The organism is Halorubrum sp. Hd13, assembly GCF_002252755.1.
Classification (GTDB): domain Archaea; phylum Halobacteriota; class Halobacteria; order Halobacteriales; family Haloferacaceae; genus Halorubrum.
On the sequence record NZ_NHOY01000122.1, the window covers coordinates 1 to 57,671 of the forward strand.

The following is a 57,671-nucleotide window of genomic DNA, read 5'->3' on the forward strand; positions in this document are numbered from 1 at the left end:
GGGTCGAGGGGACGTCGGGCGCCGCCGCGATCCGCCTCCCGTCGGTCGGCTTCGGCTGCTCGCGCTACCGCGACGGGGAGTACGTCAAGCGCGCCGACTCGATCGCGACCGCGCTCGACGCCGGCTACCGCCTCCTCGACTCCGCCGAGCTGTACGGCAACGAACACCGGATCGGGGAGCTGCTCGCCGCGCCGGGCGCGCCCGACCGGGAGCGGGTGTTCCTGCTCGGGAAAGCGTGGCGCACCAACCACCGCCGGGAGCGCCTGCTCGCCGCCTGCGCGGGCAGCCGCGAGGAGCTCGGGATCGACGCATTCGACTGCTACGCGCTCCACTGGCCATCGGCGCTCGAACACCGGGGGGAGCTGAGCCGGCTCGCCGAGGAGCCGGTCGAGCGACAGGAGGCGCTCGCCTTTCCCGAGGACGCGGACGGCGAGCTCGCGACCGACGACGTGTCGCTGGCGACCGCGTGGGAGAACCTGGAGGCCGTTTACGAGAGGGGATGGGCCCGGACGCTCGGGGTCTGTAACGTCTCGCGGGCGCAGCTGGAGACGGTGCTGGAGACCGGCGACGTCGACCCGGCCTTGGTGCAGGTGGAGCGACACCCCTACCGCCCTCGGACCGGTCTCGTCGACTGCTGTCACGAGCGCGGAATTCGGGTGGTCGCGCACTCGCCGCTGTCGGCGCCCGGCCTCCTCGACGAGCCCGTGCTGGACGCGATCGGCACGGATCGGGGTCTCTCGCCGGCCGCGGTCGTCGTCGCGTGGAACGCCTCGCGAGGGGTCGTCCCGATTCCGTCCAGCACCACGGAATCGCACGTCGTCTCGAACCTGGCCGCCGGGAGCGAGCGGCTGACCGCCGACGAGCTCGCGCGGATCGACGCCCTGCGCGACCCCGACTTCGAGCGGTAGGGCGCCGGAGTCGATCGCCCTCGTCCGCTCGGGCGGTATTTCTATGTGACAGAAGTCCATGTGTGTAATATGGCAACAACCAAGTCGCAGCGGCCCGCGGTCGACATCGGCTCGCTGAACGGCCTCCACTGGGTGGGTATCGTCGCGGCGCTGGTCTCCGCCGCCGTCCACCTCTTTCTCGGCGTCAGGATGTTCCCCTCGCCGATGGGTATCAGCTTCGTCCTCGCGGGGCTCGGCTTCGTCGGTGGCGTCACCCTCCTCGCGATCGACTACCGCCGACGGACGGTGTACGCGGTCGGGATCGCTTTCACCCTCGTCCAGATCGTCTTATGGTACGTCATCAACTTCGCGGGCGGGACGAAGTCGTTCCCGGCCGACGTCGGGACGCTCGGCGGCGTCGACAAGGTCGCGCAGGTCGTGTTGATACTCGTTCTGGTCGCCCTGCTGCGCCGGTAGCCGTGGCGGACCGCGAGCGCCGACGGCGACGCGAGCACGCCGTCGCGATCAGCGACGCGCTCCCCGACGGCTCGGCCGTCGACGCGGGCGTAAACGCGACCGTTCGGCGCGTAAACGTATCCCCGGGCGGCGGACCCCTCGCGGGCCCGGTCGCGACCGGAGGTGGCGTGTAGATGGCCGAGATCCGCCGTCGGCGCTCCGTTCGCGTCGGGATCGGTTTCGGGCTCCCGCTCCTCGCCGCACTCACGCTCGCCGCGCTCCTCCTGCGGCTGTTCCCCGCGGACGCGATGGGCCGCTGGGGACTCTCGCCCGCCGTCGTCGCCGGCCTCTGTTGGGCCGGACAGCTCTGGTACGTCGGGTACGGGCTCGATCCGGAGGGGCTGACCGGCGGCTTCTGGCGACAGCTGTTCGGACTGGCGAACGCGGTCACGCTCGTTCGCGGGGCGCTGTACGCGGTCGTCGCCGGATTCGTCGTCGCGCCGCCGGAGACGGCGCTCGCGTGGGTGCCGGCGCTGTGTTACGGGACCGGCGTCGCCCTCGACAACCTCGACGGGAGCGTCGCCCGAACGGTCGGGCGGGAGACCGAGGTCGGCCGCCGGCTCGACATGGCGTTCGACACCTTCGGATTCGTCGCCGCGCCGCTCGTGGCGGTGTTGTGGGAGCTACTCCCGATCTGGTACCTCTCGATCTCCGCCGCGCGCTACGTCTTCCGCGGGGCCGTGTGGCTGCGGCGCGTCCGCGGGCTCCCCGTCGGCGACCTGCCCGACAGCGACCTCGGCAAGTACCTCGCGGGCGTCCAGATGGTCTTCGTGACGGTCGCGCTCGTCCCGCCGGTGCCGACCGACGTCGTTCGGACCCTCGCGCCAATCGTCCTCGCGCCGTCGCTGGCGGTGTTCGCGCGCGACTACCTCGCCGTCAGCGGTCGACTCCCGTCTCGCCGGTGAGAAAGCAGACGGTCACGAGTACTCCAGGATGACTTGGACCGCCGCGTCGGGTTCCGAGTCGAGCAGTTCGTACGCTTCCGGCGCGCGCTCGAAGGGGATCCGGTGGGTGATGAGCTCGGCGGCGGGGATCGCGTCGATCCGGTCGAGCGCCGCCTCCATGCGGCGGTCGCGGTCCCACCGCCCGCGCAGCTCCGGGCTGATCGTCGACACCTGACTGGAGACGATGTCGATGCGGTCCCGGTGGAACCGCCCGCCGAGGTCGATCGGCTCGCGCTTGGTCCCGTACCACGAGCCGACGACGATCCGCGCGTCGTAGCCGACGACCCCGATCGCGTCGTCGAGCGCGCTCGGCTGGCCGGACAGCTCGACCGCGAGGTCCGCGCCCCCGACGGCGGACTCCCCGGCGAGGTCGACGGCGCCGAGTTCGGCCGGCGTCGTCGTCCGGTCGGCGCCGAGCGCAGCGGCGAGCGTTCGACGGCGCTCGATCGGGTCGACCACGACGAGCGACTCCAGCGGGAAGTCGGCCAGCAGGCGGACGACGCAGAGTCCGATCACCCCGGCGCCGAACACCACGACCCGCTCTCCGAGACGGGGGGCGGCGTCGAGGACGATGTTCGTCGCGGTCTCCACGGAAGGGAGGAGCGAGCCGGCGGCCGGCGTCGTCTCCGGCGGGAGCGCGACGACCGAGTCGGGGGTCGCGCGGAAGCGCGTCTGGTGGGGGACGAACGCGAACACCGACCGGCCGACCCACTCCGAGTCGACCTCGGCGCCGACCTCGCGGACGACGCCGCTCGCGGCGTAGCCGTACCGGAGCGGGTACGAGAGGTCGCCGTCGAGCGCGTCGAGCGCCTCGTCCGCCGGGAGATCCGCCGGCGTCTGGTCGCGGTACACGAGCAGCTCCGTCCCGGCGCTGATCGCCGACGCGCGGGTCTCGACGAGCAGCTCGTCGTCCGCCGGCGGTCCGACCGTCGCCTCGCGCACCTCGACGGTCTCCGGGGCCGTGAAGTAGAGCGCGGCGTCGGTCATCGGGTCGCGGACCCGGTCCGGTCGCGGGCGACGCCCGAGCGAGGCCACGGGCTTCGGCTCGGCTGGTGGCGTAACACGTAGATCCCCACGCACTGTGCGATGTTAAGTCCTCGCGCCGTCCGACGGGTCAGACCCGGAGGTAAGCGAGCGGATCGGCGTCGACGGCGCGAAAGAGAGACGGTCGATCGGAAAGCGAACGACTGCGACGGCGGCGGTCCGTCAGCGACGCCTAGCGGATGACGTCGAGGCCGTTGTTCCGCTCGGTCTGCTCGGTGCCGCCGTCGGACTCCCAGCCCCGGTCGGCGCCGCCGGAGGCCGTCGCGCCGGCCGTGCCGTTCGCCTCGGCGGCGCGCGAGCGCGAGTCGCCGAGGTCCTCGGCTCCGGCCGCGGCGCGGGACTTGTCGGCCTGCTTCTGGGTCGACGGGCCGAGCACCTGCGCGCTCTGGACGCCCGTCATGATCGCCATGACGCGGACCTTCCCCTTGTACTCGTCCTGGATTCGGGCGCCCCAGATCACGTTGGCGTTCGCCTCCAGCCGCTCGGTGATGTTGTTCGCGATCCCCTCGGCCTCCTTCAGCGTGAGGTCCGGACCGCCCGTGATGTGGACGAGCCCGCCGGAGGCGCCGCGGTAGTCGACGTCCAGGAGCGGGTGGTTCATCGCGTCGTTGACCACTTCCTGGGTCTTGTTCTTGTCCTGGGTCTCGCCGACGAGCATGACGGCCACGCCGCCCTGGTTCATGATGGTGGACATGTCGGCGTAGTCCAGGTTGATGAGGCTCGGCTGGGTGATCGTCTCGGAGATCCCCTTCACCGTCTCCGCGATGATCTGGTCCATCACGGAGAACGCCTTCCCGATCGGCAGGTTCGGCACGTAGTCGAGCAGCCGGTTGTTGTCGAGGACGATGATCGAGTCGGCCTCGTTGCGGAGGGTCTCTAAGCCCTCCTCGGCCTTCACGGTGCGGGCGCGCTCGACGTTGAACGGCGTCGAGACCATTCCGACGACGATGGCGCCCTGCTCTTTGGCGATCTTCGAGACGACCGGCGCCGCGCCGGTGCCGGTGCCGCCGCCCATTCCGGCCGTGACGAAGACGAGGTCGGCGTCGCCGAGCACCTCCTTGATCGTCCCCTGGGCCATCTCGGTGGCGCGCTCGCCCATCTTGGGGTCGCCGCCGGCGCCGAGCCCCTGCGTGAGCGACTTGCCCACGAGGATCTTGGTGTCGGCCTCGACCATCTTGAGGTGCTGTTTGTCCGTGTTGATCGCGACGGTGTCGGCGCCGTCCACGCCGATGTTGTACAGCCGGTTGATCGTGTTGTTTCCGGCGCCGCCGGCACCGACGATGACGATCCGGGGGTCCCCGAACTCGTCGTCGTCCATATCGACGGAGTCCATGTCGCGCTTCTCCGCTTCCGCGTTGTCGAGGGCGTCCTGAACGAGATCTTGCATCAGTTCACACCTTCGCCCAGTTGCGGTTGCGGCCGCGCTCGTCGCGCTCGCCGTCCTGTTCGTTCAACATGTCGCGAACGGCCGACCGGATCGCCTCGCTCCGGTTCGGGAACTCGCCCGTTTCGACCATCTGTTCGACCTCGTCTATCTGCTGTTTCGGGATTCGTAGTGTCACACGCTCCATTGGTATTCCCCCGGTAAGACGGCGAGCACGCGACGCGTGTGTCTTACAGCGACGAATCGCCCGTCGACGGGATCATCCCCGCCGCGGACGGCCGCTGTAAGACGACCGTCTTACGCAGTTCAATTCACCGAGTCTACCAATATAAAGCTATCGCCGAGTGTAAGACAACCACCCGAAGAGACGAATTCGGCCGACTGGCGGCCTGAGTCAGGCGTTACCTATCATTTAACACGTCTGCGGCGGGGGTCCGCCGACCGCAGCCGGGGCAGAACGCCCAGTCGGTCCGCAGCTCGTCGCCGCACTCGCAGAACGCCCGGTGAGACTGCTTTTCTCCGCAGTTCGGACAGTACACGTGTTCTTCAGGGACGTTCTCTCCGCAGCCGCCGCAGGCGTTTTCGCCAGCGTTCGCGCTCGCCGGCGTCTTACGCGTCTCCGTCTCAGCGTCCGCCGACGTCTCACGTGTCACACGCGTGTCGGCGGCGTCGGCGTCAGGGGCGTCGAGAGAGACGTTCACGTTGACCTCGGCCGGGTTCCCCGACGCATACGTCGCGTCGGACGGAGCGCGCCGTCCGCCGAGGCGGTCGTCCAACGCGGCGTCGAGCCGCTCCGCGATGAGGTCGTCGACGCGGTCTGCCAGCGCGGCGCCGACCGTCTCCTCGGCCGTCGGACCCGCGTCGGGAGCAGTCGCCTCCTCGGCGTCGTCGAGGTGGGTGCGGAGGGCCTCCCGCATCACCTCGCTCTTGGAGGCGTCACACGCTTCCAGCCGCTCGACGAGGTCGTCGTCGGCCCGGAAGGTGATCTTACTCATACGGACGCCATATCGACCGTACTACAAGTATCTTCCCCCCGATATCGGACGGTAGCCGCGAGACGTTTCAGCCCCCGGAAACGAGCGCGCCGAGCCGCCGCGGTCGGCGAAAATCATGTCACATGGTCACACGTGTGTCTGACGCAGATTTATACGGCCCGCGTGGGCATACGTGTGTATATGAGTAACCGCGTCGAGGACCTCGAACGACAGGTCGCGGAGCTGCAAGCGGCGGTCAACGGGCTCACCGAGGAGCTGGTCGAAATGAAGGAACGCGTCCGACAGCTCGAGGACGCCCAAGAGGTGTCCGTACGGGCGGACGCCGCGACCGAGGAGGCGCGGGAGACGGCCGAACCGGCCGAGGAATCGACAGAGTCCGCCGGCGGCGAGACGCGGACCCACTCCGACGACCACGTCGAGGTCGTCGAGCGGACCGACGACGGGAGCGCGTCGACCGGCGGCGAGGGCGACGACGACATGGTCGTCCCCGAGCAGGAGGCGACGACGCCGGACGCCGAGGCCGGCGGGGCGGAGGGAGAGAGCGACGACGAGGAGTCGGACAGCGACATCATCGTCGCGTAATCCGACCTCGCACTCCCGCGTCACATGCACATTACGGAAGTCGTTTTGGACGGATTCAAGAGCTTCGGGCGGACGACGAGGATCCCCTTTTACGACGATTTCACGGTCGTCACGGGACCGAACGGCTCCGGGAAGTCGAACATCATCGACGGAGTCCTCTTCGCGCTCGGATTGGCGCGCACCCGCGGGATCAGAGCGAAGAAGCTCACCGACCTGATCTACAACCCCGGTCACGACGACGGCGACGGGACCGGGGGCCCGAACGAGGCGTCGGTGACCGTCGTGCTCTCGAACGAGGACGGGGCCTTAGACCGGTCGCAGGTCGTCTCCGCGGCCGGCACGGAGAACGTGGGCGACGTCTCCGAGATCACGATCAAGCGCCGCGTCAAGGAGACCGAGGACAACTACTACTCGTACTACTACCTCAACGGACGCTCGGTGAACCTCTCCGACGTGCAGGACCTGCTCGCGGCCGCCGGCGTGACGCCCGAGGGGTACAACGTCGTGATGCAGGGCGACGTCACCGAGATCATCAACATGACCCCCTACCAGCGGCGGGGGATCGTCGACGAGATCGCGGGCGTCGCCGAGTTCGACGAGAAGAAGGAGGCCGCCTACGAGGAGCTGGACACGGTCGAAGACCGGATCGGCGAGGCGGACCTCCGCATCGGCGAGAAGCAGGACCGGCTCGACCGGCTGTCCGACGAGCGCGAGACCGCCCTCCAGTATCAGGAGTATCGGGACGAGCTGGAGGAGTACCGCGGCTTCCTCAAGGCCTCCGAGCTGGAGGAGAAGCGGGAGGCCCTCGGCGACGTCGAGGACGACATCGACGACGCGGAGGCCGAGCTCGAAGAGCTCCGCGCGGAGCTCGACGCGAGACAGGGGAAGCTCACCCGCCTCGAGGAGGACCTGGCCGACCTCAACCACGAGATCGAGACGAAAGGCGAGGACGAGCAGATCCGGATCCGCTCGGAGATCGAGGAGGTCAAAGGCGAGATCTCCCGGCTCGATGACAAGATCGAGGCGGCCGAGGAGCGCGCCGCGGAGGCCGAGACGGAGCGGCGCGACGCCTTCGTCCAGATCGACCGGAAGGAGGAGACGATAGCGGACCTCGAAGGCGAGATCCGCGAGGCGAAAGTCGAGAAGGCCTCGGTCAAGTCCGAGATCGCGACGAAGCGGTCCGATCTCGCCGACGTCGAGGCCGAGATAGAGGGCGCCGACACCGAGTTCGACGAACTCAAAGCCGAGCTCGCCGACAAGAAAGAGGAGATCGAGTCGCTTCGCGAGGCGAGAAACGAGACGCAGCGCGAGAAGGACCGCCTGCTCGACGAGGCGCGCCGGCGCTCGAACGCGGTGAGCGAGGCGCGGACCGACCTGGAGGAGGCCCGCGAGTCGATACCGGAGCACAAGGCGCGGATATCCGAGCTCCGCAGCGAGCTCGACAAGGCCGAGAAGAACGAGGAGAAGATCGAGGAGGTCGTCGCGGACCTCTTCTCGGAGAAGGCCGAACGGAGCGAGGACCTGGAGGCGGTCGAAGCGGACCTCCGGGAGAAGCAGAACGAGTACGCGAAGCTGGAGGCGGCCGCCGACGAGCGCGGCGACACCTCGTGGCCGCGGGCGGTGACCGAAGTGAAGAACGGCGGCATCGACGGGGTCCACGGCGCGGTCGGCGAGCTTGGCTCGGTCGAGGCCGAGTACGCGGAGGCGTGCGAGACGGCCGCCGGGGGGCGGCTCGCGAACGTCGTCGTCGACGACGACGGCGTCGGGTCGACGTGTATCGACTACCTCAAGCGGCGGAACGCGGGCCGGGCGACGTTCCTCCCCATCACGGAGATGGACGACCGGAGCCTCCCGCGGAAGCCCTCGCTGCCGGGCGTCGTCGACTTCGCGCGGAACCTCGTCGACTACGACGGCAGGTACGCCTCGATCTTCTCGTACGTGCTCGGCTCGACGCTCGTCGTGGAGGACATGGCCACCGCCCGCGAGCTGATGGGCGACTACCGGATGGTCACGCTCGACGGCGACCTCGTCGAGAAGTCCGGCGCGATGACGGGCGGCTCCGGCGGCGGCTCGCGGTACGCGTTCACGAAGTCCGGCGGCGGGAAGCTCGAACGGCTCGCGACGGAGATAGCGGAGCTGGAGGACGAGCGGCAGTCGCTGCAGTCGGAGATCGACGACCTCGAGGGCGACGTCGACGACGCGCGCGACCGGAAGGCCGACGCCGCCGAGCGCGTCCGGTCGCTTGAGGCCGACGTCGAGCGCGCCGAGGACGAGCTGGCGGACGCCGAGGAGCGCATCGACGAGCTGGAGACCGAGCTCGAGGAGCTGGAGGCCGAACGCGAGTCGGTCGACGCGGAGATGAGCGAGCTCGACGCGGAGCTCGACGAGCTCGATACGGAGATAGCGGAGTTAGCGTCCGAGATCGAGGAGATCGAGGCGGAGCTCGCCGACTCGAAGATCCCGGAGCTCTCCGAGCGCGCCGACGAGATCCGCGCCGAGATATCCGACCTGGAGGACCGGATGAGCTCGCTCGACGGGCGGCAGAACGAGCTGGAGCTGGAGAAGGGGTACGCCGAGGACGCCGTCGACGAGCTCCACGACACCGTCGAGGAGGCACAGAATCGGAAGGCCGAGGCCGAAGAGCGGGTCGCCGAGCACGAGGCCGCGATCGAGGAGCGGGAGGCCGACCTCGCGGAGAAGAAGGAGGCGATCGCCGACCTCGAATCGGAGCTCACGGAGCTGAAGGCCGCCCGCGAGGACCTCCGCGAGGAGATCAAGGCGGCGACCCGCGAGCGAGACGAACAGCGCGCGCTCGTCTCGGAGGCGGAGTCCGACCTGGACGATCTGACGGACCGCCGGGACCGACTGGAGTGGGAGATCGACGAGCTGGAGTCGCAGGTCGGCGAGTACGACGCCGGCGAGATCCCCGACCTCGGCGAGGTCGAGTCGCGGATCGAGGAGCTGGAGGCCGAGATGGAGGCGTTAGAGCCCGTCAACATGCTCGCGATCGACGAGTACGACGAGGTGCAGGAGGCGCTCGACCAGCTCCAGGAGCGCCGGGACGTGCTCGTCGAGGAGCGCGACGCGATCGAGGAGCGCATCGAGGGGTACGAGGCGGCGAAGAAGGAGACGTTCATGCAGACGTTCGAGTCGATCAACGACCACTTCGAGGAGATCTTCGCGCGCCTCTCGGCCGGCAGCGGCGAGCTCCTCTTGGAGAACCCCGAAGACCCCTTCGAGGAGGGGCTGACGATGAAGGCGCAGCCCGCGGACAAGCCGGTCCAGCGGCTCGACGCGATGAGCGGCGGCGAGAAGTCGCTGACCGCCCTCTCGTTCATCTTCGCCATTCAGCGGCACAACCCGGCGCCGTTCTACGCGCTCGACGAGATCGACGCGTTCCTCGACGCGGTCAACGCCGAGCGCGTCGGCGAGATGATCGAGGAGCTGGCCGCGGACGCGCAGTTCGTCGTGGTCGGCCACCGCTCGGCGCTGTTGGAGCGCTCCGACCGCGCCATCGGCGTCACGATGCAGGGCGACAACCTCTCTGCGGTCACCGGGATGCAGTTCGGCGACGACCGCGACGGCGACGGGGAGGTGACCGCGGATGACTGAGCCGCCGGAGTCGGCGGGCGCGGGCGGCGGATCCGGCGACGACGTCCCGGACCTGGACCTGACGAGCGAGCGGGACGGCGGGGCGCGCGACGGAGCGACGCCGGAGACGCCCGGAGGAGACGGGGCCGCGACGGGCGACGGCGAGTCGAGGGACGGCGCCGCCGGCGACGAGGCGGACGGCGGGGAGTCCGGGGACCCCGGCGAGGACGGGAAAGTCGAGCCCGTCGAGCTCCTCGTCCAGCTCGCCGAGGAGGGCGAGATCGAGCCGTGGGACATCGACATCGTGCAGGTGACGGACGCCTTCTTAGAGCGGCTCGACGAGACGGACCTCCGGACGACGGGGCGGGCGCTGTTCTACGCCAGCGTCCTGTTGCGGATGAAGAGCGACGGCATGCTGGCCGACGACGACGAGGACGAGGAGCCCGAGCCGGAGCCGTGGGAGGTCGCGATGGAGGGCGGCGCGCCGGACCCCGCCGCCGACGACTTCGATCCGGTCAGCGAGCTGGAGGCGGAGATGGACCGACGCCTCGACCGGAAGAGCACCCGAGGATCGCCGGAGACGCTCGACGAACTGGTCCGGGAGCTCCGCGAGGCCGAGCGCGGATCGTGGTGGAAGGACTCCCGCGAGTACGACACCTCTGAGTCGCCGCACGGGTACGACCGCGGCACGCAGACGCTCGACTACCACACGGGCGACGAGTTCCGGCGCGACGGGGAGCCGACCGCGGGCGAGGCGACCGACCGCACCCACGACGAGGATATCGAGGAGGTGATAGTGGAGATCGACAACGCCCTCCGGACCCACTTCGACCGCGGGCGCACGGAGGTGCTGTTCGGGGAGATCGAGAGCGCGGGCGGACGCCCCTTCATGACGTACCTCGCGCTGCTGTTCATGGCGCACCGCGGCTCGGTGCGGCTCCAGCAGGACGACCTGTTCGGCGACCTGTGGGTGAAAGACCCCGCGGCGATGACCGGGGAGTCGGAAGCGATCGCGGACTAGTACGTTTTCGAGAGCGCGGTCCGTCGTTCATACGTGGATACCGCCGGACCGGCGGTGAACTTCTCCAAAGCCCCAGTCGCGAGGACTCGATGGGCTCGCTGCGATCCTCGTCGCTCACTTCGTTCGCTCCTGCGGTCCTTACGTCGCCCGTCTTCGTCCTCGCGACTGCCCCTTTGAGTCCTACCCCGCACCGCACCCGCACAGCACCTCACGCCTCCCCAGCCTCGCGGCTCCCTTCGGTCGCCGCGTCCCTCGCGCGTGCTGACTCGCGCCCGGAGGGCGCTCGCAGGCACGCGCCACCGCACCGCAGAGTTTTTTTTATAAGTAGTCGCCGAGCAGCGGCTCGACGCGCTCACGAGTGTCTTCCGGGATCGCCTCGGTCGGCGTGTTGACGGTGCCTTCGAGGGAGGTGTGAGCGTCGCACTCCAGGTCGTCCGGGAGCGTCCGAACGGCCTCCTCGACGGCGGCCTTGATCGCCTCCTGGTTCTGCTCGGCGTTCTCGAGGACCTCTTCGAGCGTCACCTCGCTGTCTTCCTTCCAGACGTCGTAGTCGGTGACCCCGGCGATCGTCGCGTAGGCGAGCTCCGCCTCGCGGGCGAGCTTCGCCTCCGGGATCGCCGTCATGCCGACGAGGTCCCACCCCTGCGACTTGTAGAACTCCGACTCGGCGCGCGTCGAGTACTGCGGCCCCTCGATACAGACGTAGGTGCCGCCCTTCACGACCGTCGTGCCGCCGTCCTCGTCGGCGGCGTCCCCGCCGTCTCCGCCCACGGCGGACTCGGCGGCCTCGGTCAAATGGTCGACAAGCTCCGGGCTGTACGGGTCCGCGAACGGCTGGTGGACGACGACGCCGTCGCCGTAGAAGGAGAGGTCGCGGCGCTTGGTCCGGTCGTAGATCTGGTCGGGGACGACGAGGGTGCCGGGCTCCAGCTCCTCCTTGAGGCTCCCCACCGCGTTCGACGCGAAGACGTGGGTGACGCCGGCCTGCTTCAGCGCGTACATGTTCGCGCGGTACGGGAGGTCTGTGGGCGAGACGCCGTGCTCGGAGCCGTGCCGGGGGAGGAAGGCGACCTCCGTGCCCGTGTCGGCGAACTCGCCGATCGTGATCGCGTCGCTCGGCTCGCCGTAGGGGGTGTCGTACTCCACCTCGCGCACGTCGTTCAGGGGCAGCGCCTCGTAGATGCCGCTGCCGCCGATGAACCCGATGGTGCTCATACCCGGAGTCCGACCGCTCGATACTTATAAGGAGTGAACGCGGTCGACGGGGGCGTCTCACGGCGTCACAGCAGCCACCGCACCGCCGCCAGCGCGAGCGCGCTCACGACGAGCAGGTGGACGAGGACGGCGCCGACGGCGGCGCCGCCGACCTCGCGCATCTCGCGGAGCCGGATCGAGAGCCCGAGGCCGACGAACGCCAGCGTGAACAGCGCGTCCGACACGCGCCCGATCGACTCCAGCACGGCCGGCGAGAGGAGCCCGCTGTTCGCGATCGCGGCGACCGCGAGGAAGCCGAGGAGGAACTTCGGGAACTCCGCCCACAGCCGTCGGACGCCCGGGTCGGTCGCCGACCGCGCCGTGTACGCCAGCGAGTAGGCGACGGCGACGCCCCCCAACAGGGAGTTGCGCGCGAGCTTCGTCACGGTCGCCCACTGGCCCGCCTCCGGCGAGTGGGCGAACCCCGCGGCCGCGACGGGGCCGGTCGAGAACATGCTCACGCCGGCCCAGACGCCGAACTGGCGGCCGGTGAGCCCGAGCCACTCGCCGGCGATCGGGAACGCGACGAGCGTGACGGCGTCGAAGAGGAGCACGGTCGCCGCCGCGAACGTGATGGCGGCGCCGCGCGCGTCGAGCACGCGCCCGATCGCGACGACCGCGGAGACCCCGCAGATGCTCGCGCCCGCCGCCAGCAGCGAGGGCGTGGTCCCGTCGAGTCGGAAGAGCACGCGTGCGATCAGCTCGGCGAGGAGGAGCCCGCCGCCGACCGCGACGACGACCAGGCCGAGCACGGTCGGTCCCGCGGCGAGGAACTCCTCGACGACGACCGCGGCGCCGAGCAGGACGATCCCGGTCTCCAAGAACAGCTTGTCGACGCCGACGCCCGGTTTCGCGAGGTCGGGCGTCCCGACCGCGTTGCCGATGAGCGCGCCGAGCGCGACCGCGACGACGAGCGGCTGGAGCCCGTCGACCGCGCCGGCGATGAGGTGCGCGAGGAGCGCTCCGGCGGCCAGCAGCGCGAGACCGGGGACGAACGGCCGAGCGGCGTCGACGACGCGCATCAGAAGACGCCCGCGGCCTGTCCCGCGACGTGAGCGGCGACGATCCCCAGCCCGAGCGCGAGCGCCTGCCACCCCCGGTCGAGCGCGACCCACCGGTCGACGATCGGCGATCCGGTTCCGGGAGCGCCGTCGGCGTCGGCCGCTCCGTTCCCGGCGTCGCCCGTGCTATCGCCGGCGGTCCGCGGTCCGTCGGCGGCGTCCCGTGCCATGCCCGCGGGTCGGCGCGCTCGGTATTTATAAGAACGGACTCGGGCAGAGCACGCGCTCGACCCGGGACCGAAAGAGGCAGGTTCCGGGCGGTCGTTTCACGGACGTTCGGATGTCGACCACGCAGATCAAGGACCCGGTGCACGGCTACGTTGAGCTGCCGGACGCGCTCGTCGACGGCGTCCTCGACACCCGGCCGTTCCAGCGGCTGCGGTACGTCCGCCAGCTCTCGGCGACGCACCTCGTCTACCCCGGAGCGAACCACACGCGGTTCGAGCACTCGCTCGGCGTCTACCACCTCGGCCGCACCGTGTTCGAGAACCTCCGCAGGCAGTCGTACTTCGCGCAGGGCGCGACGACCGACGAGCTGGAGGAGATCCAACGCACGCTGGAGTGCGCCTGCCTGCTCCACGACGTCGGCCATCCGCCCTTCTCGCACCTCTCGGAGGGGTTCCTCGACGAGGGCGTCCTCCGCGATCGGGTCGCCGCCGTCGGCCTGGTGGACGCCTTCGACCGGGCCGGCGTCGGTGGCGCGCCGCTCCGGTCGGCGAGCCCGCACGAGCTGCTCGGCTGCGTCCTCATAATCGAGGAGTACGGGGACGCCCTGCGCTCGTTCGACGTCGACCCCGTCGAGGTGTGCGCGTACGTCCTCGGCTACAGCCTCGCGTACGAGCGCGGCGCGCCCTGGCAGTACGGGGTCGGCGCGCAGCTGCTGCACTCCCCCATCGACGTCGACCGGCTCGACTACATCACCCGCGACAACCGCATGACCGGCGCGGGCGTGTTGAGCTTCGACGTCGACCGGATGGTCGACGCCTACACGGCCCACCCCGAGGAGGGGCTCGCGCTCACCGAGAAGGCGCTCTCGACGATCGGTAACTACCTCGAGGGCCGGATCGCGCTGTACATGTGGGTCACACAGCATCACAAGGCCGTCTACGCGAACCGGCTCCTCCAGGAGCTGCTCGGCGAGTACGAGCGCGTGACCGGCGAGAGCCCGGTGACCGTCGACGGGGTCCTCTCGCGGGAGTTGGACGACAACGCCGTGCTCGAACGCCTTCGGACCGCCGCCCGCGAACACTCCGATTCGACGCTCGCGTCGATGTACGACCGGTTCCGCGGGCGGCGCTTCCCGGCCACGTGTTGGAAACACCGGATCGCACTCGCCGACCGGATCGGCGGGGACCTCACGGGTGAGGCCGGCGCCGGTCTCGACGAGTTCACGGCGTGGCTCACCGAGGGCGACGACCGGCTGGAGCGGCTCCTCGCCGACGCGCTCGACGTCCCGGTCCACGAGGTGTGGATCGACCGCTCGTACGTGCCCGCGTACGACCCCGACGAGCTGGAGGACATCCCCATCGCCTACGGCGGAACGACCCGGTCGGTCGGCGACTGGGGGCTGTACGGCGACCGCGCGTTCGACGTGCCCATCCCCTTCGTGTTCGTCCCGGACGGGACGAAGCGGCGGGCGATCCGCGTGCTCAGGGAGGCGTTCGAGCGGGAGGTCGAGGAGCGGAAGCACGCGTAGCCGGAGCGACGAGGGGGTCCGGGGTGGAACTCGTCGGTGCTCGCGTCAGTCGTCGGCTTCGGCGGGGACGCGGTCGTCGGCGTCGTCGTCCTCGGGAGCGTCGTCGCCCTCGGCCTCCGCGGCGTCGCCCTCGGCCTCCGCGGCGTCGTCGGCCTCGGCGTCCTCGTCGTCGACGCGCGGGAAGTGCTCGATCGTCGCCTCGCGGAACGCCGCCTCGTCGAACTCGTGGTCGGCGTCGAAGAAGTCGAGGACCGTCTGCACGTCGGTCATCGCGTTCTTCAGCGCGGTCGAGGCGCCGGGCGAGGGGGTGATGTTGAACAGGACGCCGTCGCCGGTGATCTTCGCCTCGCCCATGTCGAGCTCTCTGTTCTCCGTGTCGACGATCTGGGGGCGCACGCCGCCGTACCCCTTCGCGCGCTCGATGTCGTCGGCGTCGACGCTCGGCACGACCTTCTGAACGTCCGGCAGGAACGCGCGCTTGCCGATCTCGGGGATGTCGTACACGAGGTTGCGCACGACGTAGGGGAACAGGATGCGGTCCGAGAGGATGTCGACGTAGCTCAGGACCGACGCGGGCGAGAAGCCGAACACGTCGGCGAAGTCGCTCACGGTGGAGAGCTCGCCGCGCTCGAGCGCGGGGACGAGCTTCGCCGTCGGGCCGAACCGAGTGACGCCGTCGTCGTGGACGTCGGCGTCGCCGTGGACCGCCGCGAACGGGAGCTTCTTCATCTGGAGCGTGTACACCTTCCCGTTCAACAGGTCGTCGGCGAGGAAGAAGCTCCCCGCGACCGGCAGCAGCGACATGTCCTCGCCGTATCCCATCTCCTTGGCGAACTGGAGGCTGTGGGAGCCGGCGGCGACGACGACCGCGTCGGCCTCGAAGTCGCCGTCGTCGGTCTCGACGGCGAACCCGTCGCGGCCCTCGTCGACGCTCTCGACCGCGGTGCCGAGGTGGACGGAGACGCCGTCCTCTGCGCGGGCGTCCTCGACGAACGACTTCGCGACCGCGCCGTAGTCGACGACGTAGCCGTCGGGGGTCTGGAGCGCCGTGAGCCGGGTGTCCGGGTCGCGGCCCTCGACGACCTTCGGCTCCAGCTCCGCGATCTCCTCGCGGCCGATCTCGCGGAGCTTCGGGAAGAGGTCGCCGAACCCGTTCTCGTGGTAGCGCTCCTCCAGCTTCTCGGCCTCCTCGTCGCCGACGCCGAGCACCATCTTGCTCCGCTTGCTGTGCATCTCGCGGTCGGGGTCGGTCCCCTCGAGGTAGCCGGCGAGCAGCTCCGCGCCCTCCTTGACCTCTTCGGCCTTCTCTAAGGTGTAGTTCGTCTCGATGTCCCCGAAGTGGAGGGTCTGTGAGTTGTTCGTGCGGTGGGAGTTCACCGCCGCGATCTCCCGCTCCTTCTCGACCAGCGTGACGTCGTCGACGTCGGTGAACTTCGCGACCGCGTATAAGAGCGACGCCCCGCTGATACCGCCGCCGACGATGACCAGGTCAGTGTGTTCGGACATGCGTGATGAAAGCTCACTCCGCGAGACGGACTCGGCCGTTAACGGTCTTGCTATTCTCGGCGCTAATCCGCCGGCAGAGGGCCTACAGTCGTCGTTTTAGAGGTTCGACGAACGTCGAACAGCTCGGGCGCCCCCGGAGGGCGACCGTCGGGCTATCCCTCGTCGCGAGCTGTTCGGTATCGATTCCGGAGCCGGGCGAACAGCGCCCGGCCGGTATCGGTCCGCAGGCGGGGCTCTGTCGTCGCGAAGAACTCGTCGAGGTCGTCGTACTCGCGGAACGCGTCCGGCTCGCCGTCGGCGGGGTCGTACCGGTCGCCGCGCTCGTAGATCACCGCCTGCAGGCAGACGTCGAGGAGGTCGCACTCCTTCGCCAGTATCGCCTCCGGCGAGTCGCGGGCCTCGTACGACTCCCACGCGTCGCGGACGCGGTCGGGGAGCGGTCCGGCGAGGTCGGCCATCGCCTCGCGCTCGGCGGCCTCCTTGGCCGCGGGATCCGCCGAGTCAGCGGTCGAGTCGGCCCGGGTCGCGACGTCGCCCGTCTCGGCCTCGGCGACGTCGTGGACCACGGCGAGCCGGAGCGCGCGGTCGAGGTCGAGCCCGGGGAGATCCTCGCGGAATCGGTCGCCGAGCGCCAAGACGAGGTAGGCGACGCCCCACGCGTGCGCGGCCACCGACTCGGGGTCGCCGACGCCGCGGAGCTGCCAGCCCGTGCGCCGCTCGTCCTTGAGCGCGTAGGCGTCGAGGAGGGCGTCGATCGCGGGCTCAGCGTCCGATTCCGGGTCGTCTCCGGCCATCGCGGGGGGGTTACTCGGCGAGCGTCCAGGCGTCGTCGCCGGCGGGCGCGGCCACGTCGCGGCGGACCATCTCGTCGAGCACCTCGTCGAGGCGGCCGGGCTGGGCGACCTCCATCTCGATGCGGCCGATGCTGTGGTACTCGTCGAGGTAGTGGCGGAGATCCTCGCGGTCGAAGACGTCCCGGTCGGCGCGCTCCATCGCGCCCTCGGTGAGGTCGATCATGTCCTCCAGGAAGTTCCACGGGTAGACGACCCACGTCCACTGTTCGAGCCGCTCGCCGACGAAGTCAGGCTGGAACTCGGAGGTGCCGAGCAGCTGGAGCGTCGCGGTGCGGATCTCGGCGGCGTCGCGGTCCTCGACGTACTCCTCGGCGCGGCGGATCGAGCCGCCGGTGTCCGCGATGTCGTCGATGATCAGGACGTTCTTCCCGTCGACGCTCCCCTCCGGCATGGGGTAGCGGATCTGGGGCTCGTCGGTCTTCTCCGCCGCGCCGACGTAGTGCTCCATCTTGAGGCTCGTGAGGTCGTTGAGCCCGAGGAAGTCGCAGACGCACCGCCCCGCGAACCAGCCCCCGCGAGCGAGCGCGACGACCATGTCCGGCTCGAAGTCGGCCCGTTTCACCGCGTTCGAGACGTTGCGGCAGAGCCCGTAGATGTACTCCCAGTTGGTGAGGGTGCAGTCGAAGTCGTCCGGGAGGTCGCTCATACGGCCGTTCCTCCCACCCGCGCGCTCATAAGGGTTTAGCAACGCCGCCGGAGAGGAGAGCGAGGCGAGCACTTCGGCGCGGTTCACTCGGAAAACGCTGCGGTGGCGCGTGCCTCCGAGTGGCCGCCCTCGGCGGCCGCGAGGAGCACGCGCGAGCGACGAGGCTGGGGCTTTGGAGGTGTTCTCCGTCGGTCCGTAATCAACGATTTATAACCGTGCGACCGGAGCTTTGGAGGTGTTATCCGCTCCACCGACGGGAACGACGGAGAGAAAGGGGCCACGAACGCCGGAATCCACCCAACTCCGGCGGTAATACACGACGTATCGGTCCCGACACGATTTAGGTGGCCCGCCCGCAACGGGTCGGTAATGAGTACTCAGGCCGCGACGGAGGAGCGGACGGTCGTGATCGGGCTGGAGGTCCACGTCCAGCTCGAGACCGACACGAAGATCTTCTGCGGCTGTTCGACGGAGCCCGGAGACGAGGAGGAACCGAACACGCGCACGTGCCCGACCTGCCTCGGGCTCCCGGGCGCGCTGCCGGTCCTGAACGAGGCCGCCGTCGAGGCCGCGGTGAAGGTGGGGAAGGCGATCGACGCCGACATCCCCGAGACGACGACGTTCCACCGGAAGAACTACTACTACCCCGACCTGCCGAAGAACTTCCAGCTCACCCAGTACGACGCCCCGATCTGCCAGTCCGGCGAGCTCGAGGTCCGCGTCGACGGCGAACCGCGGACCGTCGGGATCACCCGCGCGCACCTCGAGGAGGACCCCGGGAGCCTCCAGCACGCCGGCGGCTCCATCGAGTCGGCGACGCACACGCTCGTGAACTACAACCGCGCCGGGACGCCCCTGATGGAGATCGTCACGGAGCCCGACTTCCGGTCGCCGGCGGAGACCCGAGCGTTCCTGGCGAAGCTGGAGGAGGTCCTCGAATATCTCGGCGTCTTCGACCCGACCCGCGACGGGAGCCTGCGCGTCGACGCCAACGTCTCCTTAGTCCCGGCGGACCGGGTCGCCGACGACGGGGCGATCACCGACGACGCCCTCGCGGACGTGAACCGCGCGGAGGTGAAGAACATCTCCAGCCACAAGGGCGCCGAGCAGGCGCTCGCGTACGAGGTCACCCGACAGGAGAACGTGCTCCGTCGCGGCCGCGAGATCGAACAGGAGACGCGCCACTGGGACGAGTCGCGCGGCGTCACCGTCTCGATGCGCTCGAAGGAGGCCGAGAAGGACTACCGCTACTTCCGGGAGGCCGACCTCCCGGCGCTGGAGGTGTCGGACTGGAAGGAGCAGATCCCGATCCCCGAGCTGCCGGACGCCCGGCGGGAGCGCTTCCGCGAGGAGTACGGGCTCGACCGCGAGTCCGCCTCGAAGCTCACCTCGACGAAGGCGGTCGCGGACTTCTTCGAGGACGTCGCCGAGTCGTTCGACCCAGACCTCGCCGCGACCTGGGTCGCCGACAACCTGCTCGGCGAGCTCAACTACCGAGAGATGGCGATCACGGACGTCGAGGACCGGCTCGACGAGTTCACGCGCCTGATCGAGCTGGTCGACGCCGAGGAGCTCACCGTCAAGAACGCCGAGGAGGTCGTCTTACGCGAGATGCTCGACGCGGGCGAGGACCCCGAGACGGTCATCGAGCGCGAGGGGCTCGGCGTGGCCGACTCCGGCGAGGTCGAGGCCGCCGTCGACGCCGCGATCGACGACAACCCGGACGCGGTCGCCGACTACCACGACGGCGACGAGGGCGCGATCAACTTCCTCGTCGGTCAGGTGATGCAGGCGACGGGCGGCAGCGCCGACCCCGGGCAGGTGAACGGGCTGCTCCGCGAGCGGCTTGACGGGTAACCGAATGCGTACCACCGACGAGGCGCTCCGCCGATGAACGTCGCCGTCGATGTCGTCGGCGAGGGGACCCGCGAGGTCGACCTCGACGCCGACGCGACCTACGCGGACCTCATCCGCGAGGCGGGATACCACCCGCAGGAGGCGTCGGCCCTCGTCGACGGCTCGCCGGTCCCCGGCGACCGCGTCGTCGACGCCGAGGAGGTCCGGCTGCTCCGACTGGTAAAGGGAGGCGCGACGGACGGCGACGCGAGGGACCGGACCGCGGCGAACGACGGCGCGTGAGCGGGGAGCGAGACGCGGACGGCGCGGACGGTGCAGACGACGCGGACGGCGCGGACGGTGCAGACGACGCGGACGGCGCCGGCGACACCGCGGCGACGGCCCCCGGCGGGTTCGCGGTCGAACCCGCCGACCCCGACGACCGGCTCGACGTCCTCCGCGTGCTCGACGCCGCCATGCTGGAGACGGACCCCGAAGTCGTCGACGCCGCGATCGACGCCGGCGACGCGCTCGTCGCCCGATTCGAACGGACGGGCGCGGTCGTCGGCGCGCTGGTCGCGACGCGACCCGAACCGGAGCGACTCCGCGTCGACGCCGTGGCCGTCAGGCGGGCGCGTCGCGGTCGCGGGGTCGGCTCCGCGCTCGTCGCCGCGGCGGTCCGGCGCGCCGAGCGCGACGCCGGTGTCTCGGTCGTCTCCGCGGCGTTCGACCCCGGTCTCCGGGGGTTCTACGAGGGACTCGGATTCGCCGTCCGGCCCGTCGACGCCGCTACCGACGCCACGGGCCGGGGTTCGGACCGCCTCGCGGGACGGGTGCCGGTGAACGGGCGCGACCGGTCGTGAACCGCCCGCAAGCGGCGCGTCCGACTCCCGGCTGACTGACCTTTTTCTACGTGGTATGTGTACACATATCTCACTCAAGAATGCCCTCTACATCCGGCTCATCCGAGACGTCCGGTGGTACCGACGTCGAGACGGCGGACTCCGAGGACGGTCCGCGGCTTCGAGTAACCGCGTCGGTGGGCTCGGCGAGCGACCGCCGTCCCGGCTACCACCACCGCGTCCGCGTCGCCGCGCTCGCGGCCGAACGCGAAGCGCTCGACGAGCAGGTGGACGCGCTCAGGGCCGAGATGGAGGCGCTCGAAGCGGAGGTCGAAGCGCTCGAACGAACCGTCGAGTCGAAGGACCGACAGCGACAGCAGGTGATCGACAACTACGAGACGATCGTCGCGAACCGATCGGAGCCCGACCGCGAGTCCGAGTCGGAGTCCGCGACGGCGGCGGAGTCGACGGGGCGGGGACCGCTGGCCGCGGTCGCGTCGCGGATCAAACGAGTGATAGCGCGGGTACGGCGCTCGGACGAGTAGCCGGAGCCCGCGTCCGATCGGGGGGAGCTCGCATCCGATGTCCATTTCCGGGTCGACCTCCTCGTTCCGGGTATGAACGCCGATTCGCCCGCGGTTTCGACGAACGCCCGACCGCGATCCGTGGTGGGAGACGTATGAGCGGAAAAGACGAGTACTACAACTATTCCTCCCGATCTGTTGTGACTACCACTTTGTAGCCGGAGTCACCTGCTCTCGTTCGTCGGGCACGTTTTTTCACTCGGCGCGTGCCCTAACCCCCGAGAGTAGCATCCGTATCGTCGTCACTGCTCGTTCGGTTATCCACGATCTCGTCGCTGTGCCCCTCCGAGCCAGCTGGGAAAGCCCTCGCCGCCACGTTGAGCGGACAAAGCCCTCGTTGCTCGTATGGCGCCCCGGCCATGGTGTCGACCTCCCAGAACACGACTTCGTTGTCCGAGTGGAACTCAATGGCGATCCGGGCGCTGCAGCGGTGTCGGAGAAAAAGCCAAGAGGGTGGCAAAAACGATTTACCTTATTGGACACTTTTAGTGTATATGGACACTGAGAGTAACCAGTCTGTCGAGTTGCACGTCCCCTTTCCACTTGGAGAGGAGCAAGTGTTCCGGTACGAAGCGATGGAGGACGTGCTCGAACTCCTGATCCGCAATCCGTTTCGGGAGTTCACCGTGCGCCAACTTCGCGGACTCACGGATAACGGCTCGAAGACGACCACGCGTGCGGTCGACCTGCTCCAGCAGTTGGGGATCGTCCGTGTCGACGAAAGCGGGCGCAGTCGGAACGTCAGTCTCAACCGCGAACAGGTGACGATCCCGGACGAACCGGTGTTCGCGTTGCCACAGGACGAGTTCCGCGAACCAGTGCGGGAATTCGCCGAACGGGCACAGGAGGAGGTGCCGTCGTTTTCGGCGCTGGTCGTGTTTGGGAGCGTCGCACGCGGTGAGGCCGACCGGCAGTCCGACATCGACATCTGGATGCTGGTCGATAACGACGACAATCTTCTGCAGGCACGGCGCACAGCGACCGACATCGCCGTCGATCTCGGCGAGCAGCGATTTGGCGAGCCGGGCGAGCGATACGAGTTCGAGGTGCTGGTCGAGTCCGTCAAGTCGGCTGTGAGTCACGGCGAGAAAGACGATGGCATTGACGACGTGCTGGGCGAGGGGATTGTAATCGAGGACTCCGACGCGTTGGAGCGGGTGAAGGATGTGGCGCTGGGTGGCGCCGATGCCGTCAAGATGATCGGAGATGGGCAATAAGGATCCATGTAGCGACGAGTTGAGTGCCGTCGTGGAAGCGTTCAACCGACGCGGTACCATAGAACCGGGACTCGATGTTGAGGACGATGCGCTCCTGCAACTACGCAAAGCGTGTCGCATTTTGGACGGCATTCAAGAGTTACAGGACATCGACCGACACCACACGTTGGTGGTCGAAGGATCGTTCGCGGCACTTGAGCGGACGGTACAATTTCACGTGGTTGACCAAGGACTGGTGGAGTCGAACGATATGCAATCTCACGAAGATACCTTTGAGTACGGGGCACAGACCGGCGTTTTCTCTCAGTCGACGAAAGCCGAACTGGTCGAACTTTGGAAGAACCACCGCAACGGGACGTACTATCAGCAGGAACGTGCGACCGCCGAACAGGCCGCGGCGATGCTGGAGTACGCGGAGTGTATGCACGACCACGTTCCGAGGATCGCCGGAAGAGCGCACGACTGTATCTGCTGACGAGCGAGCGGATTTCCAGCCGTCGTTTATTCGCCGCGCCGTAGGAAGACGCGTTTTCCAACTATTCGTCCCGATCTGTTGTGACTACAAATTTCACGTCTTCGACAGCGACCTGCCACAGAGCCCACGCTTGCGCGAGCAACGACCTTGGGACAACATTATACCGCAACCACACATCTCTGGAACTCGTCGCAGAATCAAATTAGTGTATTAGGAACAAGGTAGTGTTCCAAAGCCCAAGATTAAAGTCGCCCCAGTGCCTACCGTCTGCTAACGCCTAAGGAGGCGGAATCAGTCGGCGAAGAAGACCAGTTGGTGCTTACGACGACAAGTTCGGCGTCACGTGCCCGGCGTTCTGTGGAAGGGTCGGCGGGCCCGTGACGCGGGCAGAGTCGCCGCGGTGGACGCGACGCGACTCCAGTTGCCCACTTCCAAGTGGGCGGGAGTTCGTCTTGAAACCTGCGTCTGCCGCGCTCCAGTCAGCAACCACTCGCAACCATGAGTGAACCTAACGACGCCGCCGAGCGCGGCACCGATCAAGGCGCATCGACCGTCACGTTCACCGTCAAGTCGGGACGTGGCGACAGTCAGGAGTTCGAGTTCCAGAAGGGAACCAAGGTGGGTGAAGCCGCCAAGGAGGTCGCCGAGACGTACGGCTACGACCCGGACGACCCCACGTTCGTCCACCCCAACGAGGGCGAACTCGACCGCAAAAAGCCACTCGCTCGGTACCACCTCGACGGCGACACGGTCACCCTCGTCAACGAAGAGCGGGGCGTCTAGGCGTGCAGGCGGATGTCACCCGGGCACTGGTCGAGCGACAGCTCGCAGACGTCAGAGAACTGGCTCAGACGAACGGCTGGGAGGTCGAGGCCGATCTTGACGCGCTAACCGTCGAGGTGCGAATGCAGAGTCCCGTCGACGACGAAGAGTACGTCGTCCGGTTCGAATGCACCGGATACGACGAGAAGCCACCATACGTGGAGATGGTACACCCCGAGACGGGCGAGGTCGGTCATTACGAGGCCTACTTCGACGACAGGGGGAAGAACCCCTTCCTCATCGCGTTCGACGACGGGCCTGAAGATCCCGTCCTGTGCCACCAGTACAACAGACGGGTGTACGACGATGACACCGACCTCCACAACAACTGGACGGTCGGTGACTGGCAGTCCGACGCCGGGAATCTGACCACTCTCGGCGACATTGTCGCCGACATCTACCACCGAATCAGCGATACGGAACGGTATCAGGGACGGTACGACGGTCAACGATGAACCTCATCACGTCCCTCCGAACGGCAGTTCGCCGAATCTTCACGGCACAGAACGACGATCCTCAAGAAGACGGATGGGCCCCGCCGCGGCTCCTCGTCACGGAGGAAGTCTGTAGGGAGACGCAGCGAGGCCTTCGAAGCCACTCGCCCCCTCACGAAGATCACGAGGGGGTCGTCTACTGGGCAGGAAAGTCACTCCCGGACGAGTCAACGAAGGCCGCACTCACGGTCGTCGTCCCAGAGGCCACCACGACCACCGGATCGTACGATGTCTCCCCGGTGGCGAACGCGGCGGTGATAGACGCCGTCCACGACCACAACCTCGAACTGGTAGCCACTGTCCACAGTCACCCCGGCGAACGAACGAGCCACTCCGAGCTGGACAGCGAGGCCGCCCAGCTCCCGCACGAGGGGTACTTCTCGATTGTCGTCCCGAACTACGCTGCAGGTGGCGTCCGCCCCTACACCAATTGCGGCGTCCACGTGTACCACGACGGCGACTTCGTGGAGTTGGACGCCTCGGTGATTGATGAGCGGGTCGAGACACTCCCCTCGGCACCATCTTACATCGACACCAGAGACCAATGACGACACTGCCACCACCGGACGAGTTCTACGCCGCTCGTGACGACCGGACGAACCGGCTGAGCGATGGGACGGACTATCGAGACACGGCAATCCTCGTCACTGGCGAACGCGACGTGCTGTCGACGTACGCCGGCCGAGTCGCCGCCCGGACGACCCTGAACCTCCTCAGTCGGTTTGCCCGGAACGTCGACGTGGACTTCCCCCCCGTCCCGTCCGACGACGAACTCGCACCGGCCGCACCGACGCTGGCCGAGCAGTGCGTCGAGCAAATGCGGGCCGCCGATCCCCACGGCCGCTTCAGTTGCACCCGCGCCCCAGATCCCTCGGCGTACGACTGCATCGTCGCCGTGGGCAACGCCGACCTCCAAGCGGGAGCAACGCCGGTAATCCGGCTCGACGGCGGTGGCTGGCTCGCCCGCGTGGTACGGGACGAGCCCGTGGAGCCAGTCTCCAGCAGAGACGAGAACCCTGTAGGCCCCGCCGTGGCCGCCTGCCTCGGGGGCGCAGAGGTGTTCAAGACCGCCGTCGGGGCGGCAGAGTCTGCCCTCACCGAGGCTGTCACCTACGACGCGTTCCACCACGAGGCGCACGAGGCGTGCGTTGAGCCAACCACCCCTGATCTCCCTTCGCCGATCGACCTCGGCACGGTACGGATGGTCGGTGTGGGATCAGTTGGTTCCGCGGCCGCGTACTTCCTCAAGCGGCTCCCGGTCGAGGGCACCCTCCAGCTTGTCGATTTCGACCCAGTAGAGCTGGTGAACCTCAACCGCTCGCCATTGTTCACCGCCGACCACGCAATCGAGAGCGCCTCAAAGGTGGAAGCCACGGCCGAATTCCTCGCCGACCACATGGACATCCACCCTTTCGAGGGCGACTACGACGCGTTCACCGCGAGCAATCCCGAGGCTGCGGATGTCGTCCTTCCGCTCGCGAACGAGCGGGGTGTCCGCCGCAGTATCCAACACGACCGCCCACCACTGATGGTACACGCCTCCACGGGCCAGTCAGACGTGTTCATCCGTCGGAATATACCGCTGAAGGAGCCGTGCCTTCTGTGCCACTTCCCGCCCGACACGGCCGAGACGGACGCGGCCTGTGCTGCGGGCGAGGCCCCAGCTGGTGACAGTGCGGAGGACGGAGGGCCGGACGCTGCCTTCCCCTTTGCGTCGTTTCTGGCAGGGTGCTTCGTGGCCGCCGAACTGGCAAAACTCCCGCTTGACAACTATCCGTTCGCCAAGCCCGTTGCCCTCGTCCGGACATTGACTGATCTGGACGGCATCGGTGCGGTGATGCAGTACATCCCCGGCGGAGACGATGAGTGTCCCTTCTGCCCAGAGGAGTACCCTAAGGTGCATCGGGACGCCATCGAGGGAACTCGGTTCGAACACCTCACTGGGTCAGGGGAGTGACTGACAAACCAATTGAACGGCGCGAATGAGGTAATCAGGCGACAGCACACCAACCGGATTAATATGCTTGCTGTTCATCGTCCTCCTCATGTCACGTGATTACGACGTTGCGGAGCATATGGCAGAGGCCGAAGAAGCGGCCGATGAAGCGGTCGAGGAGTTCAGTGGATACGAGGACTTCGCGGACGCGATAGACGCGTTCGCGAAGTCTCAGATCGAGGAGGGTAACGAGGTGCAGATGGCGAGCGACGCGGAAGAACACGCTGGACGCGCCCCCGACGAAACAGAGCGTGCGGCGGCAATCCGGGAGACCGATGTGCGCCATGAGGTCGGGCAGGCAGTCCACGGGCTACTCCGCGAGTACGGGTACCAGCCCCGACAGAGCTTCGGCGCGGACGCAAACGCACGACAGGAAGAGTAAGTCAAGACCGACTCAGTCAAGCCGGCGATTCAACTTCGTGAATTCGCAGGGAGTATTGGTCGGGCAACTCTTCGATAAGCATCCGGATCTTGAGGACGCGCTCCTCCCGTGCAAGCTGCTCCATCGCTGCGATCTGTGACCGTTTGAAGGATGCGTTCCCTGTCTTGATCTCACAATAGTACCGTTCCAAAACCGGCCCATTCCGTCCGTCTCTCACGACCACTTTGCAGTCTGGCACCCAGTTATTCCGGCCCCCGTCCTCACCAACTGAAAGGAACCTCCCCGGCTGAACGTCGATCTTCAGTCCGTTCTCCAGTTCGCCTTCGTCAAGGGGCAGATCCTTCCGAACGAAGTAGTGGATTGCGTGTGGTTTGGGCACCTCAAGCAGGATTGCCTCGCCGAGTGTACCATAGAGATTTGCACCGATGTCGAATGTCCACGTGTCTCCATCAACGTGTGCCGGCTCCTTGATCGACGGACTGTGATCCGCAAGTAGGTACGCGTCGATCTCGCTTGGATCGTTCTCAGCGGCGGCTTGAATACGGAGTGACCCCCCGGAGGTCGACAGCTGGCGGGCGTAACTCTCGGCATGTGTCCGCGATCCAAATTCGAGAATGTGACTGTGGGCCTCGACGGCGTCGACGAGCGTTCCGTTCACATCGAGTGCCCCCGGTTTCACCTCAACGACGAATCCCGCTCGATCGCCGGGCTCGATCGGGCCGGCAATATGATCTTCATCGCGGTTTCCTACCTCGGAAGAGGGCTCAACGATCTCTCCGTCCTCGAATCTTAGTTGAGATGTGTTCGGTTCATCGTCGTCCATTGAGTCATTCTCCGTGGTCGTGATCAAAGAAATCCAATGTTCTTCCGAAGCCGTGACGTCGGCGGCAGGTACTCCTCCGCGGCCGCTTCGCTCGCTCGGTCGGCGTAGTAGGTCGTGATTGGGAGCCGGGCGGTCGTACTTATTGCGCCGATGTGGGACTGCGAGAGCAGGTACACCTGTGAGGCGAGTGTCCCGATGTCCGTGTCGCCCGCCTCTCGCTCCACCTGAATCGGTTGGGGGAGCCCTGTGTACTGGCTCGTGGCCTGTGACTCGGGTTTCCCGAAAGACGAGAGGATGGCGTGTGCGTCACTCTCGTTTATTGCTGCGACCCCTTTGTCAGGGACGCTCGCTTTGCCGTTTTCAAGATCGAGGACACGTGCTGGCGACTGCTTCCGAACCTCTACGATGTCGTAGGTAATCGAGAATTCGGCGAGCAGGTCTTCGACTGGGCTCAGATCCTCGTTCATGAAGCCGTCACGGTGGATGACGATGTGTTCCGGATACTCTCCACGCTCTTGCTTGTAGCCGACGACCGCCTGCCGGACGATGTCCTTGAGTTTGCCCGGCGGAATCTTCTCGCCCGCCTGTGGGTTCGCCGAAGTGTACCCGAGAATCGTCCCATCGTCGTAGATGCTCGTCGTCGAGGCCGCGATGTGGACGCGGTCGTCGCTGTCCTTCGGGTAGCGGTGCGAGACATCGATCCCGATGAACAGGTCGGCGTCGCCGGGCATCGAGTCTTCAGCGGTGAAGGGGATGCCGCCCGCGGCCGCAATGAGTCCGAGTGCGATGTTCGGGAGTGCGTTGTCATCCGCCAGCGTGTCGATGTGCGCCATCTGGCTGTCGATGTGCTTCTGCCGGAGGGCCTTCTTCACCTCGTGGTAGATGTCGCTCGGGTCGCTCGCCCCGAGGTTGAACCCGTCAGGCGGCAGGATGACGCACGCCGCAGTGTAGTCGTTCTCGTCAGGGATGTCGTAAATGAGGTCGCCGTAGATCGCGTCGGCCGTGTCGTCGATACTGTACTCGTAGCGGTCGACCTCGTCGGCCTCGGCGCCGATCCGAGAGAGCATCCGCTCGAGGTTTGTCCACCGCTCCGCGTGGGGCCCCTTGTCGGGGTGGATGATGCAGACGTTGAACTCCGAGGGCGGCTGGTAGACGGAGTTCGAGGTGATTCGCTTCGGGTGGTCTCCAGACTGACCGTCGCCGAACTGCAGGATGTCGGCGTCGGTCTCGAAGAGGCGTTCGATTGAGTACGTCTCGCTCTCCGACAGCGGTGTCGGGTCGAACGCCACGGCGGAGCCCTGAAGCGAGATCGGGTCGAGACCCTCCATGAACTCGGTGCTCCGTTCCAGACACCGCTGCCCGGACAGTCGGGTCTTCCCCTGAGTTGCCTCGTTGAACGCGGGCGCGAACGATTTGAGGTTCTCGAAGTGGGGCTGGAGGACGAGCAGCTCTTGGGGGTAGGTTTCCGTGTTGAGTCTGCCCTGCTTGGTGACCTGCACAACCCGCCGGTCTGCACGCTCGAACTCGTCGATGGTCTCCTGCGACACCTGCTTCGCGTCGCGGTGGTACTGGACGACGCTCCGGTTGCCCAGCCGACGGAGCGAGTCGGTGGCCCGTTCCGGCAGCAACTCGTCCAGATACGCTCCCTTCCCCGACTCGCGATAGGACACGTTGACCCGGAGCCCACGGTAGAGGCGCGACTGGTCGACCTCGTCGAGTCTGTAGTCCGAGATGATCTTGTGACGGAAGTCGACGAAGAGGTAGAGGCGTCCCTCCGGAGTGACCGAGAATGAGAGGTTGTATCGCTCGTGGAGCCGGAAGTTCTCCCTCTCGACGATCGGCTCCTGCGAGAGGATCTTGTGAATGCCGTGGCGTGTCCGGTAGTCGCCCTCGAGCTGGCGCTTCACCTTCGTCTCGAGGAAGTCCTTGAGGGTCTGGCGATCTTGCGGTCGTTCATAGTCGAGGCACCGCGTCTCGGGCCCCTTGAGTCGGAAGTCGTCGATGTCGATGGCACTCCCGTCGATCTCCTCGAGGGCCACCAGCGTGAGCGGTTCGACGACAGCAACTACCGGCCAGTCGTCGTGCTGGCGCGCGATCTTCCGGCGTGCCTTGTAGGTGTCGCGGAGGGCGGCCTCTTCATCGTCGGGCAGATAGCCGTTGACCGCCACCAGCTCGTACTCGTGTACCGTCAGAGAGCCCGCACGACTGGTACTCGCAAAGGCGGTCAGGGCATGCCCCGTCTGTGTGGTTGCCGGAGCGGGGACTTCAGAGAGGGCGTCATCGATGTGATCGTCGAGCGAGGGGGACTCCGTCGTGTGGTCTGACTCCTGCTCCTTTGCGACGGCTTCCTCGGTGACGACATCGGTGGCGGTCGAATCCCCGGACGCGTCCGTTTCGGCACATTGGTTCGTCGTGTTTTTGTCCTCTGGCGGCCCGCGACTGACCTCCGTCTCCTCGGTCGCGTTCAGGTTGTAGAACACCCGTCCGCCCGACTCGTTGGTGGTAAACTGGACTTCGGTGAGGGTGTAGGTTGCGTCCTGCTCGAAGTCGAAGTCGTACACCGGTTCGGGTGTGCTATTCGCCCAGAGGGTGAGGTAGCGCGTCGTTTCTGTGTCGTCAATGTACTGCAGCTTGTGATTTCCAGAGCCCTGCTCCGGGTTGCTGTACGTGTTCTTGACCGTCACCACGACGGTGTACGTCTGATACTCCTCGAGATCGTTCCGAACGTCGGTCTCCTCCAGCAAGATGATGTCGTCAGTCATGTGTTGGAATCCTCCTCGGGTACCGCGAGGTCGCCCGTCGTTTCGAGCGTGACTCGTGTCCCGGCGTGCAGCTTGGCATTGAATGTGAACGACTCGGTCGCGATGACGCTCCCCCGGACGCCGACCACGTGACCACGCTGTCGGTCACCCTTCGACAGCTCCGAGGTTCCGGCCACGATCTCGTCAATCACCCGAGTACTCCTGTCGGGAACGGAGACAACCCGCTCCCGGATTTCGGCCGGGCTCAGGTCGTCGAGCGTGTAGCATCCCGCGAGCCTGTCCGGGAAGTACCCCTCCGCCTCCGCGGCGGCCTCAACCAGTGCTTCGACCGGATCATCGGCGGGAACGTACCACGAGCTGTCGGCCTTCGAGGGGTACTCCTCCGCGAGGCACATCTCGACGATACCTGCCACCTTCCGGTTGTGGCACTCGCCGATGATGGCCGCGTGGGTCGCCCCCTGCTCCGCCCAGCGGGCCTGCCTGCGGTCGGCTCGGGTGATCCCGACCTTGACCAAGTCCTTGGCGACGAGGTAGACGACGAACGTGTGGGCGCACGCGTCGCGCTTATACTCCGGGTAAGGGCAATCGCTCCACGAGCACTCCGTACCCGGATTCCAGATGCAAGGGGTCATCGGCGGAGAATCGGCACAGTCCCAGCAAACGTCCCGATCGGGATCGACATCACCGCCGCACGACGAACAGACGTGGTCGTCGTGAACCGTGATCCGGATCTCCTCTCCGATCAGTGCGTCACAGTTGACTGGGTCGTTGAACCCGAAGAACCGCAGTGCAGGCCGACCGTTGTACCACGTGAGATGGTCTAAATGCCCATCTCGCTGGTGGGGGAAGTCCGCCGGCTGACCTCCGAACGAGTTGAGCCCAACTTGATACCCGCTCATTATGGCCTCGAGACCTTCGGCTCCTGTAGAGTGAACAGAGGCGAGGATTCGATCGTCGATTCAGACGAAACACACGGATGTAGTTCAGGTTGCCCGGATTTCTCTAGTCCCGGGTGTGCTCCCCCAACGTCTTCATCGGCCGCGACGACCGGCATGGGGATCATTAGCCTGCTCATCAGTCGTGTCTCACCACCGGGTGATTGAGGCCTCGGATCTCGACGGGACGGACGTTCGGCGCCTTGATTACTGCCTGTCCCTGCGAGAACGTGGCGAGGTCTTCGGGCGCGTACCGGCCGGGGATCGGAACGTCCTCCGCGATCTCTTCCTCGAGTTGCAGGTAGATCCGCGTCCGGAGCTGTGACCGGATCTGGTCGTCAATGTCCGTCGGCTCCTGCGTTACCAGTGCGAGCCCGAGGTTGTACTTGCGGCCCCGCTTGGCGATCCGGCGGAACGACTGGACAATCGAGCGGGTCTGTACTGTCGAGGTGTCGCCGAGGAACTCGTGGGCCTCGTCGAGTCCGAGCAGCAGCGGCGTGTCGGCGACGTTCGGATCGGGATCGTCCGTCGCAAGCTTGTTTTCGACGATGTAGGTCAGCATCGCCATCACGACCAGCCGCATCTCCATGTCCTCAGGGTCGCCGAGGTGGTTCACCGGGACGACCGTCACACGGCCGGGCTGGAACAGCTCGTTCGAGATGTCGGTGAGCGACTGGGTGCCGGAGTCGAACACGTCGCTGAAGTAGCCCTTGTCGACCCGACGGGTCATCCCCCGCCACATGTTCTGGTTGATGTCGTGGCGGGTCTGGAGAGCGTCCTCGTTGTCGTTGAGGTAGTCGATGAACCCGTCGTAGGTGGGCGCAGCGGCGGCGGCGAAGTAGGAGCGGATGCAATCGCGGATCGCCTCCCGCGTCGGCGGCTCGGGATCGAACGGCATGATGAGTTCGGGGTTCGAACGCACGAGTTCGAACGGGACGCCGAACTCCCGGATGTTGTTGATGGCGGGAGTGGTCTTCCCGTCAACGACCGGCGCGAATGTCTGGAGGTCGTGCAAACCACACGCCCCCGTGTTGATTCCGCCGACCTCGATTCCCTGTCTCTCAAGACGCCGCCGGACGTCATCCGGGAGGTCGCCAGCGTTCGGATCGTCTCCGAGGCCGCTGTACTCGGCCTCGGGGTCGATGATCACCATGCCCAGCATGCGGTCTTCGGTGCCTCCATCGGTCGTCGCGATCTCGTACGTCTGGTCGGTCGCCAGCTGGCGGTACAGGTTCTTGGTGAAGTGGGTCTTCCCCGCGTCGGTCGATCCAGTCACCAACGTGTGCGTGTAGATTGCGGGCGTCGACGCGCTCCCCGTCCCGTCCGGGAGCTGGAAGGCGAGGGGGTCGTCCGGCGGATGCCGCTCGCCGCCGACTGCGAGGTGGCCGACGAACGGGCCGCTGTCAGGGAGGTTCAGGCCAGTCTGGAGGAACGCGTCGCCAGTTGCCTCGTAGATCTGCGTGAAGGGCTTTGGAACTCGGTCAACCGTTGACCGCTCAAGGTCGTCCTCATCGGTGCCCTCCACGATGGCGATGGGGTCGAGTTCGGCAGCCTGCACGTACTGACGTTCGTCGATCGTCTCGCCGTCGATTCCCCTCCGGATGTCCGACTTGTCATCGATGTCAGCCCGCTGCTCGTAGCCGATCTCGATGACCTCCGTGAGGAGTTCGGCGTGGGCCTCGTTCTCCCGGCCCGGGTACGGAATCTGGATGTAGTCCCCGAGCCGCAGGGCGTCGCGCGTGTCGCTCCGGACGTAGCCGATGATCTGGTGATCGCCGCGGCGAACGCTGAGTCCCTCGCTCGCCGTGACGTGTCCGAGGGAGTCGCTCGTCGCGGTCGTCCGGAGCCCGCGGGTCTCAGGCCCGCCCGCGAACTCGAGGGCGACCGACCCATCGCCTTCCTCCTCGCCGGCCCTATTTTGCGCTGAGTCGTTTTCAGTGAGGTCGCTCATTCGGTCGACGAACTGGTCGAAGTCCTCGTCGGTGTCGCTGTCGCTCATTGTTCGTGTGTAGTCTCGTTGGTGTCGGCAGTCTGTTCGGCGGGCGATTCGTCCATCCCCTGCTCGTCGACCTGCGCCGAGTCATCGTCGGGGGCCACGATGTCCGGCTCTCGAGCGAGGCTCTGTCCGTTGTCGAAGCCCCACCGCCGGTCGGTGTTGTAGTCACCGACTTCCTCGGTGCCGCGGATGAGCCCCACGAGGTGCCGGCGGGCCTCACGGGAGATTCGTGCCCGGTCGTCGGCACGCTTGATTGCGAACGGGACGTCGCCGGCCTCCGCGATGTGGGCCAGCGCGAGCTGCTGGAGGCGCAACCGACTCTCCTTCGCGTCCACCAGCATCAGTGGCGCCTCAACCCGGAGGACGATGTCGTCCGGAAGTCGGACGAAGAAGAACGCCCGCCTGAAGTCGCGGGGTTCCCGCCCGTCTGGCATCTTGAACCCGGCGAGCGGTTCGAGATCAGTGCCGTAGACGCGCTGATGGGAGCGGACGAGCCACGATGTGAACGTCAGGTGGTCGGGCTCGTCGTCCGCGAGCAGGGCCGAGACGAACTGCGAGTCGTCGTCCCACGGAATCCGTGGGGCGTCTTCGACCCTCTCCGTCTTGCTGGACAGCGCCTCGACGACATCGTCCGAGCGGAGCGTCTTGGTGAACCCCAGCGTGGGCAGTCCTCGGCTTGCCAGCGTGTCGATCGCGTTGACGCGAGACTGGATGGCCGAGGCGGCGAGGCCCATCTCTTCGACCTCCTCAAACGCGATCGAGTCGTCCGGGCCGCGGCTCGTCCGAGACATGTTGACGAACGGGAGCACGGACATCGGGTAGAGGCTCCCGTCGACGAAGAGGGGGCCGTCGATTCGCTCTGCCAGCCGCTCGCTGTGCCAGCACTCCGCGGGAACGCGTGCGGACGCGCCGACCCACTTGTCGAGTTCGCTCCGGGCCGGGGCCTCCTCGACGGGTACGAGCGTGAGGCTCACGTCGCCGTCGATCAGGTCAACCGGCGAGTCGAGGTCGTCGAACTGGGCGTGAACGGCCGCAGTCAGAGTCTCCAACTCCTCCACCTCCTCGTCGCAGTCTCCGAGGGCCCCACCACTCGCCACGGCGGCCGACATGACCATTCCGTTGCGGAACTTCTTGGGCGGAACCGTGCTGGCGTCGATGCCGTACCAGCAGTCGAAGAGCGTCCCGTCGGCGAGGTCACCAGCCGGATCCCGGTAGACGCGCGGCGACTCGAGTGACTCGACCTCTCCACCATCGCGAGCCATGTGATCGCGGAACAGCGTCCCGGCGTCCGGGACGTCGTCGTCCCCGTCCGCATTCTCGTCGATGTAGCGGAACACTTCCTCAAGCGCCGAGACGGCGTCGTGGGACGCCATCGTCAGTCACCCCCAGCCTCGGCGCTCTCAGGGTCATCGCCCACCTCGGGATCGGTTTCGACCGTCGATCCGCCGTCTCCATCGTCCATCTCGACGTGGATGCGGTGATCGGCGTCTTGGACGAGTCCCTCGTAGCGGTCGACGACGAACACCTGCGGCACGTTCCAGTCACGGATGCTGTCGACGGCCTCCTCCAGCTGGTCGATGTGCGACTCGTCGAGGTGGTTCGTCGGCTCGTCGAGGATAAACGGCGGGAGTTGGTCGTCGCGACCCTCCGCCTGATCGGCGAGGACGCGGTAGACGCCAGCCCGAAGGGCGATCGTCACGAGTACGCCCTCGCCCCCGCTCGCCTTGTGGGGATCGCGCGCCGTGTCGCTGCCACTGACCAGCCGGAGGTCGTAGTCCTCGTCGATGTCGACAGCCTCGTAGGTGCTGTTCTGGTACAGGTCGCGGAAGACCTTGTTCGTGTGATGCTTGAGGCGGTCGAGAACGCGCTCGCGCATCCGCGTCTGTACTTCGTCGTACGTGTCGGTGATTGCCTCGAAGTCATCGAGGATGGACTTGGCCCACTGAATCCTCTCCTCAAGATCGGCCTTCTGGTCGCGCTTGTCGTGGAGCCGCTCGAGTCGATCTTCGGCCTTGGTCTTGGCATCCCGCGCGTCGTCGCGCTTCCCGCGGACGGTCTCGAGCTGCCCCTCTAAGTCGTCGACCACTCCCTCGATTTTCTCTTTCCGTTCCTGCAGTTCCTCTTCCGTCGTGTCGCCGAGTTCCTCCTCCACCTCCTCGATTTCGCCCTCGATCTCCTGCAAGTCATCGCGCTCGGATTCGAGCTGCTCACGCTTGTCGTTGCGCCGTTCGCGGTGCCCCTCTCGGTCGCTCTCCAGCGTCTCGATCTCGTTGTGCGCGTCGCGTGCCTCGCGGGCGGCGTCCCGGGCAGTCTCGACGCTGTCCAGTTCGTCCTCGGCGTCGTCGAGGGCCGTCTCGGCCTCCTCGACCGCGTCGCGGGTCTCGCCGAGTTCCGTCCGCTTGTCCGTGATGTCGCTCTCCAGCCCGTCTATCTCGCCCTCGACATCGGCGAGTTCCTCACGCGCGTCGTCGACGGCGCGTTCGGCCACCTCGACCTTGTCGGCGGCATCTTCGACTTCGTCGATACTATCGAGCGCCGAGTCGCCGGCCTCAATTTCGTTTTCGAGGCCACCGATTTCCTCAGTCAGCGCCTCGACCTCCCCCTTCAGTTCGGCTCGCTCCTCTCGGGCCGAGTCGATGGTCGCCTCCAGTTCGGCGATTTCGGTGGTTACGTCGGCGAGAGCCCGGAAGCTAGCGGCCTCGAAGAGAGCCTCGGCGACTGCTTGCACCCGGTCGAGCTGCACCTCCGCGGTATCGAGGTCGTCCCGGGCCGCATCGGCAGCCGACCGTGCCCTGCTCTGCTCGGCTTCCAGCCGATCGATGTGGTCGCCGTAGTCGTGGATGGCCCCGATTTCGCCCCCGTCGAGCGGCCACTCCCCGTCAGCGAGCGACCGGAGATCCTCGACGCGTGCCGTCGTTCGGCCTACCGTTTCACGTGCGTCGGCGAGGTCTTCGGCCGCCCCACGGTGGTCGTCGAGCGCGGCCTCGAGTTCGTCCGGCAGCCGCCCGGTGAACACCGTATCGATGTCCTCGGCGGTGACTGAGAATCCGAGGCTCGATGCCGCCTCGTCGGCGCGTTCAACGGCCGCCTCGAACGCCGCCTCGGGATCGTCCACGTCGCCCTCCAGACTCTGGCGGATGTCCTCGTGCCGCTCGCGGGCGTCGGCCAGCTCGTCCTCGGCGTCGCTGATCTCGTCCGCAAGGCGCGACCTGCGATCGCGCTTGGTCTCCCGCTCCGTCTGGAAGTCGGACTTCTCGTCCCGGAGGTCGTCCATGCGGTCGCGGACTGCCTCCTCCGGTTCATCGACCTCGTCCGGCGTGACATCGAGGTAGTCCCGGAGCACCTCGTCACGCTCGGTGCGACGCTGTTCAAGCGTCGTCTCGGCGTCCTCGAGCGCCCGTTCTGCATCTTCGACCTCCGCTTCGCGGGCCTCACGACGTGACTCGGCGTCGTGGAGTTCGTCCCGTAGGCCATCGAGTTCCTCCTTCAGCCGGTCGACCTCGTCCTCTGCGCTCTCGACGCTGGCACGCTCCTGCTCGACGGTGCTGCTGATGTCGTCGTACTCGTCCTCGTAATGGTCGACGGCCTTGCGGGCCGCCTGTTCGTCGGTCAGGTCGAAGTCGTCGGCCTCCTCGTCAAGGTCGGCGATGCGGTCTTGGTTTTCCTCGATGTCCTCGTCGCATCGCTCGATCTCCTCCTCCAGCCCCTCGATGTCCGACTGGAGGTCGTCGATGGTGCTTTCGACCTCGTCACGCCGGCTCGTCAAGTCGTCCAACTCCGACTGGCGATCGCGGTGCTCGTCGATGTCGTCCTCGATGTCTCGGAGTCGCTCGCGGGCCTCCTCGATCCCCCCTTCCAGTTCCTCAATGCGACCCTCGAGATCCTCGATCTCCTCTGTCTTCGCCTGCAGGGTCGCCTTCGGGTCGTCTGCCTCGAGATCCTCGATGTCGTCGCGGACGGTCGAAAGTTGCGACCGTTTGTCCTCCAGCCAGTCCTCGACCGGCTTCGACACCTCGTTGATGTCCTCCTCGTAGTCGTCGGGCGCGGTCAAACCGAGCAAGTTGTCGAGAATCTCCTCGCGGTCGCCCGGAGAGGCCTCAATCAGACGGTTCAGCTCCGTCTGCTGGGCGTAGGTACTGTTGGCGAACGCCTCGTAGTTCATCCCCAACAGCTGGGTGACCTTCTCCTCGATCTCCGTCGACTTCTCCGAGTAGGTCTCGCCGGTCTCGAGGTTGGTCATCTCGGCGCTGGCCCTCGCCCCGCCGTCGCTTTTCCGGTCGACGTCCACGGTGATCTGGTACCGGTCGTCGCCGACGCTGAAGACGAGTTCGGAGGAGGCGCTGTCCTCGCCGTCCTGAATCAGGTCGACCAAATCGTGCGCCCCGATACGATCTCGTCCGTGACGGGGATATAATGTCGTGTACAGCGCGCGGGCGATGGTCGACTTCCCGGCGCCGTTGGGGCCGTAGATCAGCGTCAGTCCCTCGCCGAACTCGATCTCCAGTTCGTCGTAAGACTGAAAGTTGGTCAGCGTGAGTCGCTCGAAGTTCATGCGTCTCCCTCCGTAGAGGTGTCCTCGAACCGTTCCGCCGCCAGCTCGCGGAATCGCTCCTTTGCGTTCGTGCGCCGACGCGTGTCCGCGAGGTCGGGATCCGCGTGGCGCAGCATCTCCTCGATCTCCCGGGCCTCGTCGCCGATGTCCAGCTCGCCGACGGCGGTGTCCAACTCGGCGTCGACGTCGATCTCGCTCTCGGTGTCAATGTCGTCGAGATCGCCGGCGATAGCCTCGACGACCCGCTCGTCGGTCACGTCCGCGTGGACGACGTCGCGGTCATGGAGGTAGTCGAGGATCTCCTGCTTCGTCACCCCGTTATCGGCACCGCTCACATCCACGAACACCACTGCGTCCTCTATCGGCCCCTTCTCCGCCACACGCCGCTCAACCAGATCGAACGTGTCGGACTCGCCGAACTCGATGTCGATCTCGATGAACTCGCGGGTATCGAGCAGCAGGCGTTCCCGGTCGATCGGGGGTTCCTGCTGCCGGGAGATGGTCAGGAGGTCGACCGACGGCTGGGGTTTGTCACGACCCGTCCGCTCGGTCGCGCCCGGGTACCAGACGGGCACGCCGCGGCAGGTGTCGCCCATTCGCTCGTGACAGTCTCCGAGCGCAACGCCGTCAACCTCCGTTCCGAAACGGTCGAAGACCGGCTCGAGGTCGATGATGTTGGAGGCCTCGTGGTCGATCGGTTCGATCGGCGGCGAGAACAGCTGGTGCATCGCGACGAGCCGAACGAGCCCCTCGTCGGCGGGTTCCAGCGAGAAGTCAGCGTCCTCCCAGTCGGGATCCCGGACAGAGTCGATGCCGTACAGGGCAACCTCGTCGTTGAGGACGGTCGGCGAGCGGGTGAGGCGAATCGCGTCGCCAGTGAGGGCAAACTCGTCTACGAAGTCCGTGTTCCGCCTGAGTTCGTGGTTCCCGACAATGACATAGAACGGGATATTCGTCTCCCGGAGTCGGCAGAGCGCCTCGTGGCACGCGAAGACATCGTCAAAGCTGGTGAGCTGGTCGTCGAACAGGTCGCCGGTATGTAGGACTGCGTCCACGGGTTCGTTGTCGTGGGCTGGGTGTTCGCCGCGCGCAATCTGTAGCGCCTGTTCGAACGCGTCCAGATAGTCCTCTCTTCGTATCGCGTTTCGGTACTGCTGATAACCGATGTGCGTGTCGCTGACGTGGAGGATCTTCGTCGTCATTCGATCTTTCACCTCTCCAGTTTGGACTTTTGCTTGGCCGGAAGCATCTCTACTCCTAGTGTCAACCCCACGGAATATAAAACTATGTGTTTAGAGCATTATTCTGTTCCTAAAAATCTGAGTTGTGCTATTTAGTAGTATTAAATGAGTTATTTTGAGATGCAGCTGTGTTCCAGAGATACTATTAAGAGACATCGAATACCATATGCGCTTAGAGATATGAACTCGAGTATGCAGACTGCCGAACTCGGGACGGACTACGGGCGGCAAAACCCGTGGTGGGAGTCGGGTGATGTGTCATTGTCTGCTCGGTATCATTCCGAGAGGCGTTCCGATTATCAACACAAATTGAACGCCGTCCGTTCCAGTCAGTTCACAACTATCGCGGGAGCCGCAGGTAGTGGAAAGACGACAATCCTCCACCAAATCGCTCACGACCTAATCGAAGACGATGGCGTACCAGCACAGAACCTCATGTATCTTCCGCTGGGGAATCCCCGGTTCCAGATTGGTTCAAACGTCATCCGGGATGCCGTCGACATTTTTGCAACCTACTACTGGCGCCGTGATGCCGACCGCGGTGAGGGCTATGTCCTTATCGACGATGCCTACGCATCGGACTCTTGGGACGAACAGGTACGGTGGTGTCTAGAGGAGTTCGACGATCTCACAGTTGCGGTGACTCTTCCGACGCTCAATCGGGCGCAGACGGGCCCTATCGAGGATCTGGGTGTGGATACAGAGAGCGATCTGCTGCTGCCTCCGAAGTTCTACGATGTCACTACTGAGAGTGGGCGGGCACAGGTGGAAAAAAAGCGCGTACGTCAATTGCGCGACGCACTCGAGACGGGTGCGGACTCTGGCGACCTCGAACCGCTTCGCTCGTCGGTCGACGCACTCACCTCATCGTTGGAATCCACTAGTGCCGTCAAACGCGGTGTTTTGGACTACTTCAGGGGAGCAGAACGCGAAGTTGACACCACGGATGTCGCACACAATTTGGAATCGACGATCTACAGGGACATTCCGAGGTACCAGCAATTTGAAGACCGGAGTGATCTGTATGCCCTGTGTGCGATCGCGGCCTTGAACACGGGGAAGACGCTGGGGCTCAAGGATTTGAGCGGAGTCTTGGAATGTGATCGGCGCACGCTCCAGCGATACCTCGACATCCTCGAGGACTTCTTCATTCTGACCCCCTCCTACCAGTACGAGCACGAGCGCCGGCGAAGTGTCCGACTATACCTGCGTGATCCCCTCGTCATCGGTTCGCTTGCCGAGCTTGATTTCGATGGCATACTTGAACCCGATGCCGAGCGGTTGCTCACGTCGACCATTGTCTTTGACCACTTGAAGCGACTCGGCTTCTACTACCAGCGACAGAACGCCCAAGTTCACTTCTGGGAGAGTGCTGGCGAGGCGGTTGATCTCGTCGTTGAGACCGGTAATGGGAACCCTCTCCCTATCGTTATTCGGGACACGTCCCAAAATCGTGAGCCGGTTAGATCGATTCGGGGCTTCTGTGACGAACACGACTGCGAATTCGGCGTGGTGGTCGCCCGGGACATCGATCCGTCGATCGATGAAGAGGTGGCGACCCTTCCACTCTGGCTATTGCTCCTCGTGATCTGAACCAAAACTGTGTAGATACCGGCCCTCAGCCCCTGATCGCGAACCTGATATAATTCTTATTTACCCGGCGCAGATCCTCAAGGCCGGCACCAGCCATAGCGTCCGCGAGTACCACTTGATCAGCAGCTCAGCCCGCTGCGACACGAGGAAGACAGGCATGTCTCTCCCCACATGCGCCCGAGTGACGCACGACTCGAGGTGAACTGTCCGAGGTGAGTGACGATGGAACCCTTCGATTCGTGAAAGAGCGCGCTCACAATACCGCGATCCGCCGGCACCGTGGCGGCGAGCGGAGCAGTACCTCGTCGAGGTGTACGATCCCTTCGAGGATCACAGCTCATGTCACGATACATGGACGCAGTAGGACAAGCCCGTCGAGATCAAATCTCCAGAATCATGTAAGCGGGCTACTCGAGGTCGCCACACAACTTCCGTACGTCCGTCAGTAGTGATCTGATGGTGTCCTCAACTTCGGCATCGGCGACCTCTTCACGTGCCCGCTCCAATGCGTCCGACACCATTCTCAACCGCGCGATCGACTGATTCCCTTCCACGTTCGGATGCGAAACGACATCTCTGAGTGCGCCCTCCGCCGCGCCCACGTGCGCACCAGCGGAGTGCTCATCGTTGCTTTCCAGCTCGTTGATGATCTCCATACAACTGTCGGCGAGACTGCGTGATCGTTGGGCCAACTCGTCGCTGGTTGGGAATTCTGAATCCTCTCTCCACTCTCCATCGATGTCTCGTTCCGTCCACTTTTGGAGAGCTTCTTCCGCGCGGTCGAGACCCTCCAGAGCGTGTGCAACGTCGATCTCCGCATCGACGCCGGGATGGATTTTACCGCCGTCGGTTATCATCTCCACGAGCATGTCTCGGAGGTCTTCCAGCCCACGTTCGGCCCGTTCCCGCTTATTCAGGTGTTCTGAATCGTTCATAGAGACGAGTTGAGGGCGACTCCCCCTAATCCACCAAATCCCCGACCGGTGTGCGACTGGGGCAGTCACCCAGCCATACCCTTGTCATCCACTCAAATAAAACCGGCGTAGAAGCCGCTATAATACCTCTAACTATCCACAAGCCCGCAGATACAGTGTGGACGATAGTAGCGTATCTGCGCCAATCTCTGGACACAACGTGCAATCCTCAATTGCAAAAAATGATCGCTCCCGATGTCGTCGCTCGCACGACACTGGTGTTCTTGAGATTGCTGTGGCTGACATCGGGGTCACACATCATGGCGGGTGTCGGTCGGCTGCAATTGTGTCATGAGCAGATGTGAGACGAGTATGCCATAGCAGCTCTGTTGAAATACTCAACTGCTGATAGTTTGGAAGGGGCATCCTGAATACAGAGTGCGAATGCAGCACCGAGTCAATCAGTACAGGCTGCACACTTATCAGCGGAAGTTGGGAAAGAGGCGTTCAATATATAGACTAGTGGGAGTCTAGGCGGCGACTTCTCCAGCACCCAGTGCGATACTAGCGGGGTTCGCCGGTTGTCAGGATGCTTGTTGGCCCCTCAGCCGATGGATCACCTTCTACCAGCAGGATCCCACGGCCTTGCAAGCGAAGCGGTCTCTATCGTTGACTGCCTAGCTTGATTGGCCGTTACCAAGGGTTGTTTTCAACACCTTTAGCTATCCCAACTAAATTCACCGTTATGTACCTGTATTAGGGATAAATCCTTCAGCTTTGAAACATCAGATCGGCCTCCCCGTGTCACGTGTTGACCTATTACGACAGCAAATGAAGTACCTGTTCTTATTGCTGTCTCTATCTCTCCAATCTCAACGGGAAATTCCCCAATGAGATCCATCTTCTGTTCAATATCATGTCTAGAACAAATAAAGCTGAAAACATCCCATTTGTCTCTTGAGGGATTTTTATATATGAGACCAATTCTCCATCCAAGACCAAATGGCTCACCACACTTGCTGCATTTAATCCAATTTTTTTCATATTGAATTGGATCTAGTCTCCTTTCTAATTGAGATAGCTGGGAGCCTTCGATATACCAACCAATAGAATTTCCAACTTTCTTTTTATTTATCCTCCCATTCTCTTCTAGTTCGGATAATATACGATGAATATACTGTCGAGAATAGTTGGTCTTTAGCATCATTTCCCTAGTTGTGAGAACAGGCTCGGTGCTCTGATTTAATCTTTTTATTAGTTTCCTTTTGAGATTGGATGTCTCCGTCATGATTGCTGATTATAGGGCTATAACATATTAGTAGTTTCCACAAGGAAAGCATGGTTTTACATCTGGAAATAAAAACTTATGTGTAGTTTGAAAAATGTATAGCTAATATTATACTATATGTGGCTATCAATAGAGATTCAATAAGATCCAATATTCTCTCTAGTATCGGGTTTGAGAGCGTTATTGGAGTATACCACCCGGTGAGTAGAATCGCAATGTAGAGCGTTACTAAAATAATACTTACATTTAGGAGTTGTGGTGGTATCCGTGATCCGCCTACATTTTTATAAACTCTCTCTTCTCCCCCGCTTTGATCACTGCCAAGCGTCAGGCTCCCCCCGACCCTGAAGGCAGGGTCGGGGGATGAGTGATAAATACACCACTATTAGCCTGACAATGCATATTGGTAACAATGTCCGCGAGCAAATTAAATCTTCCGAGGTACGGAATTGTTGGTGAGTTATTGCTGGGAAGTTTCTACTCCGTAGTATCTCAATATTCTGCTTTGTTGAATCCGATGACGGCGTGGGGATCACTGTTTGAGACCCTGTTCGAGGTTGTAGACTGTGGCGGTCAACACGAGCTCGCGGAACTCGCGGTACCACGCGCGAGGGTGGACAGCGGGGCCGAACCGACGTTTGATGGCCAAAAAGGCGGTCTCGGCCATCCAGCGCTGGCCGTATAGCTCGCTGTCCAACCGTGCGTTGTGTGCGTGATCGTAATGAGCGAACAGCCGGTGCCGCAGCAAGGGCCGGACGCCCTCTGATCGGAGGGCGTCCCGGAGCGATTGGTCGTCATAGCCCTTGTCGCCGGCGAGACTCTCTATTTTCTCGGTGTTATGAAGGGCAACTCGACGGCCAGTTTGGGTGTCGTGCGGCCAGTGTGCCGAGCAGTGAAGATCGAGAATGGCACACGAGTCTGTATCGACGAGTGCCGTCGTTTTGAGCGTGCGTATGTGGCGATCCGAGCGGTATTAGTAGTGTCTCGATGCCGTTTCGCGGTCGAAGAACGTGGCATCGATGGCACCGTGCGAGCCCGGATCGCAGATGGTCGCAGACTCCCGAAGGAAACCGCGCCACACGGACATGGGCACGCTCTCAAACGACCGGTACAGCGTTGAGGGTGCGGGAAATGCCGTTCGAGCGAGCTGTAACAGCCCACGAACCCGATCCATTTCACTCGCCCAATCCACGATCTCGCGGTACGTCGCGTCCATGTGAACCCGCAAAAAATGGAGCGTGACATGCTTCCACCCGGGAAATCAGTGGCCAGTCGGATCACTCACCGCCGTTGGACTGGCGGCACAGCGCTTTTGAGCCAGCGACGCGGCTTGCTTAACGAAGCGGAAGAGTAGTTTAGGCACATTCGGCTCTTCCGCTTCGCTTCCGTCTTCAGAGCGACGCTATCCTGCCGCCTTCTGCGGATTCAACAGAGCACAATATTCCAAAGACTACCAATTTAATAGAGCCATCTAAACTGAATTTCAGAGATCAATGAGTGGCCGGTGAGAGCAATCCGAAAGGGACATCCCACGTATTGCCGCTATATATCCAGCTACGCGGAATTTAATTTCTGTATCCAGTGACCGGTACCATTAGCCTTTGAGGATTTCAACAGAGCCGGAGCAGCCGATCGTTGAGCATCACGGGAGACCGATCACACCATCCGAATCACCTTCGACCCCTCCCGCAATCGTACAGCAATTCGCGCCAGTTCGCGAATGTCAACGCACTCCTTGTTCGCGATTCTGACAAAATTGTTATAGCCGATCGGGGGATCCTCGAGGGCAGCCACGCGAGCATAGTCTCGCGATGGCATCGAGTAGCGGCAGCAGAAGCCAGCGGACACGAAGACAGACATGTATGTCCAACTGAACACACCGACAAATCGTCGGAGCGACACAGGGGCAAAGTAACATGGTCGACCATCTGTACCCGGGAGGGGCAGCTCCATCGGACGATCCAGACCTGCCACCACCGTGGAAGCGAGTCGAAGATTACCTCATTAGAGAATTGCACCTCGAAGAAGATCACTCTTCGTGGCACGATGCTCGTGATGCTGATGGGGAGGCGATCGAGATCAAGTCGTGTGCTGCGAAGCATGCAGACGGCAACCTCGGCAAATTCAAGATCTGGCAGTACCAACTGCTTGAGTTGATCGGCGAAGGACGAGTGGCTCTTGTGGTGTACGCTCACAATGATCGTCGGTCAGTCATGGCATTGCGGCTTGTCGATCCTATTGAGCTATTACGCACGGGACGTGCCTCGTGGGTCAATCACTCGACCATGGGAGTGCGACTTCTCAGGCAGATTCAGTGGACGGACGTGATCCCCCTCAAAGAGGTCGCAATCGGAGCACGTCACCACTTCGCCAAGCATTATCCCGAAGAGGAGGCTGAAGAGGTGTTTTTCTTATGTGAATCGGACGAGCAGATCAGGTTCTACTGATAGAGCCTGATCGGCTCTTCCAAGTTTATTCCCGAGTGAGAAATGGCGACGCGCTACGGCGGCCACGTTTGTCCGTAACTGAGGCGAACGGTCACGTCAGACGACTAGTGGTGACAATTTGACTACACTTCTGAAAGGGATCAGTCAGATCTAACATCGACACTGGCGGGATCCTCTCCACGATGACGGTTCTCGATCTCCGAATAGTTCTCCGACTTTTCTTGCCAGATAGCTTTCAGGGTGCCAGAGTGATTCGGCTATCGGACACAACGCCGGACGCATTCGCCCCACCGGTTTGAGTACATTCTGCTAGCCTCGGTTCGTTGCTCTTCGGGGTGTATTATTAGTCGCGCTCAGTACAAAATAAACTCTGAAGATTGACGCTATTCATCAACTGTATTCTGGACGGCGGCTTGACATTGAATTCAGTGATTCTCACACGAAAGTCATAATTTGCCGCGGTTCCCATTCAATCATGTTGGAATTTGATGGAAACTCAACGAAATTATAAAACCGACGGGTAACACGTCCGGCAGAGAAGCCAATCAGAAGCCCACTTATTACTTATGCTTTTTGTCTAATCAGCGTCCGTATTCAACATACAATAACCCTAGACACATAGTATATCGGGTTTTTTTGATTGTTTGGTATTTCCTATAGGAGTGTAAACCACAGAAAGCGTATGGTCGATATAGATGACCCGGGAGGACTTAGAAAGCGGTTGGAAAGACAACTGCGACTCCTCAGAAGGGCAGGTAAGGTGACTGAAGAAAATGAATCGAACAGCGTGTCTCCCATCTCCATAGATGACAAAGAGACGATTATAGAATTTCTACATCATCTCCAAGCGAACAAGGACAACAAATCACAATCAAATGCAAATCATCTCAAGCATCTTCGATTGACCGCTCAAAGATGCGAGACCTCTCTTAATAATATGGAAAAGCATGACTTGGACAGGTTTACTGTCAGGATGACACATGATAGGGAACTCAGTAAAAAAACAATAAATAATTATAAAGGCTCTTGGAAACCGTTTTTTCGCTACTTAGGCCGTTCTTGGGCTGAAGACATAGAGTTCTATAATCTAAGTTCTAACGAGGAAGTTGAGAGTTGGAAAGTATATTCCGAGGAAGAAGTCAATAAAAGGCTGTGTTGAATCGCTGTAAGGCGTGGAGATTCACTGTTTGACGAAGCGCTTGATGTTATAGACGACACACATCAGCGTGATTTCGCGGAACTCACGGAACCACGACCGCGCTCGCACGGCGAAGCCGAGCGAGCGCTTCACAGCCGAGTTTACAGTTTCGGTCATAGAGCGCTGATTGTAGCGATTATCGTCGATTCTCGCGTTGTGCGCGTGGTCGTACGGTGCGAAGATACGGTGCTTGATCAGCGGTCTGATGCCGAGATCGCGTAATCCTTCACGGAGTGATTGTTTGTCATAGCCCTTATCGGCCGCGAGAGACCGCAGATCGCCCGCGTTCCGGCGGGCGATCTGCTCAGCGAGGTCTGCGTCACTTCCTTGCCGGTTCGTTGAGCAGTGAACGTCAAGGACGGCTTGCGATGCTGTATCGACGAGTTTTGTGACTTTGAGCTTCTGAACGCGGTAGCTGATTCGCTGGCAGTAGTGGCGGCTGGCTGGTGAGCGGTCGTAGAATGTGGCGTCGATCGCGGCGTGTTCAGAGAGATCGTGCAGCTGCGCCGACTGGCGCAGCAGCACTCGGCAGACGCTCATACTGATCCGGTCGAACGCCTTACACAACGTGGATGGTGCGGGAAGATCGGCCGTGTTGAGGCCGATCTCCCCGGTTATTTGTGGCATCTCTTTGAGCAGGTCGATCGTCATGCGGTACGATGAATCGAGATAAATCCGCAGACAGTGAAGGGAAACGAGTGCGTAGTCGGCGAATCCGCCGCCACCGTCTGGGGCGGCGGATTCGCCTCCATCGCCAGTAACTCTTTGAGCAACCGGCACAACCTCCCCGATGAAGCGGGAGATTTGGGTCATGAACAACTGAAGTCTCCCGCTTCAACTCCTTTGATTTAGCGGCCCACCTCGCTGCTGTATGGCGATTCAACACAGCCCAATAAAATGCTTGAGTTGGCTGGCAGTCGGGAGACAGCGGCAATTGCTCTTTTAGCCGATACTGGATCCAGAATCGGAGCAGTCTCCAGCATCTATCGGAAAGGTCTCGATTTGAGTGGAGAGGTAGCAGTAGTTTCGCTCAATGAACGAGCCCCACTCAAGGGTGCAGAAGGAAATATCCCTCTGACTTGGTCACGATCGTATATTGTCAATTATTTGCATGGAGATCATCCGCGTCCTAATGAAGATGGGGCGGCGCTAATTCATAAAAAAGAGTCGTTTGACGAGTGTGATTCAGGAGCACTTCAATCAGATGAGCTTCGAAGAGATATTAAAGAGATAATGGCAGATGCTGGTATTGCGGAGAAGCGTCGAAAGCCTCATAATTTTCGCCATACAGCGGTGACTAGATGGCTGCGGATGGGAATAAGTAAGGACGTGATCAAGTATCGAACAAAGTGGGCAGATATGTCGATGTTAGATAGATATTCTCACTTGCACGAAGATGACAAAATCAGGATGACTGCCGAGGAATTCGGTCTGATACAACCCGGGGACACAGCCGATACGAGCAGACCGGAGGATGTTATTGGCAGTTGTCCACAGTGTGACACTACTATTAGAGTGGACAGTCGGTACTGTCCGGGATGCGGCAATCCAATAACAGTGGATGCCGCACATAATGAACCACCGAGTGATATTAAAAAGCCAGCAGAGACCGGTGACGAATTAATTAAATTCGATCAGGTACAAGAAGAAATGACTGCTGCCTCAGTTCTAGAACAACTTCTTAATCAACACCCAGAGCTCCTTGAGCAAATTGATCTTGAGGGCAACAGCTAACCCTCTTTTTGACGCTGTGATGCTTCTAACTCCTGCTTCGCTAATTCTGCGTCAGCTTCTCCAGACGAGATCAAAGCTGCAATTACTACAGTTCGAACCCAGCGATCACCTTCCTGTAAGGCATAATGAAGACTCTCCCGATTGTTTTCGACGTAATCTTGGATTTCATCGGTCATGAGCAACCTACCTCCACTTCCGCAGTGTTGTTCCTCACCAAACAGACATTATCACTTCCATCGAGCATACCAGCATGGTGAGTGTCTATTTGCTTAAACGCCGGCATAGGCTCATTAAGCGCCTAGAAAACCGTGGTAGCACTATTGCCCCTCGGAATACATATGCTAGGGTCGGTCAATATACTTGGAGCCTCAATTGTACAAATCAACTGAGAGTGGTCTCAACTAACGTGTTATAGAACTCGGCACCAAGTAGTCAAGTTCTGTCCACCGATTGCCGTGTGCGTGACTAGTCGGGCCTGACGTCAGCACTAGCAGGGTACTCTTCGCGGTGACGATTTTCAATTTCCGGATAGTTCTCGCGAAGCCACTCTACGTCGGACTTGTCCATCGTCGGTTCAATCGCAGCACCCGTGACGTCTACATCAGACACCTCAATTGGCAGGTTGTCAGTGGTGACACGAAGGAGGGCCACCGAATAGACGTCCAGCACGTGTTCGTAATAGCCCGGAGGCACCTGTGAAAGAGTAGATGGCGGTAGGTCGTCTTCGTAGTGTTCACGCACGGGGTCGTCGTCCTCGGCGACTGATCGGTAAATGCGCCACCACTGAGGTTGTCCGTCACGTTGGCGGAGCGAACAGGCTGGACAATACTCGGCACTCCTATCGAGCATTGTCCCACACCGGGGACACGGTTCCTGCTCAACGGCGTCATTCCCCTCTTCCGGTTCGTGACCGTGCTTGCGGAGGATACGTTCGGCCTCGTCGACTTCGGTCACGTGTTCGTAGCGGCCGTGCATCGGCGTCCCCTCTTCCCAGTCGAGGATCTGTTCAATGTCGTCCTTCGAGTACTTGTCCGAGGCGCGCATTTCGCTGGCGCGGCCGTGTTTGAACGCGTGCGGCGAAATGTTCTCCGCGTCCACTTCAGGCGTGCGGCGAGCAATACGTTTGAGCTGCGTATTGACGCTGTGGGGATGGAGATGCTCGGTCGGATCGTCTTGTTGACGGAGTCCGTGAAAGAGTGGGGCATCTGGATCGTCCGCGCGACGATGCTCTGCGAGCCAGTTGTCCAAGTATCCACGGGCGAACGTGAGCGGCTTGGCGGAGTGTTCGGCGCCCTTCAGGCCCTCTACGTGCGATCCCGGAACCTGAATGATGCCATAACTGTCCGCCTTGGGCGTCCAGTGCTTGATTTTGAGCGAACATAGTGCGGTCACCCGACAGCCAGATTCCCATAGAACGGTGTAGAGTGCCTTGTCGCGGATGCTTTCTCCGTCGATAATATGAAGCAGGTCTTCACGTGTGGGAACGGTCTCAATGTCGACGGCGGCGTTCTCTTGCCCCAATTGTGGATAGTCGATGGTGGTTGCCCGTTCGACCTCGTCGTGAGCGAGAAAGTGGTTACGGACGGTAAGACAGTAGTCGCGCTCGTTTGACCGGGCCCAGTCCCGCTCGATAGACATCTCGGTGATCAACTCAGTCACCTGTTCGGGAGAAAGATCAAGGAGTCGATCCGGGTAGGTGTCGCGTCCCTCGGTGCCGTGCCACGTCGTTCCCTCGTACTGTGCCTCGTCAAGACCCTGTAACTGGCCGGCAAGGATCCGAAGAGTGCGTGCATTATTCAGCACCGTCGCCTTCGACCACGGAGGTTTCGTCCGCTGGTTCGGCTTCGGCGATGGAATATTCCCACGCTTCCCTCGACGGATGGTCTTCAGGATGTCTGCGCGATTCGGCTCGCGGACGCACCGGCGGACACGTTCCACCTGCCTCTTCGAGTAGCGTTCGACGCGGCCCGGATCGTTACCATCTGGCATACAAAAACACTCTCAATCGAATGTATTGAATGGCAGCTTAGCACTGATACTGTCTTCTAAGGGAATTTCAGAGAAAATGCCCCTGACATCACACAAAAGATGGTCTGCTGTAATTATACTCACTGATCGCATAGAATTTCCATCTTTCAATTGTAGCCAATGAGCTCATCGGCGGATTCCCCCAGAATGATATTACACTATTATATGAGCGAAGATTTCAAACCACCAGCATACGCCTATCGAACAACTGATGCTCCGTCTCGAACCGCTCGTCGATAATTCGGATGGAACGCTCGAGGAAGTGTACCGTGAGGTCATCCCCGAGTGCGAGGAGATCCGGATCTCGACGGGTTACTTCTACCTGTCCGGGTTCGATCTTATCAAAGAGGATTTAGAGAACCTCCGTGACCCGGAAAAGATGAACGTCGCACCCCTCCGCATTCTGATGGGTCGACAGACGAACCGCGAGACCGCAGACGAGATTGCAGAGGGACAAACCCTCCGTGGCCAGTACAAGCAGGAACTCGAAGAGGACATCGCGAACCTGAATAACGCACAATTGGAACGTCTTGACCGGTTGCGGGACTTCATCGCCAACGGGCTGGTGGAGACGCGTGTCCGTAATCCCGAACAGGGCTACTTCCATGCGAAGGGGGCATGCTTTCGTGAAGCGGTTGACGACGATAATATTCGAGGCGGCGACACCGATGAACGGGCCGCAGTCACCGTTGTTGGTTCGTCAAACTTCTCCCAGAGTGGCCATCGGAACAACATTGAGCTGAACCTCACGAGTCAGGAGCGCGGCGACGCCGAGGCATTCGAAGATTGGTACGATAACCAGTGGGCGAACGCCGAGGAATTCTCCGAAGAGATCATTAAGATCATCGAGAGCAGCGAACGGTATCGAGAATGGAAGGAGAAACAGTCCGAAGAGGACGAGAGTGACGACGAAAAAGTTGGGACGTTCATCGAACCGTTCGAGATGTACAAGCTCCTCGCGTACGACGAGCTCAACGGAAACGTTGGGACGCGAGACAGCCCCCTCTACTACTTCCAAACCTTGGGGTACGAGAGCGCGAAAGAGAAGCTCTCACGATACGACGGCTGCATCGTCTCCGACTCGGTTGGGTTGGGGAAATCGTTCATCGGGAGCGAGTTGCTATACGACTACCGGCAGCAAGGCGACCGATGCCTGCTCGTCGTGCCGGCGAACCTGACCGAACAGTGGCGTGATCTCCTACAGGACGCTACGGACGAAGAAGGTGAACCGTACTTCGGGCTGGAGGTTGACGACACCCACTTGCGGGTCATGAGCATCAGCAAGTTTCAGAACTTCTCGCACGAGGAAGTTCGGGAACTGAATGATGCGTTTGACGTCGTGCTGGTTGACGAGGCCCATCGGTTCCGCAACTCGGGCAAGTGGCGACCGAACCCAGACCACGATGACGACTATAAGGGAACCCGCCGGCACGCCAATCTTCGGCTCATGCGTGAGCAGACGATGATCATGTTGACCGCGACGCCGATCAATAATTCTGCAACGGATCTGAAGAACCTGATCGGACTGTTCACTAGCGCGGAAGAGCTGATGAACAAGGCCTCGCTCGACTTTTCGGCGTTTGACAACTACATCGAAAAATCGGAGCAGCGCAAGCGGATCGCGGCAGGCAAGCAGGAAGTGTCCGACAAGGAGCGGGATAACCTGACGGAGCAACTGCAGCGGCACTCGACAGAGATTTCGGAGATCCTCAACGAAGTGATGGTGCTGCGTACACGCAAGCACGTGAAAGAGACGATCAAAGAGGACGAGGACTTCGAGATGAGCTTCAAGCCGCCAGTCCTCTCCAAAGAGCAGTACACCCTGCCGGCCGCGTACCAGCCCATCTATCGGATGCTTCCTGACGTGATGGATGCACTCCATCTTCCTCACATCACGATTCGAAACCCGCAGGCCGGCGGGACGCTCAAAGCACTTTACAAGCTCAACCTGCTCAAGCGACTCGAGTCGTCGACGTACGCATTCGTGCAGTCGATACAAACGTTGCATGAGAGCGAGCGCGCCCTGTTGGGCTTCCTCAACGGTCTTCCCGATGACGAGGACATAGATGTCCTGCGCGCTCTACAGGACGACGAAGCGTCGGCGACCATCGACGACTTTGTCGAGGGTGCAGACGCCGCTGAAGATCTGGAACAGGATCTCGAGGAATTCGGGTTCGACGCCGGTGCGCTCCGTGCCGACAACGGGGACGGGCCTGACAGGAACGAACACGAACTTGTGGACGCGACGGTCGGCGAAATCAAGCAATACGTCCGGGAAGATCTCACCCTGTTAGCGTACTTCCTTTCTCGTTTCATTGGACGGGTGGCAGAAGACACCGGCGGGGTCGCGGATGCGGAGGTCGAACTGGAACAGTGGCTCGCAGGCAACGGGGCGGCCATGCTTCCGGACGTCCCCGAAGACGAACCAAATCCGACGCTCTATCCGGCGAGCGATCTGACCGAGGCGGACACCGCGACCCTCGACTTCTACGAGGCCGTCTTCGCACTTCGGGCATTCCGGGATCCGAAGATCGACCGGTTGACTGAGGTGCTGAACGAACACGAACAGAAGGTGCTCGTGTTCACACAGTACCGGGCGACTGCCGATTACGTCCACCGGACGCTCGTTGACGACCCCGCGTCGCCGCTGACCGAGGCCAACAGTGCGGTGGTGAAAGGTGGCGACGAAAACAAGCAAGACATTATCCGACGATTCGCTCCTGAGGCCGCTGGATACCAACAGACGCTTGCCGAGAGCGGGGAGACCGAACTGGAGTACGTAGTCGCGACGGACACGCTCAGCGAGGGTGTGAACCTGCAGGACATCGGCGTGGTCGTAAACTACGACCTCCCGTGGAATCCGATGCGAATCGTACAGCGTGTCGGCCGGATCGACCGGATCGGGTCGACGGCGGACAAGTACGTCCACAACTTCTACCCCGACGGTGACATCGAGGCGGCGATCAAGCTACTGGAGCGGCTCCAAGTGAAGATCGACGACATCGCCCTTATCGTCGGCAAAGAGAACAACATTCTCGATCCCAACGAAGACGCGATACTCGAACGCGCCGGCGTCGAGACCGAGAAGACTATCGGCGAACTGGAGGTGGAAGAAATCGAGCAGTCCCTCCGACAGTCACGCGAAGTCGAGGACTACAACGAGCTGGACGACACCTCGAAGAACCCACTCCTTCGCAACGCCGGGAGTGACGAGACCGCGGCCTTCGAGCGGTACCTGCTCAAACAGGAGTTGAACGACGAGTACGAACTCGATGCGGACGACTTCGAGTTCGCCGAGGAATACTTCGGAACGCGTCCAGACGAGCGCGAGCGACTGCACACCAACGCGGTCAATCACGACGCCGGCCCGCGACCGGGTGTGTTCGGGCTGGCTCACCTGTGGTTCGAGCAGGAGAGTGGAGAGACCGAGCCGGCGCCGCTCGGACGCGTTCGACGGGCGTTCTATTACAAGCCGTTTGCCGACGAGGTGAAGGAGCGCCCAGTCCGGCACCTCGGCATCGAGCCAACCACGGCCGGTGAATCGATCGACGGGAATACGGAGTCTATACTGTCGAACCGGCACATCATCGAAGAACATCTTGAGACACGATTGGAGGCGATCAGAGAGGGACAGGTCGGGGCCGCTTTCAAACAAGGCGAGAACCTCTCGAAGGAGCAAGAAACCATCCTCGACTTCTTGAGCCACTACTTCATGCCGAACTACGGCGAGCGAGACGTCTCAAAAGAGGAGTACGAGACGCTCGGTGAGTGGGCACGAGCGTTGCAGGAGCGACTGGACGATGTGAAGCTGGCCAACACAGACGAGGATCGGATCCTTCGCGAGACATTCAGGCACCATCCAGACTACGACTCCTTCACAGAGTGGCCAGCCAAGGACTTCCTCTCGGAACTCGATGCTTTCCTCGACGAGAACGTCGAGCAGTCCGCAGAATATCAGGATACCTTGGTGGGAGAGAGTGAGGTACGTGCCAAGCTCATCTGCTGGGGCGTCGTTGGGAAGTGAGCGATCGGCTCTGTCAAAATCATCACTCACTGATGTTTTGTTAGAATCATGCTGAAAGCAGGGCGCAGATCTGGTACAAAGAATATCTAGAACCAGAAAAGACAATCATCAGTATGAAAATCCATCGGTTTGACCCTATCTCTCCGAATTAGACTCACTGTTCTAGCTCAGATAATAGGATTTCCCGTCGCTCTCTGAGACTGTCCAAATTATATCTAATTTTCTCTCGTGTATCAATATTCTCTTCTGAACTCTCAATTTCTTGTCTCATCATCGTCTTTGTGATGTCTAGATAGGAATAAAATGCATGTAGACTGTGGCGATGTTCTTGTTCAAGAATACCCATTTTTCCAGCATTTGATTCAAATATTATTGTTGGAAAAGCAGATGGATCTGGGAACTTTTTCATAGGAATCTCGTCCAAATCGCGAAATATATCCATATGACTTAGCTCTGTATGAAACATCCTCTCAAGTTGTTCTTTTTCCCGATGTTCTGTTAGAAAATACCGTCCAACCCAGAATCCACCAGTTATTAAACTACCAACAACTGCACCAGCGAGAGCTTCAACTGCTGTCACATATCCCATTCTACGATAACTACACTTAGATGTACTCCATATCCAGAATTATCACTAATTACAAAAATGGCAGAAATTAATTCGAATTTGTTTTGACCCAGAACTAATGGAACGTTTTGCTGGGGCACACTCTCTATTTATTGTTCTATTTTGTCGGTTTCTGTGTGTTTGAATAGAGCCGAATGGTTCGGTTTGTAGGCAGTTGCGTGCCAGAGACTAATACGGGCGGCCGAGATGCGTTAAGAGATGCCAATTAACGCGGGGTGGGGTGAGCTTCTCGTCGGCGCCTATCACCAGCGAGTGACTGGGTGCGAGGTGGTCAGTTACAATAACCGGTCTGACGAGCCGGGAAATCAGATGGAGGCTGATGTCGTCGCGATCGACAACGACCGCGAGAACGGAAATCAGGATGTCTACGTCTGTGAGGTCGTCACGCATCTCGATGGCGGACTCTACTCGGGGACACCAGACGAGGATGGTTGGTGGATGGAGCACTCCAATACCTCGTCATACCACCACTCACTGGAGACACTCTGGAGAAAGTTCAAAGACGATCATGCATACATCGAGGAGGCCTTCCCGAAGGCGAACAGCTACTCGTTCCAATTCTGGGCACCGGTTGTGACGGGATGGGATCGGGGTGGGGCACTTATCGACGGGCTGGGGAGACTCTCAGAGGAATTCGAGAAAGAGACCGGAGAAGAACTGGAAATTATTGTAAATGCGGAGTATGCATCCCGAATGGAGGATTTGCGTCAAAAGGCTGATGGCGACACGAGCGACTACGGTTCTCCGGCGTTTCGCTTCCTGCAGATTTTAGAGAATCTCAAACCAGCCGACGAGTAGACTATCTCGCGTTAGCCGATCTTCTCGGGAGATTCCTCACCATTCGATGTCGCCCACTCGTTTTCGTCGTAGTTCAGAGAGGCTCAAATCATACTCCGGGTGGATCCAGTAGGGATAGCCGTTGACGTTTGATTCACGGCCGCATACTTGTTCCAAGACCTCCTGAGCGAGCGCGGTGAACGAATATTCCGCGCCGTTCTCGAGCCACTCGACGTTGTCGCTCATTCCAGTCTTCCCGGTGATGCGGCCGCGCCAGAAGTCGTCGTCGGAATCAAACTCACGGTTGCTGTCGGAGGGGAGTTTGTCTGCGTTGAACACCACGATGTCACCCTCCTCGACTAATCCGGCTTCGAGGAGGACGGTGATCGCACGGCCAGCTCTGGACGACGAGCGACTCTGCTGGCGCTCCTTCTGGCGTCGCTTCGCCATGTACTCCTCCGCCTCCGGGATCGGAAGGACGCGTCTTGAGCTGACGAACATTCCGTCGTCGCGCCGGTACACCTCCAACTCGACGCAGGTGATGTCCATCCCGTACTCCCGTTCGAGCCACACGACCGGCGTCGTGATCTCCGGGCCGAAGCTCCCGGCGGCCAGCAGGATCCGAGGTCGATCGTCCAGCACGAAGTCCGCGTATCCTTCTTCGGTCGTGGTGATCTCTTCGCCGAGGAACTCGACGAATCGCTCGCCGACGTCTTCTGGCGTGAGTTGGTCATCTTCCGGGCGACGGTCGTTCCAGAAAGCCCGGTAATCCTGTTGGAGCTCCTCGGGGCTGATCGTGGAGCAGTAGCTCGCGTACTTGATCGCCTGTAGATCCGTCGTCGCGTCCGCTCTATCCCGCTTCAGTTCGATCACCACGAGCTTTCCATCGGGATCGAGAGCCAGTATGTCGGGCCGTTCGGCAGTCCGGTCGAACTTGGCATACTGCGACGCGACGATCAACAGATCTTCGTCGAGGATCGATGGCGTATCGATGATCCACTCCTCGATCTCGGATTCGGTTACGCCCAACGCGTCGAAGCTGGTCAGTTCGAGCGAGTGGACGCTCGAGCCATCAATATGATAGACCATATCTACGCGTGAGGGCCCTCCTCTGCCAACGTATCAAACTTCTCGAACACCATATCAAAGTATTCCTCCGTCATGATGCGGGGATTCGAGACACGGTGGAAGTCATCAAGGACGAATTTTACGTCGCGACGACCGAGTCCGTACGCGTGGAAAGCTGCCGCGTCGATCTCAGCCTGTAGCTCTCTCCGCTTCCGGTGCTCTGTTGCTGGTTCAACTCCTCCTAGACGTTCACGCATCTCCGCAAACGCCTCACCATAGCAGTTCAGGCGGGCTGCACGGTTTGCGATATAGTGGAACCAATCGTCACCGTGGGTGAGTCGAGGTATCTGCGACTCTTCGAATTTGTACTTAGAAGCGTGTGAGTCGACCTTCGTACGCATCAGGAAGTCGAAGACCACGCTGTTGAGTAGCCCCAGAGCGACAAACAGCTCTTTGTCGGAAAAGACCCGTTCATAGGCACTATGCATCGGATAATCGCCAAGATTCTCTTTGGTTGGGTTAGTCTCGTATGGACGAACCGTGTAAAGTGTATGAACCACGACACCACCGGGCGGAATTATTGCTGCGATGAGTGTCCGCTCATCTGTTGCACGAGCTACTTCACGGATGACGAGTCGGTATTCCGTCGAATGTAGTAGTACGTCCTCCTCCGACAGTTCTGGCCGGTCGAACTCCTCAGAAAGGAGCGTGTTGACGAACTGCTTCTGTGAGTTGCTACTAATGTGAGCGAACTCGGGATTATCTGAGAATTCAGTGTATATCGCCTTTTTCAGGCTTAAGTTGGGATCGCGAGCTCGAAAGTTCTTGAGTCGGACACGAGCTTTCGCACTCTTGTCTCCCTCATCTTCATCCACGCTCCAGAGCGAGATGGGAGCGAGATCGCGTACGTACTGCTCGTCATGGCAGAACTGGTAGATATTCTTTCCTTGGTATACCGGATAGTCACCAAGGCTCTCATTCTCAACGAAGCGATCACGGTCACGGCCTCTATCAAGTTCCTTGTAGAGTACTGC

49 protein-coding genes and 1 pseudogene (1 of these 50 running past the window's edge) are annotated in these 57,671 nt (G+C 62.5%); 24 read left to right on the top strand and 26 right to left on the bottom strand.

Annotated features, from left to right (window positions below; genetic code table 11):
* The 3 genes from DJ81_RS17265 to DJ81_RS17275 all read left to right on the top strand — a co-directional run.
* Window positions 1-908, top strand: a 908-nt coding sequence (locus tag DJ81_RS17265) for an aldo/keto reductase (RefSeq protein WP_141212611.1), incomplete at its 5' end; no start/stop codon positions are given.
* Window positions 909-977: 69 nt separating this feature from the next.
* Window positions 978-1,364: a hypothetical protein gene (locus tag DJ81_RS17270; protein WP_094524859.1), complete on the top strand. Its 387-nt coding sequence runs from the start codon at window positions 978-980 to the stop codon at window positions 1,362-1,364.
* Between the two features lie 173 nt (window positions 1,365-1,537).
* Window positions 1,538-2,308 (top strand): CDP-alcohol phosphatidyltransferase family protein, encoded by a 771-nt coding sequence (locus tag DJ81_RS17275; RefSeq protein ID WP_094528130.1) that lies wholly within the window; start codon window positions 1,538-1,540, stop codon window positions 2,306-2,308.
* A gap of 12 nt (window positions 2,309-2,320) precedes the next feature.
* Here the strand turns inward: DJ81_RS17275 and DJ81_RS17280 are convergent, their stop codons facing one another.
* The 4 genes from DJ81_RS17280 to DJ81_RS17295 all read right to left on the bottom strand — a co-directional run bounded on the left by DJ81_RS17280 (window position 2,321) and on the right by DJ81_RS17295 (window position 5,770).
* Entirely contained in the window at window positions 2,321-3,334 is a 1,014-nt protein-coding gene (locus DJ81_RS17280) for a zinc-binding alcohol dehydrogenase (RefSeq protein WP_094590877.1), read from the bottom strand.
* Between the two features lie 229 nt (window positions 3,335-3,563).
* Window positions 3,564-4,778 (bottom strand): cell division protein FtsZ, encoded by a 1,215-nt coding sequence (ftsZ, locus tag DJ81_RS17285; protein ID WP_094528131.1) that lies wholly within the window; start codon window positions 4,776-4,778, stop codon window positions 3,564-3,566.
* A gap of 4 nt (window positions 4,779-4,782) precedes the next feature.
* Window positions 4,783-4,962, bottom strand: a complete 180-nt coding sequence (locus DJ81_RS17290; protein WP_004595187.1) for a ribbon-helix-helix domain-containing protein — start codon at window positions 4,960-4,962, stop codon at window positions 4,783-4,785.
* A 214-nt stretch (window positions 4,963-5,176) separates the two neighbouring features.
* A complete protein-coding gene (locus tag DJ81_RS17295) occupies window positions 5,177-5,770 on the bottom strand; it encodes a zinc ribbon domain-containing protein (RefSeq protein ID WP_094524856.1) in 594 nt (197 codons plus the stop codon).
* A gap of 180 nt (window positions 5,771-5,950) precedes the next feature.
* Between DJ81_RS17295 and DJ81_RS17300 the strand changes: the two genes are divergently transcribed.
* Genes DJ81_RS17300 through DJ81_RS17310 form a run of 3 tightly spaced genes read left to right on the top strand, consistent with a single transcriptional unit; the run spans window position 5,951 to window position 10,964 of the window.
* Window positions 5,951-6,352, top strand: coding sequence for a hypothetical protein (locus DJ81_RS17300; protein ID WP_094524855.1), 402 nt, complete (start codon window positions 5,951-5,953; stop codon window positions 6,350-6,352).
* A 24-nt stretch (window positions 6,353-6,376) separates the two neighbouring features.
* Window positions 6,377-9,964 (top strand): chromosome segregation protein SMC, encoded by a 3,588-nt coding sequence (gene smc / locus DJ81_RS17305; protein ID WP_094590793.1) that lies wholly within the window; start codon window positions 6,377-6,379, stop codon window positions 9,962-9,964.
* Window positions 9,957-10,964 carry a ScpA family protein gene (locus tag DJ81_RS17310; RefSeq protein WP_094590795.1) on the top strand — a complete coding sequence of 336 codons (1,008 nt, stop codon included), beginning with the start codon at window positions 9,957-9,959 and terminating at the stop codon, window positions 10,962-10,964. The genes smc and DJ81_RS17310 overlap by 8 nt, the downstream gene beginning before the upstream one ends.
* Window positions 10,965-11,282: 318 nt before the next feature.
* Here the strand turns inward: DJ81_RS17310 and mtnP are convergent, their stop codons facing one another.
* From mtnP to DJ81_RS17325, 3 genes are all read right to left on the bottom strand, one after another.
* Window positions 11,283-12,179, bottom strand: coding sequence for an S-methyl-5'-thioadenosine phosphorylase (mtnP, locus tag DJ81_RS17315; protein ID WP_094590797.1), 897 nt, complete (start codon window positions 12,177-12,179; stop codon window positions 11,283-11,285).
* Window positions 12,180-12,244: 65 nt separating this feature from the next.
* Window positions 12,245-13,240 (bottom strand): YeiH family protein, encoded by a 996-nt coding sequence (locus DJ81_RS17320; protein ID WP_094525004.1) that lies wholly within the window; start codon window positions 13,238-13,240, stop codon window positions 12,245-12,247.
* A complete protein-coding gene (locus DJ81_RS17325) occupies window positions 13,240-13,449 on the bottom strand; it encodes a hypothetical protein (protein ID WP_094525005.1) in 210 nt (69 codons plus the stop codon). The genes DJ81_RS17320 and DJ81_RS17325 overlap by 1 nt, the downstream gene beginning before the upstream one ends.
* 110 nt (window positions 13,450-13,559) lie before the next feature.
* Here DJ81_RS17325 and DJ81_RS17330 point away from each other — a divergent pair, with 110 nt between their 5' ends.
* Window positions 13,560-14,975: an HD domain-containing protein gene (locus DJ81_RS17330; protein WP_094590799.1), complete on the top strand. Its 1,416-nt coding sequence runs from the start codon at window positions 13,560-13,562 to the stop codon at window positions 14,973-14,975.
* Window positions 14,976-15,020: 45 nt separating this feature from the next.
* Here DJ81_RS17330 and DJ81_RS17335 read toward each other — a convergent pair whose 3' ends face one another.
* The 3 genes from DJ81_RS17335 to DJ81_RS17345 form a co-directional block, all read right to left on the bottom strand.
* A complete protein-coding gene (locus DJ81_RS17335) occupies window positions 15,021-16,481 on the bottom strand; it encodes an FAD-dependent oxidoreductase (RefSeq protein WP_094590801.1) in 1,461 nt (486 codons plus the stop codon).
* A gap of 152 nt (window positions 16,482-16,633) precedes the next feature.
* The gene (locus tag DJ81_RS17340; protein WP_094528147.1) at window positions 16,634-17,275 is read right to left on the bottom strand and encodes an HD family hydrolase; all 642 of its coding nucleotides are present in this window, start codon (window positions 17,273-17,275) and stop codon (window positions 16,634-16,636) included.
* Window positions 17,276-17,285: 10 nt separating this feature from the next.
* Entirely contained in the window at window positions 17,286-17,981 is a 696-nt protein-coding gene (locus tag DJ81_RS17345) for a phosphoribosyltransferase (protein WP_094590803.1), read from the bottom strand.
* Between the two features lie 369 nt (window positions 17,982-18,350).
* On the opposite strand from DJ81_RS17345, the gene gatB reads away from it, so the two are divergent.
* From gatB to DJ81_RS17400, 11 genes are all read left to right on the top strand, one after another.
* Window positions 18,351-19,838: an Asp-tRNA(Asn)/Glu-tRNA(Gln) amidotransferase subunit GatB gene (gatB, locus tag DJ81_RS17350; protein ID WP_094525010.1), complete on the top strand. Its 1,488-nt coding sequence runs from the start codon at window positions 18,351-18,353 to the stop codon at window positions 19,836-19,838.
* Window positions 19,839-19,871: 33 nt separating this feature from the next.
* On the top strand, window positions 19,872-20,120 hold the full coding sequence (locus tag DJ81_RS17355; RefSeq protein ID WP_094528151.1) for a ubiquitin-like small modifier protein 2: 249 nt from the start codon (window positions 19,872-19,874) through the stop codon (window positions 20,118-20,120).
* Window positions 20,117-20,680: a GNAT family N-acetyltransferase gene (locus tag DJ81_RS17360; RefSeq protein WP_249269155.1), complete on the top strand. Its 564-nt coding sequence runs from the start codon at window positions 20,117-20,119 to the stop codon at window positions 20,678-20,680. The genes DJ81_RS17355 and DJ81_RS17360 overlap by 4 nt, the downstream gene beginning before the upstream one ends.
* Window positions 20,681-20,760: 80 nt before the next feature.
* Window positions 20,761-21,204, top strand: a complete 444-nt coding sequence (locus DJ81_RS17365; RefSeq protein WP_094525012.1) for a hypothetical protein — start codon at window positions 20,761-20,763, stop codon at window positions 21,202-21,204.
* 533 nt (window positions 21,205-21,737) lie between these two features.
* Window positions 21,738-22,460, top strand: coding sequence for a nucleotidyltransferase domain-containing protein (locus DJ81_RS17370; RefSeq protein ID WP_170938359.1), 723 nt, complete (start codon window positions 21,738-21,740; stop codon window positions 22,458-22,460).
* 31 nt (window positions 22,461-22,491) lie between these two features.
* Window positions 22,492-22,935: a hypothetical protein gene (locus DJ81_RS17375; RefSeq protein ID WP_094590806.1), complete on the top strand. Its 444-nt coding sequence runs from the start codon at window positions 22,492-22,494 to the stop codon at window positions 22,933-22,935.
* Between the two features lie 498 nt (window positions 22,936-23,433).
* Window positions 23,434-23,718, top strand: a complete 285-nt coding sequence (locus DJ81_RS17380; RefSeq protein WP_094590808.1) for a ubiquitin-like domain-containing protein — start codon at window positions 23,434-23,436, stop codon at window positions 23,716-23,718.
* A gap of 2 nt (window positions 23,719-23,720) precedes the next feature.
* Entirely contained in the window at window positions 23,721-24,212 is a 492-nt protein-coding gene (locus DJ81_RS17385; protein ID WP_094590810.1) for a hypothetical protein, read from the top strand.
* Window positions 24,209-24,799, top strand: coding sequence for a Mov34/MPN/PAD-1 family protein (locus tag DJ81_RS17390; protein ID WP_094590812.1), 591 nt, complete (start codon window positions 24,209-24,211; stop codon window positions 24,797-24,799). The genes DJ81_RS17385 and DJ81_RS17390 overlap by 4 nt, the downstream gene beginning before the upstream one ends.
* Entirely contained in the window at window positions 24,796-26,208 is a 1,413-nt protein-coding gene (locus DJ81_RS17395; protein WP_094590814.1) for a ThiF family adenylyltransferase, read from the top strand. Before DJ81_RS17390 ends, DJ81_RS17395 begins: the two co-directional genes overlap by 4 nt.
* 88 nt (window positions 26,209-26,296) lie before the next feature.
* On the top strand, window positions 26,297-26,629 hold the full coding sequence (locus DJ81_RS17400) for a hypothetical protein (protein ID WP_094590816.1): 333 nt from the start codon (window positions 26,297-26,299) through the stop codon (window positions 26,627-26,629).
* A 16-nt stretch (window positions 26,630-26,645) separates the two neighbouring features.
* On the opposite strand, the gene DJ81_RS19480 is transcribed toward DJ81_RS17400, so the two are convergent.
* From DJ81_RS19480 to DJ81_RS17435, 7 genes are all read right to left on the bottom strand, one after another.
* Window positions 26,646-27,452 (bottom strand): hypothetical protein, encoded by an 807-nt coding sequence (locus DJ81_RS19480; RefSeq protein WP_212589854.1) that lies wholly within the window; start codon window positions 27,450-27,452, stop codon window positions 26,646-26,648.
* A gap of 23 nt (window positions 27,453-27,475) precedes the next feature.
* Window positions 27,476-30,214: a Piwi domain-containing protein gene (locus tag DJ81_RS17410; RefSeq protein ID WP_094590818.1), complete on the bottom strand. Its 2,739-nt coding sequence runs from the start codon at window positions 30,212-30,214 to the stop codon at window positions 27,476-27,478.
* The gene (locus DJ81_RS17415; protein ID WP_094590821.1) at window positions 30,211-31,113 is read right to left on the bottom strand and encodes a DUF2797 domain-containing protein; all 903 of its coding nucleotides are present in this window, start codon (window positions 31,111-31,113) and stop codon (window positions 30,211-30,213) included. Before DJ81_RS17415 ends, DJ81_RS17410 begins: the two co-directional genes overlap by 4 nt.
* A 175-nt stretch (window positions 31,114-31,288) precedes the next feature.
* A complete protein-coding gene (locus DJ81_RS17420; protein WP_094590823.1) occupies window positions 31,289-33,148 on the bottom strand; it encodes an ATP-binding protein in 1,860 nt (619 codons plus the stop codon).
* Window positions 33,145-34,518 carry a DNA double-strand break repair nuclease NurA gene (locus tag DJ81_RS17425; RefSeq protein WP_094590825.1) on the bottom strand — a complete coding sequence of 458 codons (1,374 nt, stop codon included), beginning with the start codon at window positions 34,516-34,518 and terminating at the stop codon, window positions 33,145-33,147. The genes DJ81_RS17420 and DJ81_RS17425 overlap by 4 nt, the downstream gene beginning before the upstream one ends.
* 2 nt (window positions 34,519-34,520) lie before the next feature.
* Complete coding sequence (locus tag DJ81_RS17430) at window positions 34,521-37,697, bottom strand: AAA family ATPase (RefSeq protein ID WP_094590828.1); 3,177 nt, start codon at window positions 37,695-37,697, stop codon at window positions 34,521-34,523.
* Window positions 37,694-38,899, bottom strand: a complete 1,206-nt coding sequence (locus DJ81_RS17435; RefSeq protein ID WP_094590830.1) for a DNA repair exonuclease — start codon at window positions 38,897-38,899, stop codon at window positions 37,694-37,696. The genes DJ81_RS17430 and DJ81_RS17435 overlap by 4 nt, the downstream gene beginning before the upstream one ends.
* Window positions 38,900-39,130: 231 nt before the next feature.
* Here DJ81_RS17435 and DJ81_RS17440 point away from each other — a divergent pair, with 231 nt between their 5' ends.
* Complete coding sequence (locus tag DJ81_RS17440; RefSeq protein ID WP_170938360.1) at window positions 39,131-40,531, top strand: DUF4143 domain-containing protein; 1,401 nt, start codon at window positions 39,131-39,133, stop codon at window positions 40,529-40,531.
* A gap of 407 nt (window positions 40,532-40,938) precedes the next feature.
* Here DJ81_RS17440 and DJ81_RS18955 read toward each other — a convergent pair whose 3' ends face one another.
* The 3 genes and pseudogenes from DJ81_RS18955 to DJ81_RS17450 all read right to left on the bottom strand — a co-directional run bounded on the left by DJ81_RS18955 (window position 40,939) and on the right by DJ81_RS17450 (window position 44,096).
* Window positions 40,939-41,466 carry a hypothetical protein gene (locus DJ81_RS18955; protein WP_141212613.1) on the bottom strand — a complete coding sequence of 176 codons (528 nt, stop codon included), beginning with the start codon at window positions 41,464-41,466 and terminating at the stop codon, window positions 40,939-40,941.
* A gap of 697 nt (window positions 41,467-42,163) precedes the next feature.
* Window positions 42,164-42,733: a hypothetical protein gene (locus tag DJ81_RS18960; protein ID WP_141212614.1), complete on the bottom strand. Its 570-nt coding sequence runs from the start codon at window positions 42,731-42,733 to the stop codon at window positions 42,164-42,166.
* A gap of 532 nt (window positions 42,734-43,265) precedes the next feature.
* A pseudogene (locus tag DJ81_RS17450) lies at window positions 43,266-44,096 on the bottom strand (IS5 family transposase).
* A gap of 553 nt (window positions 44,097-44,649) precedes the next feature.
* Here DJ81_RS17450 and DJ81_RS18965 point away from each other — a divergent pair.
* Window positions 44,650-45,180, top strand: coding sequence for a hypothetical protein (locus DJ81_RS18965; RefSeq protein ID WP_141212615.1), 531 nt, complete (start codon window positions 44,650-44,652; stop codon window positions 45,178-45,180).
* A gap of 682 nt (window positions 45,181-45,862) precedes the next feature.
* The gene (locus tag DJ81_RS18970) at window positions 45,863-46,339 is read left to right on the top strand and encodes a hypothetical protein (RefSeq protein ID WP_141212616.1); all 477 of its coding nucleotides are present in this window, start codon (window positions 45,863-45,865) and stop codon (window positions 46,337-46,339) included.
* A 21-nt stretch (window positions 46,340-46,360) separates the two neighbouring features.
* Here DJ81_RS18970 and DJ81_RS17465 read toward each other — a convergent pair whose 3' ends face one another.
* Entirely contained in the window at window positions 46,361-47,191 is an 831-nt protein-coding gene (locus DJ81_RS17465) for an IS5 family transposase (RefSeq protein WP_094590840.1), read from the bottom strand.
* A gap of 84 nt (window positions 47,192-47,275) precedes the next feature.
* On the opposite strand from DJ81_RS17465, the gene DJ81_RS17470 reads away from it, so the two are divergent.
* The gene (locus DJ81_RS17470) at window positions 47,276-48,112 is read left to right on the top strand and encodes a site-specific integrase (protein WP_094590842.1); all 837 of its coding nucleotides are present in this window, start codon (window positions 47,276-47,278) and stop codon (window positions 48,110-48,112) included.
* Here DJ81_RS17470 and DJ81_RS18975 read toward each other — a convergent pair.
* Window positions 48,109-48,288 (bottom strand): hypothetical protein, encoded by a 180-nt coding sequence (locus DJ81_RS18975; RefSeq protein WP_141212617.1) that lies wholly within the window; start codon window positions 48,286-48,288, stop codon window positions 48,109-48,111. The genes DJ81_RS17470 and DJ81_RS18975 overlap by 4 nt on opposite strands.
* A gap of 289 nt (window positions 48,289-48,577) precedes the next feature.
* A complete protein-coding gene (locus DJ81_RS17475) occupies window positions 48,578-50,101 on the bottom strand; it encodes a site-specific integrase (protein WP_094590844.1) in 1,524 nt (507 codons plus the stop codon).
* 250 nt (window positions 50,102-50,351) lie between these two features.
* Here DJ81_RS17475 and DJ81_RS17480 point away from each other — a divergent pair, with 250 nt between their 5' ends.
* Window positions 50,352-54,164: a helicase-related protein gene (locus DJ81_RS17480; protein ID WP_094590846.1), complete on the top strand. Its 3,813-nt coding sequence runs from the start codon at window positions 50,352-50,354 to the stop codon at window positions 54,162-54,164.
* Between the two features lie 154 nt (window positions 54,165-54,318).
* Here DJ81_RS17480 and DJ81_RS18980 read toward each other — a convergent pair whose 3' ends face one another.
* Entirely contained in the window at window positions 54,319-54,744 is a 426-nt protein-coding gene (locus tag DJ81_RS18980; protein WP_141212618.1) for a hypothetical protein, read from the bottom strand.
* 246 nt (window positions 54,745-54,990) lie between these two features.
* Here DJ81_RS18980 and DJ81_RS17485 point away from each other — a divergent pair, with 246 nt between their 5' ends.
* The gene (locus DJ81_RS17485) at window positions 54,991-55,590 is read left to right on the top strand and encodes a hypothetical protein (RefSeq protein WP_094590848.1); all 600 of its coding nucleotides are present in this window, start codon (window positions 54,991-54,993) and stop codon (window positions 55,588-55,590) included.
* A gap of 36 nt (window positions 55,591-55,626) precedes the next feature.
* Here DJ81_RS17485 and DJ81_RS17490 read toward each other — a convergent pair whose 3' ends face one another.
* On the bottom strand, window positions 55,627-56,658 hold the full coding sequence (locus DJ81_RS17490) for an endonuclease NucS domain-containing protein (protein WP_094590850.1): 1,032 nt from the start codon (window positions 56,656-56,658) through the stop codon (window positions 55,627-55,629).
* 2 nt (window positions 56,659-56,660) lie between these two features.
* Window positions 56,661-57,671: the end of an Eco57I restriction-modification methylase domain-containing protein gene (locus DJ81_RS17495; RefSeq protein WP_094590852.1), read on the bottom strand. It continues 2,643 nt past the right edge of the window; only the last 1,011 of its 3,654 coding nucleotides appear in the window; the start codon falls outside the window, past its right edge — the gene reads right to left on this strand; the stop codon is at window positions 56,661-56,663.

Bases quoted from the DNA above. Each gene is read 5' to 3' on its own strand.
- DJ81_RS17270 (WP_094524859.1), top strand. From the start codon at position 978: ATGGCAACAACCAAGTCGCAGCGGCCCGCGGTCGACATCGGCTCGCTG.
- DJ81_RS17275 (WP_094528130.1), top strand. From the start codon at position 1,538: ATGGCCGAGATCCGCCGTCGGCGCTCCGTTCGCGTCGGGATCGGTTTC.
- DJ81_RS17280 (WP_094590877.1), bottom strand. From the start codon at position 3,334: ATGACCGACGCCGCGCTCTACTTCACGGCCCCGGAGACCGTCGAGGTG.
- ftsZ (WP_094528131.1), bottom strand. From the start codon at position 4,778: ATGCAAGATCTCGTTCAGGACGCCCTCGACAACGCGGAAGCGGAGAAG.
- DJ81_RS17290 (WP_004595187.1), bottom strand. From the start codon at position 4,962: ATGGAGCGTGTGACACTACGAATCCCGAAACAGCAGATAGACGAGGTC.
- DJ81_RS17295 (WP_094524856.1), bottom strand. From the start codon at position 5,770: ATGAGTAAGATCACCTTCCGGGCCGACGACGACCTCGTCGAGCGGCTG.
- DJ81_RS17300 (WP_094524855.1), top strand. From the start codon at position 5,951: ATGAGTAACCGCGTCGAGGACCTCGAACGACAGGTCGCGGAGCTGCAA.
- smc (WP_094590793.1), top strand. From the start codon at position 6,377: ATGCACATTACGGAAGTCGTTTTGGACGGATTCAAGAGCTTCGGGCGG.
- DJ81_RS17310 (WP_094590795.1), top strand. From the start codon at position 9,957: ATGACTGAGCCGCCGGAGTCGGCGGGCGCGGGCGGCGGATCCGGCGAC.
- mtnP (WP_094590797.1), bottom strand. From the start codon at position 12,179: ATGAGCACCATCGGGTTCATCGGCGGCAGCGGCATCTACGAGGCGCTG.
- DJ81_RS17320 (WP_094525004.1), bottom strand. From the start codon at position 13,240: ATGCGCGTCGTCGACGCCGCTCGGCCGTTCGTCCCCGGTCTCGCGCTG.
- DJ81_RS17325 (WP_094525005.1), bottom strand. From the start codon at position 13,449: ATGGCACGGGACGCCGCCGACGGACCGCGGACCGCCGGCGATAGCACG.
- DJ81_RS17330 (WP_094590799.1), top strand. From the start codon at position 13,560: ATGTCGACCACGCAGATCAAGGACCCGGTGCACGGCTACGTTGAGCTG.
- DJ81_RS17335 (WP_094590801.1), bottom strand. From the start codon at position 16,481: ATGTCCGAACACACTGACCTGGTCATCGTCGGCGGCGGTATCAGCGGG.
- DJ81_RS17340 (WP_094528147.1), bottom strand. From the start codon at position 17,275: ATGGCCGGAGACGACCCGGAATCGGACGCTGAGCCCGCGATCGACGCC.
- DJ81_RS17345 (WP_094590803.1), bottom strand. From the start codon at position 17,981: ATGAGCGACCTCCCGGACGACTTCGACTGCACCCTCACCAACTGGGAG.
- gatB (WP_094525010.1), top strand. From the start codon at position 18,351: ATGAGTACTCAGGCCGCGACGGAGGAGCGGACGGTCGTGATCGGGCTG.
- DJ81_RS17355 (WP_094528151.1), top strand. From the start codon at position 19,872: ATGAACGTCGCCGTCGATGTCGTCGGCGAGGGGACCCGCGAGGTCGAC.
- DJ81_RS17365 (WP_094525012.1), top strand. From the start codon at position 20,761: ATGCCCTCTACATCCGGCTCATCCGAGACGTCCGGTGGTACCGACGTC.
- DJ81_RS17370 (WP_170938359.1), top strand. From the start codon at position 21,738: ATGGACACTGAGAGTAACCAGTCTGTCGAGTTGCACGTCCCCTTTCCA.
- DJ81_RS17380 (WP_094590808.1), top strand. From the start codon at position 23,434: ATGAGTGAACCTAACGACGCCGCCGAGCGCGGCACCGATCAAGGCGCA.
- DJ81_RS17390 (WP_094590812.1), top strand. From the start codon at position 24,209: ATGAACCTCATCACGTCCCTCCGAACGGCAGTTCGCCGAATCTTCACG.
- DJ81_RS17395 (WP_094590814.1), top strand. From the start codon at position 24,796: ATGACGACACTGCCACCACCGGACGAGTTCTACGCCGCTCGTGACGAC.
- DJ81_RS17400 (WP_094590816.1), top strand. From the start codon at position 26,297: ATGTCACGTGATTACGACGTTGCGGAGCATATGGCAGAGGCCGAAGAA.
- DJ81_RS19480 (WP_212589854.1), bottom strand. From the start codon at position 27,452: ATGGACGACGATGAACCGAACACATCTCAACTAAGATTCGAGGACGGA.
- DJ81_RS17410 (WP_094590818.1), bottom strand. From the start codon at position 30,214: ATGACTGACGACATCATCTTGCTGGAGGAGACCGACGTTCGGAACGAT.
- DJ81_RS17415 (WP_094590821.1), bottom strand. From the start codon at position 31,113: ATGAGCGGGTATCAAGTTGGGCTCAACTCGTTCGGAGGTCAGCCGGCG.
- DJ81_RS17420 (WP_094590823.1), bottom strand. From the start codon at position 33,148: ATGAGCGACAGCGACACCGACGAGGACTTCGACCAGTTCGTCGACCGA.
- DJ81_RS17425 (WP_094590825.1), bottom strand. From the start codon at position 34,518: ATGGCGTCCCACGACGCCGTCTCGGCGCTTGAGGAAGTGTTCCGCTAC.
- DJ81_RS17430 (WP_094590828.1), bottom strand. From the start codon at position 37,697: ATGAACTTCGAGCGACTCACGCTGACCAACTTTCAGTCTTACGACGAA.
- DJ81_RS17435 (WP_094590830.1), bottom strand. From the start codon at position 38,899: ATGACGACGAAGATCCTCCACGTCAGCGACACGCACATCGGTTATCAG.
- DJ81_RS17440 (WP_170938360.1), top strand. From the start codon at position 39,131: ATGCAGACTGCCGAACTCGGGACGGACTACGGGCGGCAAAACCCGTGG.
- DJ81_RS18955 (WP_141212613.1), bottom strand. From the start codon at position 41,466: ATGAACGATTCAGAACACCTGAATAAGCGGGAACGGGCCGAACGTGGG.
- DJ81_RS18960 (WP_141212614.1), bottom strand. From the start codon at position 42,733: ATGACGGAGACATCCAATCTCAAAAGGAAACTAATAAAAAGATTAAAT.
- DJ81_RS18965 (WP_141212615.1), top strand. From the start codon at position 44,650: ATGGTCGACCATCTGTACCCGGGAGGGGCAGCTCCATCGGACGATCCA.
- DJ81_RS18970 (WP_141212616.1), top strand. From the start codon at position 45,863: ATGGTCGATATAGATGACCCGGGAGGACTTAGAAAGCGGTTGGAAAGA.
- DJ81_RS17465 (WP_094590840.1), bottom strand. From the start codon at position 47,191: ATGACCCAAATCTCCCGCTTCATCGGGGAGGTTGTGCCGGTTGCTCAA.
- DJ81_RS17470 (WP_094590842.1), top strand. From the start codon at position 47,276: ATGCTTGAGTTGGCTGGCAGTCGGGAGACAGCGGCAATTGCTCTTTTA.
- DJ81_RS18975 (WP_141212617.1), bottom strand. From the start codon at position 48,288: ATGACCGATGAAATCCAAGATTACGTCGAAAACAATCGGGAGAGTCTT.
- DJ81_RS17475 (WP_094590844.1), bottom strand. From the start codon at position 50,101: ATGCCAGATGGTAACGATCCGGGCCGCGTCGAACGCTACTCGAAGAGG.
- DJ81_RS17480 (WP_094590846.1), top strand. From the start codon at position 50,352: ATGCTCCGTCTCGAACCGCTCGTCGATAATTCGGATGGAACGCTCGAG.
- DJ81_RS17485 (WP_094590848.1), top strand. From the start codon at position 54,991: ATGCCAATTAACGCGGGGTGGGGTGAGCTTCTCGTCGGCGCCTATCAC.
- DJ81_RS17490 (WP_094590850.1), bottom strand. From the start codon at position 56,658: ATGGTCTATCATATTGATGGCTCGAGCGTCCACTCGCTCGAACTGACC.